We start from the raw sequence: 57,671 nt of genomic DNA, 5'->3' as shown, positions 1-57,671 counted from the left end.
ATGGTGAGGGTGCCGCAGATCAGGCGTCGTCTGCGCTGAACTGGTGGCACGATTTCAACGATCCGACGCTCAACCGGCTGGTCGACGAAGCGCTGATCGCCAATCTCGACATCGCCGAAGCCGCAGCGCGGGTCGAGGAAGCGCGCGCGCAAGCCCGGATCGCAGGCGCAGATCGCCTGCCGACGCTCAACGCTTCGGCCGGGGTCAATTATTCGGACTCGCCGCTCGCCGGCACGAATTTCGGTGCCATCGGCGGCGGGACGGGGCCGACGCGACTGACCAACGAAAGCTACACAACGGGGCTCAATTTCGCCTATGAGCTCGATTTCTGGGGCCGGGCGCGCAACGATGCGCGCGCCGCGCGCGCCGACCTTGTCGCCGCGGAGGCCGATCTGCGTACCGCCCGCCTCGGTGCGCTCGCCGAAACTATCTCGACCTATTTCGAGGTCGTCGACCTGCGCGCGCAGATCGCGCTGTCGGTCGCGACGATCGACATATTGCAGGATCGGGTGGAAAATACGGAGCGGCGCTACGACAGAGGCCTCGCCTCGTCCTTCGAACTCTACCAGATCCGGCAGGACTATCGGAACACGCAATCCGCACTGCCGCAGCGCGAGAGCCAGCTCGCCGCTGCGGAAGGGCGGCTGGCGGTGCTGCTCGGCCGCTATGCCGGAACGCTCCGGGCCGAGATGGGCGACGCGCTCGCCCCGCAGCTCGTCTTCACCGATATCCCGACCGGCCTGCCTGCGACGCTGCTCGCGCAGCGCCCGGACGTCGCGGCCGCCGGACAGCGGTTCGAGGCCGCGCGGTTCCGGGTCGGCGCGCGCCGGGCGGAAATGTTCCCCTCGCTCTCCCTGTCGGGCACGCTCGGCACGCAGGCGGGCGACGTATCGGGCGCGTTCGACATTCTCGACAATTGGGTGCTGAACCTCGGCGCCAGCCTCACCGCCCCGCTGTTCCAGGGCGGCCGCATCCGCGCCAATATCGACGTAGCCGAAGCCCGCTATGCGCAGCAGACCGCAAATTACGCCCGCACGGTGCTCACCGCCTATCGCGAGGTGAATGCCGCGCTCGAGGATTATGAAGAGCAGCGGCAACGCTATCAGCTGCTCTTCTCGCAGCTCCAGGAGGCCGATGCCTCGGCGAACCTGCAGGCCGAGCGCTATGCGGGCGGCGTTTCGGCCTTCACCGACTATCTCGATGCGCTGCGCAATCTCTATCAGGTCCGCTCCTCGCTTTCGGCGGCCGGCCGCGACGTCGCACTGGCGCGGCTCGCCGTGTATCGCGGGCTTGGCGGCGGCTGGACGGAGAGCGACGTCGTGCCCGAGGTGCCGCTTGTCGAGCACGCGGACGATGGAGAAACCGATGGCTAATACCCTCAGCGTCGCCTTATCCGGGGCGGAGACCGGCGCGTGACGCGTAACCGTCTCATAGCGCTCGCGATTATCGGCGGGGCGATAGCGATCGCGGCCTTGCTGATAGTCCTGCGCCCGTCGCCGGAAGAACGGCCGCCGGACCAGCGCGCACCGCTCGTCCAGACAGTGCCGGTCGACATTCGCACCGGGCGGCTGACGGTTGAGGGTTCGGGCACGGTGCAGGCGCGCGAGGAGCTGGTGCTCGCGGCCGAGATACCGGGCAAACTCGTCTATGTGAGCCCGAACCTTATTGAGGGCCGCGCGGTCAGCCGGGGCGAAGTGCTGTTCCGGATCGATCCGAGCGACTATCGCAACCAGGTCGCCACCGCGCAGGCCGATGTCGCGCAACAGGGCGTCGCGGTTCTCGAGGCGGAGGAGGAGGCCGCACTCGCCGAGCGCGAATATGCGCGCTTCCAGGAACGTGAGGCGAGGCGCGCGGCCAATCCGTTCGCGGGCGTCGATGCCGACGATTTCGCGGCCCAAATCCTGCCGCCCGCATGGCTCGCCGACGCGGCACAATCCGAAAGCGCCGAGGTGCCGAGCGAAGGGGCGCCGAATAGCCTGACACTGCGCCTTCCGCAATTGCAGGCCGCCCAGGCCGCTTTGCAGCGCGCCCGGGCCCAGCTCGGCGACGCGCAGCTCGCGCTCGGCCGCACGACGGTGCGCGCGCCGTTCGCGGGATTGGTGCGGTCGGAAAATGCCTCGCGCGGGAGCTATGTCTCGCCGGGCCAATCGCTGGCCGAGATCGTCGCGTCGGGCACGTTCGACGTCGTCGTGCCGTTGACGCAGCGCGAAGCCGCGCTCGTTCCCGGCCTGTGGGACCGTACCGGCGAACGCATCGAAGCGTCGGTGTTCGCCGAATATGGCGGGCAGCGCTATCGCTGGCAGGCCTATGTCGACCGCGCGGACCCGGTGCTGAACCCCGAAACCCGGACGATCGACATCTTCCTGCGCGTGCCCAATCCGATGCAGCGTGGCCGGCTGGCCGCTGAACAGCCGGACGGCGAGGCCGGCGTGGAGAATGCGGGCGCGGCGACCGGACCGCCGCTGCTCGTCGGCAGCTTCGTCCAGGTCGCCATCGATGGGCTGGCGCTTGAGCGTTATGCAGCGATCCCGATCGCGGCCCTCCGGCCGGGCAACGAAGTCTGGCTCGCGCGTGACGGACGCCTGCGCATCGTCGCGGTGGATGTTCTGCAACGCACCGATACCGAGGTCTTTATCCGCGCCGAACCGTTCGGAAGAGATGCGCAGGTCATCGTCGGCGACATCGGCGTTGCGACGGACGGCATGCGGATACGGACGGCTGACGATGCCGAGGACGAGGCGCAGGCCGACGAGGCGGAAGCCGAGCAGTGAGCCGCTTCGAACCGCCCGGCTCGAGCGATGTCGACTATACCAAGGGCGGCGGCGCGGTCGGCTATATGGCGCGCAACGGCGTCGCAGCCAATCTGCTCGCAGCGTTCCTGCTGATCGCGGGCCTGCTGTCCTACGGTACCATCGTCCAGGAAGTCTTCCCCGAAAGCAGCCTCGACACGGTGCAGGTCAGCGTCGTCTATCCGGGTGCGACACCCGAGGAGGTCGAGGAATCGGTCGTCCAGAAGATCGAGGAGGCCGTCGAGAGCGTCGAAGGCGTGAAGGAAATCCGCTCGACCGCGTCCGAGGGGCTGGGCAGCGTATCGGTCGAGCTCGAACTCGGGACCGAAGTCGCGCGGGCACTCGACGACATCAAGAGCGAAGTCGACCAGATCCAGACCTTCCCGGCCGATGCCGAGGAGCCCGATGTCCGCGAATTGACGACACGGCAGAGCGTCATCCAGATCGCGCTTTACGGCGATGTCAGCGAAAACGCGCTCAAGCGCCAGGCCTATCAGCTAGAGGACCAGCTCTCGGCGCTCAGCGAAGTCTCCTATGTCGAGACGAGCAGCGTACGCGACTATGAAGTGTCCATAGAAGTGCCGCAGGATACGTTGCGCGCCTATGGCCTCTCGCTGACCGACATCTCCCGCACCGTAGCCGCGAGCAGCCTCGACAGCCCGGCCGGCTCCATCGACACCGAGTCCGAAGAAGTCCGCATCCGCACCATCGGCCAGAATTACGGCCAGTCGGACTTCGAGGAGATCGTGCTGATCAGCCGGGCGGACGGCACGACCGTAAGGCTCGGCGACGTCGCGACCGTCGTCGACGCGTTCGAGGACAATGATCTGAGCGCCTTTTACAACGGCACGCCGGTCGCCTTTGTCGAGGTCTTCCGGACGAGCGACGAACGCGTGCTCGATATCGCCGAACAGGTCGAAACCTATCTTGCCGAAGAATTCGCGCCGACCCTGCCGGAGAACATCTCCTATGCGATCTGGGACGACGATTCGGAAATTTTCGAAGACCGGCTGAGCCTGCTCGTCAAGAACGCGGCGATCGGCCTCGCGCTAGTGCTCGCCGCGTTGACGCTCTTCCTCAATATCCGGCTGGCCCTGTGGGTCGCTTTCGGCATTGCGATCACCTTTGTCGGCGCGATCGCGGTCCTCGATACCGTGGGCTCAAGCATCAATATGTTCTCGCTGTTCGGCTTCATCCTTGCGCTCGGTCTCGTCGTCGACGATGCGATCGTCGTCGGCGAGAATATCTATGCCGAACGCGAACGGGGGAGGCGGGGCCTTTCCGCCTCGATCATCGGCGCGCGCCGCGTCACCATGCCCGTGATCTTCGCCGTGCTGACGACGGCCGCGGCTTTCTCGCCGCTGTTCGCGATCGGCGGCGTTTTCGGCAAATTGCTGTTCGATATCCCGCTCGTCATCGTGACAGTTCTCGCGCTGTCGCTCGTCGAGAGCCTGCTCGTACTGCCCAATCATCTCAGCCATTTGCCGCCGCCCGGCTATCAGTCGAAATCGCGCGTGACGCTGTTTTTCGATCGGCTGCAAAAAGCCGTGGACGAGCGTTTCCAGCGTTTCGTGGACGGCCCGCTCGACAAGGCACTCAACTTTGCCGTCAACGCACCCAGCATCATCCTCGCCGGAGCGGTTGCGCTCGTCATCGTGTTCATCTCGCTCGTCCCGGCCGGCATACTAAAGGTCGAGTTCTTCCCCAATGTCGAAGGGGATATCGTGCGCGCAACGCTCGAGATGCCGGCGGGCACGCCCGTCGAGCGCACCGAGGAAATCGCGCGCTTCATCGAGGCGCGCGGACGCGAAGCGATGGCGGAGATCGAAAGCGGCCGCGACGATGACGCACCCGATCTGACACGCGGCATCTTCACTACAGTCGGCCAGACGGCCGCTGGCGGCGGGCCGGAAGGCGGCAACAGCACGACCGGCGCCAATCGCGCTGCCGTGCAGTTCGCGCTGCTCCCTGGCGACGAGCGAGACGTATCGGCCGCGGCGTTCGAAGATGCCTGGCGCGATGCCGTAGGCCCCGTTCCGGAAGCACGCTCGCTGGTGTTCGCGTCCGACCTGTTCTCCGCCGGCGCGCCGGTCAGCGTCGAACTGTCGCATCCCGATACCGATACGCTGACGCGGATATCCGAGGATCTGATGCGCGATCTCGGGCGCTTCGAAGGGGTTTTCGATATCGAGACCGACCAGGATGCGGGGCTGCAGGAAATCCAGCTACGGTTGAAACCCGCAGCGCGAACGCTGGGCGTGACCCTGCAGGACGTTGCCGGACAGGTCCGCGCCGCCTTTTTCGGCGACGAGGCCGTGCGCGTCCAGCGCGGCCGTGAGGATGTCCGCGTCTATGTCCGGTTGCCCGAAAGCGAGCGCAACTCGATCGTCGATGTCGAACAGTTCCGAGTCCGCGTGCCAGGCGGCGAGGTGGCGCTGAGCGAAATCGCCGAGGTCTCTTTCGGCGAATCGCCGTCGGTCATCCGCCGCCAGGACGGGCGCCGTGTTGTCACTGTCAGCGCGAATGTCGATACGACGGTCGTCACGGGCCAGGAAATATCACGCCAGCTCGAGGAGAACGTCCTGCCGGCAATGCAGCGCGATCATCCGCAGCTATTGTTCGATTTCGGCGGCGAGCAGGCTGAACAGGAGGACAGTTTCGGCGATCTCGGCACCGCGTTCCTGGTCGCGCTGCTGCTGATCTACATTCTGCTGGCCGTGCCCTTCAAATCCTACGTGCAGCCGCTGATCATCATCGCCGCCATCCCCTTCGGCATCATCGGCGCCTTGATCGGCCATCTCATACTCGGTCTCTCGGTCGGCATATTGAGCATGTTCGGCCTGATCGGCCTGTCCGGCGTCATCGTGAACGGTTCGCTGATCCTCATCGATTTCATCAACGAGCGGCTCGAAGAGGGCGACGAGATCAAGACGGCGATCATCAGCGCGGCCAAATCCCGCTTCCGCCCGATCGTGCTGACGTCCGTCACGACATTTCTAGGCGTCGCGCCGATCACTTTCGAGACCAGCCTGCAGGCACAATTCCTGATCCCGATGTCGGCAAGCCTCGGTTTCGGCATCCTGTTCGGCACCGTCCTGCTGATGCTGCTCATCCCGGCACTCGCCATCCTCCAGCATCGCGCGACCGCGCGCATCAAGCGATTCCTCGCGCGGGGCGAACCGGAGCCGCAACCGGCAACGGGCTAGCGGCGTACCGACCAACCGTGCCATGATGCGTTGGGGAGTGGGCGGCATGATCAAGAAGATCCTGATCGGCATAGTGGCGATGGTCGTGATCGGCGGCGCTGTCGCCTGGTTCAACCGACAGGCTATCGCCCTGTTCATCGTCGCCAATACCGGCAAGGTCGACGTCGCCGAAAATCGCCCGATCGAATGGGAGACCGGCCCGGAGACAGCCGCGCTGCCGATCGAGGAGCGGCCGCCCAATATTGTCTTCATTCTCGCCGACGATCTGGGGATCAACGATATCTCCACCTTTGGCGGCGGGGTCGCGGGCGGGCGCGTGCCGACGCCCAATATCGACCGGCTGGCAGCCGAGGGCATGATTTTCGAAAAGGCCTATGCGGGTACGGCGAGCTGCGCACCGAGCCGGGCGATGCTGATGACCGGCCGATATCCGACACGGACCGGTTTCGAGTTCACGCCTACCCCCGACGGGATGGGCCGGATGGTCAGCCTGTTGGACGACACCGAGCGTTCGGGCCTGCCGCCCATCGAATGGGACAGCGCCCGCGCGGAGAGCGCGCCGCCCTATGCCGAGCAGGGACTGCCGCAATCCGAAGTGACGATCGCCGAAGTCCTCGGCGATGCGGGCTACCACACCGTCCATATCGGCAAATGGCATCTCGGGCGCGGCGCGGAATTCTCGCCCAACGCGCAAGGCTTCGACGAGAGCCTGTTGATGGCGAGCGGCCTGTTCCTGCCCGAAGACCATCCCGATGTCGTCAACGCGCGGCTCGATTTCGATCCGATTGACCAGTTCCTCTGGGCGCGCATGCAGTTCGCGGCTTCGTTCAACGGTTCCGAATGGTTCGAGCCGGGCGGTTATCTGACCGACTGGTGGACCGAGGAAGCGGTTCGCGTCATCCACGCCAACCGCAACCGGCCCTTCTTCCTCTATCTCGCGCATTGGGGTGTCCACACGCCGCTCCAGGCTACACGCGAAGACTATGAGGCGGTGGGTGATATCGAGCCGCACCGGCTGCGCACCTATGCCGCGATGATCCGCGCGCTCGACCGTAGCGTCGGTGCGATCATGGACGAGCTGGAAGCGCAGGGCCTCGCCGACAATACGATCATCGTCTTTTCGAGCGACAATGGCGGGGCTGGCTATGTCGGCCTGCCGGATATCAACGCGCCCTATCGCGGCTGGAAACTGACCTTTTTCGAAGGCGGTATACGCGTGCCGCTCTTCATCCGCTGGCCAGACCGGATTGTCGCCGGCAGCCGAAGCCCCATGCCCGCCGCGCATATCGACCTGATGCCGACGCTCGCGTCCGCGGCAGGTGCGCCATTGCCCGAAGGCGTCGAAATAGACGGCATCGACCTGCTATCCGAAGACGCGGCCAGCCGCCGGCCCGATGATGCCATCTACTGGCAGAGCGGCTATTATCGTGTCGTCCGGCAGGGCGACTGGAAATTGCAGGTGAGCGAGCGCCCGGATCGGGTTTGGCTATTCAATCTTGCCGACGACCCGACCGAGCAGACCAATCTCGCCCGGCGCCACCCCGCACGGGTCGCACAGATGCGGGCCCTGCTCGACCGGCACCGCGAGGGCGCGCGCCCGGCGCTCTATCCCTTTGTGATCGAGGGCCCGATTGCGGTCGACCGTACGCTGGCCGAACGCGCCGAAGCGGGCGACGAGATTATCTACTGGCCGAACTGATCCCGGAACACCGGCGGCTTCAGACGCTGTCCGCACGCGCGATCTCGGCACTGGCAAGCGTCTCGGCAAGCATATCGCCCGAAATCGGCTTTTTGAGCACGATATCGTCGGGCTCGACGAAATCGATCTGATCCCGGTCGTACGCTGTAATATAGACGAACGGTATGCCGCGCTCTTTCAGCGTCTGCGCAACCGGCTGGGAGGTCTTCCCGGCGCCCAGATTGACGTCGAGAAAGGCGATATCGAACTCCCTCTTTTTGGCAATCCTCTCCGCTTCGGATAGGTGAATGCTCGGGCCGACCACTTCGAAGCCGAGATCCTCCAGCAAGTCCACCATCTCGAACGCAACCATGATCTCGTCTTCTACTATGAATACCCGACGTGGCTGGTCAGTCATCATGCTCCTCTGCGTCTGTTTCGGCGTAGGGCGCTTCTAGGGTCCAGATGAGGCCCTCCGCGGGATAATCGATTGCAACGGATCCTCCTGTCTCCATTGCTACGGCACGGGTCGTGATGAACGTGCCGAACCCTTTGCTTTGGGGACTAACGGCTGGCGGCCCGCCGCGTTCCATCCATTTTATGGAAAGCATAGGCTCGCCCCCCTTGGATAGGGACCAACTTATGTCGACGCTACCGCCGACCGCCGAGAGCGCGCCGTATTTGAACGCATTGGTGGAGAGTTCGTAAAAGGCCATCGACAGGGCAAGCGCGTGTTTTGAGGGAACGGTGATATCGGGGCCGTCGGCATGGACATTGCCCTCGTCTATCTGCTGGCCGAGAATGTCCCGCACGATGCTGGCGATGGTGGCCGTTTTCCATGTTTTGCCGACAAGGCCCGCATGCGCCTTTGCATAGGCGTCGAGCCGCCGGTCGATGGTTTCGCGCAAACCGGGCATGACGCCGTCCTTGCGCAATGACTGGCTGACGATCGATTTGACGACGGTGAAGGCGTTCTTCACGCGGTGATCGAGCTCCGCGATCAGGATTTCCTGGTCGCGCTGCAAGCGCCGTTCCTTGTCGATATCGACCAGTGCCACGGCACCAGCGACCATCTCGCCCCCGTCATTGCGGATCGGCCGGCCGACGATCTTCATCCAGAAGCGCGAACCGTCGCCGCGCTGATAATGCACATCGAGTTCGGCTTCGTCTTCGCCGCCGCCGATGATCCGGGCCAGCGGATATTCGCGGCTTTCGACCCGGCGGCCATCGGCATGATAGGAAATCCATTCGCCGTACGAGTCCACGTCTTCGGACTTGAGCATCGGATGGCCAAGCATTGCCTCGACCCGCGAATTGCCGAGAATGATCTCGCCCGACGGGGCCTCTGCGATGACCACGCCGACCGGCACCATCTCGAGCGCGGCGCTCAGCAGAGACGACCTGCGGGCCGCATCCTCCGCCTTGCGCGCGTTGCGCGCACTTGCCTCGATTGCGTCTGCAAGTCTGTCGCGCAGCGCCGCATTTTCCGCGGCCAGGTCCTTGTCGGCGTCCATGCCATTCTCCCTATACTGGCACAGTAGCTCCAGCGCTCTGCCTTGAAATACGCATTTGCAAGCGAAAAGATGCAGTGAAGCGGACGGCCTCAGTCACCGAGACTGGACGCCAGGCGCTGATAGGCGTCGGCAAAATCTTCCTTGAACTGCTGCACGACCTGACCGGAGGAGAGTGGCTGGTTCATCAGCCCGACGCCCTGCCCGACCCAATAGGTCGCCAGATCCTTCGCGCCCTGATGACCGCCCTGGCTCAGCTTGTCGATCTTCTTGAGCGCGGGTTCCGATACCATGGACTGCATCGGCATGGGCAGCGGCTTGGGCGCGTCTTCGGCCTCCCAGGCATCCGTCCAAGGCGAGCGCAGTTGGCGCGACGGCTTTCCGGTGCGCGACCGCGAGCGCACCGTATCGCGCGAGCTGGCGGCCAGCATCTTTTCCTTCACCACCGGATTGGTTTCCGCCTCGGCCGTCGTCAGCCAGACCGAACCGCACCAGGCGCCCGCCGCACCCATCGCCATGGCTGCCGCCATCTGCTCGCCCGTAGTAATGCCGCCGGCCGCAAGGATCGGCGTGTCCGCGCCCATCTCGCGCACCGCCCGCGCCACTTCGGGGATCAGCACCATGGTAGACACGTCGCCGCAATGGCCGCCCGCCTCGCCGCCCGCGACGACGAGAATGTCGACGCCTGCATTGACCTGCGCCACGGCATGCTCCTTCGCGCCGACTAGGGCCGCCACCGGCACGTCATGCTGTTTCCCCATATCGAGCATCACCTGGGGCGGCACGCCCAGCGCGTTGGCGACGAGCTTGATCGGATATTCAAAGCCGACTTCGAGGCTGGTGCTGGCGCCCTCATCGCTGAGATTGCGGGCGAAGTTGCTCGAGATGCCGCGCGACTCGACGACACCTTCGCTGTCGATATCGTGATCGGCGAGGATGTCGTTGACGAACTCGGTATGCGTATCTGGGATCGACGCGGCGATCTTGCCCGGATCGACTTTCTGGCCCTTGCCCTCATATTTGTTCGGCACGATAAGATCGAGGCCATAGGGTTTGCCGTCGACATGCGCGTCGATCCAGTCCAGCTCTTCGCGCAGCCGATCGGGACCCAGCCCGACGGCACCGAATACGCCCATACCGCCAGCTTTCGACACGGCGGCAACGACGTCCCGGCAATGGGAAAAGGCGAGTAGCGGAAATTCGATATCGAGCATCGAACAAATCGGCGAATTCATCATGCAACCATCTCCTGTAGCCGGCACCATATCGGAGCGCGGCAGTCGCGCAAGACGCTTGCGCTGCGGTCGGCAACCGACGGCGGACAGCGATTTCTCCGGTTGAAACGGCACCGGACTCGGCTAGGCTGAGTCGATGAGCAACAGGGCCGATATCGCCATAGTCGGGGCGGGGCATGGCGGCGCGCAGGCCGCGATCATGCTGCGCCAGCAGAAGTTCGAGGGCAGCATCGCGCTGATCGGCGACGAGCCCGAATATCCCTATGAACGGCCGCCGCTGTCCAAGGAATATTTCGCCGGGGAGAAGCCGTTCGAACGGATCATGATCCGGCCGGAAAAATTCTGGGCAGAGCGCGATGTGCAGATGATGCTTGGCCGCCATGTCGATACCATCGATCCCGAGGCGCACCGGCTGACATTCGCGGACGGCGAGACGCTCGAATATGGGAAGCTAATCTGGGCGGCGGGCGGAATCCCGCGCATGCTGACCTGCCCCGGCCACGATCTGGTGGGCGTTCACGCCGTACGAACCCGCGCCGATACCGACGCGATGACGGCAAAACTCGACCGGGTCGAGCGAGTAGCAATCGTCGGCGGTGGCTATATCGGCCTGGAAGCCGCAGCCGTCCTCACAAAGCTTGGAAAGAAAGTCGTCCTGCTCGAAGCAATGGATCGCGTCTTGGCCAGAGTGGCAGGCGCGGAACTGTCCGATTTCTACGAAGCCTATCACCGCGCGCAGGGCGTCGACCTGCGCACCGGCGCGACGGTCACGGCAATTACCGGCGACGAAGGTCATGTCACGGGCGTCGAACTGGCCGATGGTGAAGTCGTACCGGCCGACATGGCGATCATCGGCATCGGCATCGTGCCTGCGGTCGAACCACTGATGGACGCGGGCGCGCAATGCGACAATGGCGTGCTGGTCGACGCGCAGTGCCGGACGAGCCTCCCCGATGTTTTCGCCATCGGCGATTGTGCGGCCCATGCGAACCGCTTTGCGGATGGCGAGACGGTGCGGCTGGAATCGGTGCAGAATGCCAACGACCAGGCGACGGTCGTGGCGAAGACGATCATGGGGTTGCCGGCCGAATATGACGCGATTCCCTGGTTCTGGTCGAACCAGTACGATCTCAAACTGCAGACCGTCGGCCTGTCGACAGGGCATGACGCGACGGTGCTGAGAGGAGATCCGGCGGCGGGCAGTTTCTCGATCGTCTATCTCAAGGCGGGCCGGGTGATCGCGCTCGACTGCGTCAGTGCGACCAAAGATTATGTGCAGGGCCGCAAGCTGATTCTCGAGCGTTGCACACCCGATCCGTCGCAACTCGCCGACCCGGCGATTCCGCTGAAAGAACTCGCCGATTGACCGCATCATGACACCGAAAAGGAGTATGGCAGTGAGCACGAGCAAGACCGGGCCCTTGGCCGGATGCAGGATCGTCGAGTTCGACGCGATCGGACCGGTGCCGCTCGCCGGGATGATCCTCGCCGATCTGGGCGCGGATATCGTCCGTATCGGCCGGCCGGGCAGTGGCGCAATGACGAACATGCCGGGCAATGTCGTGCTGAACCGCGGGCGGCAAACGGCCGAACTCAACCTCAAGGACGATGCACAGCGCGACCAGGCGATGGACCTGATCGCGCGTGCCGATGCCCTACTCGAAGGTCAGCGCCCCGGCGTCATGGAGAGGCTCGGCCTCGGGCCCGTAGACTGCCATGCGCGCAATCCGAAACTCGTCTACGGGCGGATGACGGGCTGGGGGCAGGATGGGCCGCTTTCCCAGAGCGCCGGCCACGACATCGGCTATATCGCGATCACCGGAGCGCTCGGTTCGATCGGCCCGAAAGACGCGCCGCCGCCGCCGCCGCTCAACCTGATCGGCGATTATGGCGGCGGGACGATGTTTCTCGTCACCGGCGTGCTGGCGGCGATCCTCTCCGCGCGCGAAACCGGCAAGGGCCAGGTCGTCGACGCCGCGATGACGGACGGTGCGGCGGTGCTGATGAGCATGTTCTACGCCTTTCATGCCGGCGGCATGTGGAGCGCGGAGCGCCATGCCAACCTGCTCGACGGCGGGACGCCCTGGTATCGCTGCTACGAGACGAGCGATGGCGGCTATATGGCCGTCGGCGCGATCGAGCCCCAATTCTATGCCGAATTGCTGGCGAAGCTCGAACTCGATCCGGACGAATATCCGCAGGCCGACAAGGCCGGATGGCCGAAAATGACAGAGACTTTCTCCGCGAAATTCGCCAGCCGCACACGCGACGAATGGGCCGCGCATTTCGAGGGCAGCGACGCCTGTGTCGCGCCGGTTCTATCGATCGCCGAAGCGCCGTCGCACCCGCACAATGTGGCGCGCAAGACCTTTGCCGAGCGCAACGGCATCATGCAGCCCATGCCCGCGCCGCGCTTTTCGGAGACTCCGGCGGAGATCGGCGAGGCCAGCGGAACGGTCCCCGTGGAGGACGTACTCGCGCGCTGGGGCTGAGAAGAGCTATCAGCTCTCGCGCTTGAAGGTCAGGCCCGCATTGGCCTCGAGCCGCCGGATCAGCGGATCGGCCATGACAGCGGCCGGCGTGAATATGCCGCCCGGCGCATCGGGCACGTCGCGCACGAGGCAGATCGCGCTCTCGGCGATCATCTTCGAGGTCGAGCCGTAGCCCGGGTCCTTGTCGCCGGTCACGCCCGCCGTCACGGTATTGCCGTCGCCGTCCTCGGCAATGAAGAGAACATCGTAGAAACCCGCCTCGCGCTCTTCCTTGCTTGGCCCTTCGCCGGGCTTCGGGCCGTCTTCGCTGGCCAGCGAGTTATCGCCCGCCACCGCCTTGGCCGCCGCTTCGCCGGCAGCGCCAGGGCCCGTCAGTACCATCTCGTCATAGACGAAATCCTCGCCATAGGGATGCCCGAGCAGGAAATTGGTGCGGTGTACGTTGCGCGTATTGATCGCCGCCATGATGAACGGCGCGACCCAGCTGTCGATATCGGCCTCATAATCGACCGTATTACCGGGCGGCTGATCTGCGCCCTGGAAACCCGGGGTCAGCGAGAAAGGATTGAGCAGAAGCTTCACGACTTCCGGATCCTTTGCCGCTGCCGCCATCGTCGCCTTCAGGCTCGCGGCCGTACCGCCGGAAAAGGTACCCTGCATGCCCCGCACACGCCCTCTTACCCGGCTGGCGGGCGCGCCGAACTCCTCTTTCGCGGCCTGCTGAACGAACCAGATGCCGAGATCGAACGGGATCGAGTCGAAGCCGCAGGAAAAGACGATCCGCGCACCGCTGTCTTTCGCCTTGGCTTCATATTTATCGATCATCTTGCGCATCCAGGCCGGTTCGCCGCACAGATCCACATAGTCGGTTCCCGCCTCCGCGCAGGCGGCCAGCAGCGCCTCGCCATAGAGCTGATACGGGCCGACGGTCGTGGCGACGCATTTGCCACGCGCCACCATATCGGCAAGCGACTGCGGATCGTCGGCGTCCGCGACGATGAGCGGCGTATCGGCAGGCGCGCCGATCTCGTCCCGCACCGCGGCCAGCTTGTCCGCGCTGCGCCCGGCCATCGCCCAGCGCACATCGCCGGCATAATTCTGCGCCAGATATTCGGCGACGAGGCGGCCGGTATAGCCGGTCGCGCCATACATGATGACATCGAACTCGCGGGTCTCGGACATGAATTTTCTCCAAAGCTTGGCAGACGCCGAGATGCGCCCTGCCGGTCATCGTTACGGGTTTATCGTTTCCGCCCTACACGCACGAAAAAGGGCGCCGCGTCAAACGCAGCGCCCCATTTCTCGCCGATTCTTCGCGACTAGAAGCGGACGCCGGCGGCAAGGCCGTAGCGGCGCGGTTCCAGCGTGAAGATGTTGGTGAACAGGCCCGAAGACGGGTCGGTCACATACTGGCCGGTAATCGCATCGTTATCGAAGATGTTCTGGATGAACGCCCGGACGAACCAGCGATCGTCCCGGCCGTTCAACTGCACCTGCGCATTGGCGATGCCGTAGGACGGGATGCGGTCGATCGGGCTGTTGAACGCGCGCGACCATTGATCGCCGGTAAAGGCGTAGTCGCCGCGCAGCACGACGTTCATGCCGTTGTTGAATTCGTGCGTGTACTGACCGCCGATCGAGAATTTCCAGTTCGGGGCCTGGGGCAGTTCGTTGCCTGTGACGTCGACCGCCTGCCCTTCCGCCACATCGAACGAACCGAAGCTGTTGAGCAGCGGCTGAAGCGCGGCAAGGGCCGGGTTGAACAAGCCGATATTGCCTGCCGCCGCCGCTGTGAGCGCGGAGCAGAAGGCGAAGGCGCCGGTCGTGTTCGTACCCGGGATCGGAACCGTCGGCTGCAGGCCGAGCGCGCCATTGATCGTATTGACGAATGCATTGGCGCCCGCAGCATTGCCGACAGCTTGCGGAATGACCGCGCAGTTCGACGCGTTGTCGAGATTCTTGAGAATCACCGTATCGTTTCGGCCGCCTGACGGATCACGCGAATCGATGATCTGGAGATCGCCGATGCTCGTATTCAGGTAGCTGGCAGTGAAATTGAACAGCCAGGCCGGGTCGGGCGACACCACTGCCTCGAGCTCCACACCCCAGACTTCGGCGCTGGTATTGGTGTTGATCGACGTACGCGCCAGAATGCGGCTCAGCTGCAGATCCTGATAATCATAGTAGAAGATCGATCCGTTGAGCTGTACCGCGCCGCCGGCCAAAGTATTCTTCGACCCAATCTCGAACGCGTTGATGATCTCCGGTTCGAAGGTAATCGGCACGCTCGGGAATTCGGTGCGGTTGATCGGCGGGTTGATGCCGCCCGATTTATAACCGCGCGACCAAGAGGCGTAGAGCAGGTTGTCCGGCGTCCACTGCCAGTCGAGCACGATGCGGCCCGTCACTTCGTCGAAGGACGCGCTTTCCTCTGCATAGGGCTGCACGCCCGCGATATTCGGATCGAAGTCGAATTCGCCGAAATTGCCGCCGTTATTCATGAAGGTGAAAACATCCGTCGTCCCGATCGGAACGAGCCCGACGAACAGCGGCGAGCGGGCCCGCACGAACTTCTCGTCGTTCGAATAGCGGATGCCGCCCGTCAGCCGGAGATTGTCCGTGATATCGACGTAAACTTCACCGAACAGGCCGTAGCTTTCGAGCGTGAAGAGCTCGGTTTCGCTGTTGAACATCGTCGGTCCGAGCGAGTTTACGCCGGCCAAACCGCCGGCGCCTGCGCTCTGCAGGGCGCCGAGCACACCGCCGGCATAGTCGAGGCCAAAGGCGTTGACGAAATAATCGCCGCCACGGTTGCGATGATTGAAATAGATGCCGCCGATCAGGAAGTTGAATGCCCCGTCTAGATCGGACGTCAGGATCGCTTCGATCGAATATTGCCGCGCATCGCTGGTCGAACGGTCGAACTCGATGCTGCGATTGGAACAACCGAAGACATTGCCGCCGAAAACACCGGCATAGGTGAGATCAGCCTCCGACGTACAGGCTACGCCGCCAGCGCCATTGGGCAGCAACGCGTTAAACACCGGCGCGAAGAAGGGCGATACCGGACTCAGCGGATTCGAAAATCCGGCCAGCGTTGCGAACGCGTTGCGCGCCTGCGCACCGAAAGGCGGAGCGGCGGTCAGGTTATAGTCGGTCCGCGTGTCGATCGACGTTTCCTGCCAGCCGCCGGTCAGCTGCAGCGATACGGGGCCGAAATTGTGATCGATCTGCGCCATCACAAACCATTCGTCGGCCTGATAGGTCGGGTTGAAATCGATATTGACCGTCCGGACATCGCTCGGGACAGTCACACCGGCATATTGGTCGGGGCCGTACAGGCTCGTCAGGCCGAGCGGCGCAAAAGCCGCCCCGCCAGCAATCCCCAGGAATTCGGCCGACGCGAAAATCGACGCCAGCGTGGCGTTGGCGTTGACCGGTTCCGCCTGTAGCTGTGTCGGCAGACAGCCGAGTACACCAGTCGGGTCGCGGTCGCAAAGCTGCTTCTGGATACGCGACCGGTTGCTATCCTCCTCGAAATAATAACCGATAATGTCGATCGTCGTATCGGGGCCCGGCTCGAGGCGGAGCGATCCGCGAATAGCCCATTGATCGCGCCCATCGATATCCGATCCGTCGAAGAGGTTCGTCGTATAACCGTCACGGTTGATGTAGCTGCCAGCGACGCGGAGGCCCGCCCAATCGGTCAGCGGAAGGTTCACCATGCCTTCGGCGCGCATCGCATCGAAATTGCCATATTCGACTTCGGCACTCGCCGAGAAGCCGCCGAGATCTGGCCGCGCGGTGATCGTGTTCAACACGCCACTGGTCGCGTTGCGGCCGTAGAGCGTGCCCTGCGGGCCGCGCAGAACCTCGATCCGCTCGAGATCGAAATATTCCGTTTCGAAGAGGCGCGTCGCGAGCACCGGCATGCCGTTGATATGAATGCCGAGCGCGCTGTCGCACGAGAAGCCGACGCACAGGTTGCCGACGCCGCGAATGGCGAGGCTCGACCCGGTGAAGTTCCCTTTCGAGAAGGTGATGTTCGGCAGGCTCAGCTGGAGATCGCTGACGCTTTCGATCTGCTGGCTTTCGAGCGCCTGCGAGTCGAACGCCGACACCGCGATCGGGACCTCCTGCAGCGTCTGTGCCTGGCGCTGGGCGGTCACGATGATCGGTGCGTTGGCGGTGCCGGTGGTGCTTGCGTTGGTCTGCGCCATCGCGGGGGTTACCATCCCCGCACCGAGCGCGGTCGCGATCAACAACTGAGTCTTTTTCACAGCATTCTCTCCCCATAATGCGCGCCGGTTATCCGGCTTGTCTGCGGCTGGCTCGCGCCAGTTCTCGAATTTTCAGAGATGGCCGCCGATGGGGAGGTTCGGGGTTACGGCGCAGAAACTGCCCGTTCCCCGCATCATTATTCGCCCCGCCGACACTCTCTCCGACATTTTATTTTTCTTGAAGGCTAAGCCGCACAGGAATCTGCGTCAACCGCAATTGACGCAAACGGAATGCTTAATTTCCGCCATTGTGCAAGGCTGCAACAGTTCGTTTACCGCAATATGGGCGCAGGTTTACGCTACGGCGCGCTGCCGTTCGCGCATCTGATCGGCGATCTTCTCGGCGATCATGATGACCGGCGCATTCGTATTTCCGCCGATCAGCGTTGGCATGACCGATGCGTCGACAACGCGCAGCCCGCGCATGCCGCGCATTTTCAGATCCGAATCCAGCGGCGAATCATCGTCCGCACCCATCCGGACAGTACCGACCGGATGATAGATGGTTTCCGCCGTTTCGCGGACATAGCCGTCGATGTCGGCATCGCTCTCGACGGCATCGCCGGGCACGATTTCGGGGCCGCGCATGGAATCGAGCGCGCCCTGCCGGCAAATCGAACGGATGATCCGCACGGACTCGCGCATGACGCGTTTGTCCTCCTCGCTGTCGAGATAATTGGGGTCTATCCGCGGCGGCGCGAAGGGATCGGCGGAATGGAGGCCGATCTCGCCCCGGCTTTCCGGCCGCAGCTGGCAGGCATGGACGGTGAAGCCGTCCTTCTTCACCTCCTGAAAGCCGTGCTCGATCATGATCGCGTTGACGAGGTGCAACTGGATATCCGGCCTGTCGAGCCCTTCACGCGATTTGAGGAACGCGCCGGCCTGCAGGAAATTATCGGTGCCTGCGCCCTTGCGGCGGGCGAGGAAATCGAGCGCCACGACGATCTTCTTGAGACCCGCCTGCTTGGAATGCGCCGATAATTTCTGTGTCATCTCGTGCGCAACGACGACGTCGAGATGATCCTGCAGGTTCTTGCCGACCTGGGGCGATGCATAGGCGACGTCTATGCCGTGCTTCTTGAGTTCTTCCGGATCGCCAATGCCCGACAGCAGCAGCAGTTGTGGCGACTGAACCGCACCCGCGCAGACGATGACCTCACGCCGCGCTTTCACGATCCGCTTTTCGCGGCCTTTGCCCGATACCGCCTCAACGCCCGTCGCGCGCTTGTCCTCGACGAGGATTTTCGTGACGAGGCCGGTCGAGAGGATCGCCAGATTGTCGCGCTTGCCGGCGATCGGCCGCAGATAGGCCCGGGCCGCGCTGAACCGTTCGCCATCGGCAATTGTGCGCTGGTAGGGTCCCATACCTTCCTGCTGCTCGCCGTTGAAATCGTCCGTAGTCGGATAGCCGGCCGCCGCGCCCGCACCGACGAACTGGCCGTAGATCGGATCGTCCATCCGGCTGTTGGTGACGCCGAGCGGGCCTTCCCGGCCGTGATATTCATCATCGCCCTCGGCATAGCTTTCCGATTTCTTGAAATAGGGGAGAACGTCGTCATAGCCCCAGCCGGTCAGCCCCATCTGCCGCCATTGATCGTAATCGCGCGCATGGCCGCGGATATAGATCATGCCGTTGATGCTCGACGAGCCGCCCCAGCCCTTGCCGCGCGGCCAATAGAGCTTGCGGTCGTTCAGATGTTTCTGCGGCTCGGTCCAGAAGAACCAGTTCTGCGGATTGGGCTTCTTGAGCAACGCGCCGACGCCCGCAGGCATTTTCACAAGCAGGCTTTTGTCTTCCTTGCCCGCCTCGATCAGGCAGACCGATACCGAGGGATCGGCGGACAGGCGATTGGCCATGACGCAGCCGGCGCTCCCAGCGCCGACGATTACGTAATCGAATTCGGTGGTCTCGGTCGCCATGCTCAGATGCTCCGCCCGATGACTTCCTTCATGATCTCCGACGTGCCGCCATAGATGCGCTGCACGCGCGCGTCGCGCCACATGCGGGCGATCGGATATTCGTTCATGTAACCGGCCCCGCCATGGAGCTGCAGCGCGGCATCGCAACAGCGCCATTGCAGCTCGGTATGCCAGAGCTTGGCGGCCGAGCCCTCATCGGCGGTCAGCTCGCCGCGCAGATGCTTGGACAGCGCCCAGTCGATATGCGCCCAGCCGACCTGGAGCTGCGCGGCCAGATCGGCGAGCGTGAAGCGCGTATTCTGGAAATCGAAGATGCGCTGGCCGAAGGCCTTGCGATCCTTGGTAAAGCCGACCGCCTCGTCGAAGGCCCGCTGCGCCCCGGCCTGCGCGCCGATGGCGATGCTGAGCCGCTCCTGCGGCAGCTGGCTCATCAGATAGATGAAGCCGCGCCCCTCCTCGCCCAGGCAATTGGTGATTGGCACGCGGACATCGTTGAAGAAGAGTTCCGAGGTGTCAGCCGAATGCTGGCCGATCTTGTCGAGGTTGCGGCCGCGCGCGAAGCCGTCCCGGTCCGCCTCCACGAGAATCAGCGAGACGCCCTTGGCGCCTTCGGTCGGATCGGTCTTGGCGACGACGATCACGACATCTGCATTCTGGCCGTTGGTGATGTACGTTTTCGACCCGTTGATGACGTAATGATTGCCGTCCTTCTTGGCCGTCGTCTTCACGCTTTGCAGGTCCGAACCCGTGCCCGGCTCGGTCATCGCGATGGCCGTCACCGCCTCGCCCGACACCAGCTTCGGTATCCAGTGCTGCTTCTGCGCTTCGGAGCCATAGGCGAGGAAATAATCGGCCGTGATGTCGGACTGGAGCGTGATCCCGGCGGACGAGCCCGCATAGGCCAATTCCTCGTCGATCACCGCATTGTATCCGAAATCGAGGCCCAGCCCGCCATATTCCTCCGGCATGGTCGGGCACAGTAATCCCGCCTCGCCGCAGGCCGACCAGAAATCGCGATCGACAATCTCTTCCTTTTCCCAGCGGTCGAGATTGGGATGCAATTCCTTGTCGAAGAATTTGCGCACCTGATCGCGGAAAAGCTCGTGATTTTCGTCATAGGCGGTGCGGTTGGCTGTCTGCAGCATTGAAATATCCTTTCGTCCCCGCGCCGCTTCGCGCGAGATTCCTTCGCAATCCGAATAAGCAGTCGCCGTCCGTGATATGCTGGTTGACGCGAACGTCAACCTTAATGCACAAGGGCTCGCGAATGCGGGACACCGCGACTCATGGAAAACGAGGAGATTATCGATGGCAGCCGCCTATATTGTTGATGCAGTGCGAACCGCCGGCGGACGTCGCGGCGGCAAGCTGGCCGGAGTACACCCGGTCGATCTCGGCGCGGCCGTTTTCGACGCCATCGCCGACCGCAACGATTTCGATCCGGCGGCCATCGACGATGTGATCACCGGCTGCGTGATGCAGGGCGGCGAGCAGACGATGGATGTCGGCCGCAATGCCGTGCTCGCGTCCAAGCTGCCCGATTCGATTCCCGCGGTTTCGATCGATCGCCAGTGCGGTTCCTCGCAGCAGTCGATCCAGTTCGCTTCGCAGGCCGTGATGAGCGGCACTCAGGACATCGTGCTCGCCAGCGGTATCGAGAGCATGACCCGCGTGCCGATGGGCTCGACGGCGACGCTCTACATGAAGGAAGGCATGGGCAATTATAAGAGCCCGCGCCTCGAAGACGCCTATCCGAAGATCATGTTCAGCCAGTTCATGGGCGCCGAGATGGTCGCGAAAAAGCACGACCTGACCAAGGACCAGCTCGACGAATATGCGCTCGCATCGCATCAGAAGGCGAAGGCCGCGACGGAAGCGGGCAAGTTCGACAATGAGATCGTGCCGCTCGAAGTGGAAACGCCCGAAGGCCCGGAAACGCACAAGGTCGACGAAGGCATTCGCTTCGACGCGACGCTCGAAGGCATCCAGGGCGTCAAGCTGATCCAGGAAGGCGGTGTGATCACGGCGGCGTCCTCGAGCCAGATCTGCGACGGCGCATCGGCCGTCCTCGTCGTCAGCGAACAGGCGCTCAAGGATCATGGCCTGACGCCCCGCGCGCGCATCCACAACCTCACCGTCACGGCCGGCGACCCGGTCATCATGCTCGAAGAGCCGCTGTTCGCGACGGACAAGGCGCTGGAAAAGGCCGGGCTCTCGATCGGCGACATCGACGTCTATGAAGTGAACGAGGCCTTCGCGCCCGTTCCGCTCGCCTGGCTCAAGCATACGGGCGCGGACCCGGACAAGATCAACGTCCATGGCGGCGCGATCGCGCTCGGCCATCCGCTCGGCGCGTCGGGCACGAAGCTCATGGCGACGCTTTTGAACGCCCTCGAACAGCGCGAGGGCAAGTACGGCCTGCAGACGATGTGCGAAGGCGGCGGCCAGGCCAATGTCACGATTATCGAGCGGATGAGCTAGACGCTTCGATTTCCAATAACGCCCGCCCGGGACTATCCTAGGCGGGCGTTTGTATTCTTACCTCGCGCCTTTTCGGGCGCTCCCAGAACAAGAGGATCATCATGGAACTCAATGAAAATATCTCGGCAGTGATCACCGGCGGCGCTTCGGGCCTCGGCGCGGCGACGGCGCGCCTGCTCGCATCGAAGGGCGTGAAGGTCGCGATCTTCGACCTGCAGGCGGAAAAGGGCAATGCCATGGCCGACGAGATCGGCGGCGTATTCTGCGAGGTCAATGTGACCGAGGACGAGAGCGTCGATGCGGGCTTCGCCAAGGCGCGCGAGGCGATCGGCCAGGAGCGGATCCTCGTCAATTGCGCGGGCACGGGCGCGGCGATGAAGACCGCGAGCCGCTCCAAGGAAGACGGCTCGATCAAGCATTATCCGGCCGACGCCTTTAACTGGCTCATCCAGATCAATCTGGTCGGCACGTTCCGCTGCATCGCCAAATCGGCGGCCGGCATGATGACGCTCGACCCGTTGACCGAAGGCGGCGATCGCGGCGCGATCGTCAACACCGCTTCGGTCGCGGCCGAAGACGGGCAGATGGGCCAGGTCGCCTATTCTGCCTCCAAGGCCGGCGTCGTCGGCATGACGCTGCCGATCGCGCGCGACCTGATGAGCGAGAATATCCGGATCAACACGATCCTGCCCGGCATCTTCGATACACCGCTCCTGATGGGCGCGCCGCAAAAGGTCCGCGATGCGCTCGCCGCCTCGGTGCCCTTCCCCAAGCGCCTCGGCAATCCCGACGAATATGCGCATCTGGCGCTCGCGATGATCGAGAATGACTATTTCAACGGCGAGGATGTCCGCCTCGACGGCGCGATCCGGATGGCCCCGCGGTAAACCGCGGGGTGGCCGCATGACCCGGAGATAAGCGGGTCGATCCGTTCGGTTCACGAGAAGGCGGGCTTCGGCCCGCCTTTTCTTTTGACGATTGCACACTCCCTGAGAATCGCTTCCGGCCGCAAGCCGGCCGATAGCGCATTTGTTCGAGAACCGGGTACTGCACGGCTTTTCGGCGTTCGGGCATATGAATATCCATTGGAAAATCGCTGACCTTTGGCGCATGTTTTGGTATTGAAAGGCTTGCCCTTCAAAAAGTCAGAGCACTTGAAAAGGAGCGTAGCGATTGCTTGGCCTGATCCAGATCCCGCTTAAGTTCCGGTCCTGGCAAGTTTGCCTGATCTTGCTGATCGCGCTGCTTTCAAGCCCTGTTGTCGCCCAAAGCGGCAGCGCGGCTAATCCGAGAAACGAGTTGGCCCGTCTTGACGAAGAAGGTGCCACCTTGCTTTTCGAGGGCCGGATCTCCGAAGCGACGGATGTTTTTGAAGAGCGGCATCAGCTGCTCATCGAAACTTTTGGGGCGCAAGACCCCCGCATATTGCCATCCGCCTCAATCCTTGGCTTTTTCAAGTTACAGATCAACGAGTTGTCCGATGCCGAGCGCTATGCGCTTTTCGCCGCAGATGGCTATGACCGCGCCGGCAATCCAAGCTCTCTCTCGATCGCGTTGCGCGTGCTCGCCAATGTTTATTTGCGTCAAGGGCGCACCGGTTTGGCGCGGCAATATCTTGAAAGAGCCAATGGGGTTTTGATCGAATCAGGTTCGGCGGACGCAATCGATCTCGCCCAGATCCGGATAGACCAGGCAATGGTCCAGTTCAGGGAGGGGAATTTCGCTCAGGCTGCGGAGAGTTTCGGGGCGCTTGTCGACGAGATTTCCATCGACGAAGACGGCCGCAACGTGACGCTGGTCTTCGCTCTCCATGTGGGACTTGGCAGGTCGCACCGCTACGCCGGAAATTTCGCTGAAGCCGAACAGGCGTATTTGCGAGCCATCGAGATAGTCGAGTCTCGTATTAACCAGATTGAGCAGAACAACCCCCAAGTCTTGCGGCAGATACCGCGTTTTCGGCAATTGATGGAATCGAGCAGATCGACCGGCATTTGCCTATTGGGCAATCTGTATCTGGAGAGCGGCGACTTTGGCCAGGCCTCGCAACGCTTGAACCAGTGTATCGACTTTGCGCGGATGAACGAAACATCGGCTTTCGGTGAGCTTTATCTCGGCACAGCGGATTTGCTGCGGCTGCATCTGATCGAGGAAGCGGAGCCGGACGCCATTGCGGAAACAGCGTCTGCCTATCGGCAGACGCTGGACGACCGGAAACTCGCGCAGATCGCCAATCAGGAGATATTCAATCGCGCACTTGGCTTTGCTCTCTACGCCGACGCCGCATGGGCGATTGACCGGGAGTCATATAGCGAAGGCGCCTTTCGCGCGCTCCAGCAATCGGTCATCGGGCCGGCAACCGATTCGATCGCAGAAATGGCTGCGCGGCGCGCGGCCCGCGAAACCTCTTCCAGACTAGGCGAACTGGCACAGCAGCGAACCGAGCTCGTCAACGAGATCAGGGCAGTTTCCGGTCAGCAAAGCACCAGCTTTATCGGTTCAGCCGGACCTCTGGCACAGAACCGCCAGCAATTGGCGCAAATTCTGGCTCGTGCGGAAACGGAGCTGGCTCAAATCGACGCATTGTTGGAAGCCGAATTCCCGGACTATTTCGCGTTGATCAGCCCTCAGGCTCTGCCGGTCGCGCAAACGCAGTCCCTGTTGCGGCCAGGTGAGGCGGTCTTACTCGTAGTACCCTCCGAGTTCGGCACCCATGTGATGGCGATCACGGACGGCACATTCGGCTGGCACCAGTCGGAGTGGACGATCGAGGAAATCGACGATGCGGTGAGGGAGTTACGGTGGGATCTGGGCGCCTATGTAGCGGCGAGCGAACAGGAAATCGCCGCGTGGGACGCAGACAATGTCGACGGGGGCCGTTACGGTTTCGCGCGACAAACGGCCTATCAGCTTTATCGCCAACTCATCGAGCCTGTGGAGTCGGGTCTGGCGCAGACCACGCGGCTCTACATTGTAGCAGGCGGTCCACTGGCAACATTGCCTTTCTCGGTTCTCGTCACCGAAGATCCGCAAGGTGAGGATAATGATCCCTCAGCATTGCGTGAAACAGCCTGGCTCGCAGACCGCTATGCGCTGGCAACAGTACCGTCGATCCAGTCGCTTCAGCTATTGCGCCGGGTCGGCAGCGGCCAGCCAAATTCCGAAGTGCAGGATTTCGCCGGTTTCGGTGACCCATTGCTCGAAGGGGTGGCCCGCGAACGCGGATTTCGCAGCGCGCAAGACGGTCGGCTCGCAAATGATGTTTTGGGTTGGGAACAGAGCTCTACGCGATCCCGCATGGCCGATGTGTCTGCCTTGCGCCGACTTTCCCGCTTGCCCGGTACTGCAACGGAACTCGAGAACATCCGGCGCGTCTTGGGAGCCAACGAAAACAGCGTGCGGCTCGGCGCGTCTGCGACTGAAACTGCGGTTCGCTCCGCCGATTTGAGTGACGCAAGAGTCGTGGCTTTTGCGACTCACGGCTTGATGCCGGAGGAACTCGATTCACTTACAGAACCGGGGCTGGTTCTAACGCCGCCGGACGAGGCAAGCGAAACCGACGACGGTTATCTTTCGGCTTCCGAAGTCGCATCGCTGCTGCTTGATGCCGATTGGGTGATCTTGTCGGCATGCAACACGGCGACGAGCGATGATGGGGCTGGATTGTCGAGCTTGGCGCGATCGTTCTTCTACGCGGGCGCCCGAAATCTCTTGGCGTCGCACTGGCCAGTCAACGACGCTGTCGCCGCGCGATTGACGGTCCGCATATTCGAATTGCTTCGTGATGAGCCTGGCCTTGGGCGGTCAGAGGCGTTCCAACGCGCCATGCGTGAGATCCGCATGGACGAGAGCCGGGACATGACCCGCGCAAGCCTGGCACATCCAGCATTTTGGGCGCCCTTCGTGCTGATCGGAGCCGGTTCATAGGCTCAGGCTCAATCGCTCTGAACGGCCGCCAGTTCGGCCGGCGTTACGATGCCATTGCCGTTGCGGTCCGCCCGGTCGAAGGCGCGGTCATAGGCGCCGAAGCGGCGGACGGTGCTGGCCCGGCCCAGCCCATCCTCAGCATTGGCGTCGATAAAGGCGCGAAATTCGCTGCGGCTCAACCGGCGGTCATTGTTGGCGTCGGCCTGGCGGAAATTCGCCTGTGCCGCTTCCCGTTCGGCATCGCTTTGCGCCATTGCGGCGCCGGGTATCAAAGCCGCTATCATTGCGCCAATCAGAATAGTCACCTTCATCGTCTCTACTCCTCGGACGCCCGATATCTGAGCGGCAGCGTTTTTAGCCCGCCGACAAAGGTCGAGTTGGCGCGCTTGGGTTCGCCGGCCAGTTCCACCGATTCAAGCCGGTCGAGCAGTTCCTCGAACAATATCCGCATTTCGAGCCGCGCAAGATGGAGGCCCAAGCACTGATGCGCGCCGGACCCGAAGGCGAGATGGCGGTTGGGCGAACGCGCGGCGTCGAACTTGCGGGGCTCGTCGAACTGCGCCGGATCGTGATTGGCGGCGACATAGTTGATCATCAGCCAGTCACCCTTCTTGATCTTCTGCCCGCCGACCTCGGTGTCCTCAGCGGCAGTACGCATGAAATGCTGAACCGGCGAAGTCCAACGGATCGCCTCCTCGACGATCCCGGGCAACAGGCTGCGGTCCGCCTTCACCTTCGCGAACTGTTCGGGGTCCTGCGCCAGCGCCAGCATCGCGCCGGCGGTCGAGGCCGAGGTCGTATCGTGCCCGGCCGAAGCGACGATGATGTAATAGCCCGCCATATCGCGATCGTTGAGCGGCTCGCCATCCACCGTTGCGTTGGCGATCACGCTCGCGACATCGTCGGTCGGATTGGCGCGCCGGTCGGCGGCGAGCTTGGCGAAATAATCCTCGAACTGTTTGACCGCGCCGGCGACGATCTGGGTGATCTGTTCGGGCGTCATATCTTTCATGCCGCTCCCCGAAAGATCTTCATCCTGGCCGCCGAACATCTGCTGTGTCAGGAACAGCATTTTCGGCTCATCCTCTTCCGGCACGCCGAGGATCTGCATGACGACGTGGAGCGGATAGGGCGCGGAGACGAGCGTGACGAAGTCCCCCTCGGGACCGTTTTCCACGAGCCGGTCGACCGTACGCTTGGCCAGCGCGCGGATCTCGTCCTCGAGCTTTTTGAGGTTCTTCGGCATGAACCAGTCCTGTGTCAGGCGGCGATATTTGGGGTGGATCGGCGCATCGAAGACGACGAGCGAATCGACGAGCATCTTGCTGCCGGTGACCTTGAGCGAGAACTCGATCGCCTCGCGCGTGCTCAGAACCACCGGCCGCGGATTGTTGAGGAAGGTCGCATTGTCCTTGCTGATCCGCATGACATCTTCGTAGCGCGTGACCAGCCAGAAAGGATCGAACGCGCTGTCCTCGGCGGTGATCAGGCCGACCGGCATATTCTCGCGCAGCCAGTCGAACGTATCGAGAAGGCCGTCCCACTCGGCATAGGATTCCGGTGCGATCACCTGCATCGCCATTTCCGGTGGCAATGTCGGTCGCTCATCGGCGTGCGCTGAAGCCATCGTCACTCTCCTCTGTCGCTTGCTGGCTCGCGGCCATGATCCGCGCGAAACACGGGATGGAAATCGATGCTGCCCGCCGGTTCGGCATCGCCGAGCGGTAGCATCTGAAAATAGTTCTTCGGCTGATCCTCGGGCGCGCGGTCGGGCCGAAGGCGAAAACCGAAGCGGCTGTAATAGGCCGGGTCGCCGACCAATATGCATCCCGCCGCGCCGCGCGCGCGCAGCCTGTCGAGACCCGTTCCGATCAGCCGGCTGCCGATGCCGCGTTTTTGTAGGTCCGGATCGGCGGAGACCGGACCGAGCGCATACCAGCCCGGCGATCCGTCGGCGGGAAAGGCCGGCGAAAAGGCCACATGGCCGACAATCGCGCCCGCCTGTTCGGCCACCAGCGACACGCTCAGCGCACTCGCATCGCGCAGCGCGTCTAGCAGATACTGTTCGTCGCCGTCCGAATAGGGCATCGGCGCGAAGGCGCGGCGCGTCAGCTCGTGTATGGCGTCCCGATCGTCCGGTCGTTCCGGCCGGATCTCGCAATCGACAGATGCCGATAGAGTTCCGGTGTCCGAGGCGCTCACGCCGACGCCTTCGCCTCTTCCCAATATTCGTCGCGCAGCAGCCGCTTGTAGAGCTTGCCCGTCGGATGGCGCGGCAGTTCCTCGCGGAAATCGACCTGGCGGGGCACCTTCACGCCCGAAAGGTGATGGCGCATCCAGCCGATCAGCTCGTCGCCGAACTCCGGCGTCGCATCGGCCATGTCGAGCGGCTGGACGATGGCGACGACGCGCTCGCCCATATCCTCGTCCGGCGCGCCGATCACGGCGGCATCGGCGATCTTGTCATGCGTCACGAGCAGATTCTCGATCTCCTGCGGATAGATGTTCACGCCGCCGGAGATGATCATGAAGCTCTTGCGATCGGTAAGGTAGAGAAAGCCGTCTTCATCGACCCAGCCGATATCGCCCAGCGTCGTCCAGCCATGCTTGTTCGTCGCATCGGCCGTCTTTTCCTTGTCGTTATGATATTCGAACGACGAGCCGCCCTCGAAATAGACGGTGCCCTCGGTGCGCGGCGGCACTTCGTCGCCATTTTCGTCGCAGATGCGGATCGTGCCGAGCAGCGCCGTGCCGACCGAGCCCTTGTGGGTCAGCCAGTTTTCCGAATCGATGAAGGTGAAACCGTTCCCCTCGCTCCCGGCATAATATTCCTTGAGCACAGGGCCCCACCACTCGATCATCTGTTCCTTGATCGGGATCGGGCAGGGTGCGGCGGCATGGACCGCACATTTCAGCGACGAGACATCGTATTTCGCGCGCACCTCTTCCGGCAGCTTCAGCATCCGCACGAAATGGGTCGGCACCCATTGGCTGACATCGACCTTGTACTTCTCGATCAGCGCCAGCGAATGTTCGGGATCGAACTTCTCCATGACGATGACGGTCCCGCCCATCTTGTGGACCGTCAGGCACCAGCGCAGCGGCGCCGCATGATAAAGCGGCGCGGGCGACAGATAGATGCTCTCCGGCGTGAAGCCGAAGGCCCCGCTCGCGAGCATGATCAGCGCATTGCCCTGGTCGATACGCGGATCTTCGGGGAGTGGCAGCTTGATGCCCTTGGGGCGGCCGGTCGTGCCGGAGCTGTACAGCATGTCGACGCCCGCGCGTTCGTCTTCCACCGGCGTTTCCTTCAGATCCGCTACGGCCTCGTCGAGATTGGCGTAGCCGGGGCGCGCCGCATCGACCGTGAACCGTTCGAGCGGCGGCCCGAAATCGGCGAGCTCGTTCAGATGATCGCCCAGATAGTCGGACGTGAACAGCGCCTTCGCGCCGCTGTCTTCCAGGATATAGGCGATCTCCGGCGCGGTCAGCCGGCAGGAGATCGGCACGAAGATATGGCCGGCGCGAAACGCGGCCCAGGCGATGTCGAAAAAACGCGCGCGATTGTCCATGCACACGGCGATCGGATCGCCATGGCCGAGCCCGAGCGAGCGAAAGAGATGGGCGATCTGGTTCGATCTTTTGTCGAGCTCCGCATAGGTGACCGTTTCCCCGGTCGACCCCATGATGACCGCCGGTTTATCGGGGTTGGACTGGGCATGGATGTAGGGATGCATAGGGGGCCTCTCCGATTCTGCTTTCCCAAAGGGTTACGCGAACGGAAAGCGGAAATCGAGAGGGCCGTGGCGTCTTTCAACGCTCCCTAGAAGAAGGCGAAGCGCAGTCCGGCCCAGAATGTCTGCGGTGTGGCCCGTTCGATGAATCCGGTGCCCGATATCCCGGCCTCGACCCGCGCATCGAAGATATTCTCCGCGCGCAGCTCGATCTTCAACGGGCCGTATAGCGGGATCAGCGCCCGCGCGCCGACCGTCAATGCGTCGTCGAGCCTGCGCAGGTTGAGATCGTCTTCGAACCGACTACCGACATAGCGCAGCGTGATCGCCGCCTCGCCGCCCATCGGGCGGATATAGGCGAGCGTCGCGGCCGCATTATGCCGGGCGACCTGCGGCGGCCGCAGCCCGTCCAATGGCGCGGACACGCCCGACGCATCCACCGACGCATCGGTAAAGGCGTAGGACAGCGCGACGCTCCATTCGGCGAATTGCGCGCGCGCATCCAGTTCGATACCGGCCGCTTCGATGGCGTCGAGATTCTGCCGTTGCCGCGCCAGACCGCCGCCGGGCACGAAACCGATACCGGGGAAGAAGCCGGGGCCCTGCCCGACCGTGACGTTTGCGATTCCATCTTCGAGGCGGTTGTAGAATACCGTGCCGCTCAGCTGCAGGAACGACGCCGGCGTATAATCCGCACCGATCTCCACACCGTCCAGGCTTTCGGGGCGCAGCAAGGCGTTGGCGCCGGTCACGTCGCTGCCGACGCGGAAGGGGCGGAACAGTTCGTTGAGCGTCGGTAGACGCCAGCCGGTATAGGCGGCCGTGCGGATCGTGACCGGGTTGTCAGGCTGCCAGGCGATGCCCGCCCGGCCCGTCACACGCCAGTCCGCGCGATCCGCGAACAGCGTCTGATCGTTGAGTGGGCCGCCGATATCGCCCTGACGGAAGAAGCCGTTCTCGATCCACCAGCGATCGATGCGGCCGCTGCCGGTCAGCGTCAGGCCGGGCGCGGCGCGCGCCGTCACTTCCGCGAAACCGCCGATGGTGCGCGTGACACCGCCCGCCTCGCGCTGGCGGGTCGGCGCGCCGCCCACAAAGAAGAAACGTTCGCGTGTGCGCCCTTCGGTTTCGCGATAGTCGCCGCCGAGCCGCAGCTCGACCGCATCGCCAGGCAGCGCCGGCCGGATCTCGAACCGACCGCCGAAGCCGGTGGACGGCACACTGAACTGATCGAGCACCTGATCGGCGGTCGTGCGCGCCGCATCGACACGGGCGAAGCTGCTGCGAAAGCCGCGATCCTGATAATAGAATAGCGCCTCCCACTGCCAGCTTCCCCGGCCGACGAGCCGGACGCTGCCGTCGAGCCCGCGCGTCCGGTTGCCACTGAACGGAAAGCCGCGATTGCGTTCGTCGTGGAAAAAGCGGCCGGTGACCTGGATCTCGGTATTGCCGATGGGCGCCGCATAGCGGATCGCGCCGCCATATTGTTCATAAGCCGCGGGCTCGTCGATCGGGCCCTGCTGCCCCGAGACTATCGGAATGAAGCCGTCGCCTTCCGCATAATGACCGGAAACGTCGATCAGCGTGTTTTCGCTCGGCGGCAGCATGACGCCGAAGCCCATCTCCATCGCATCGCGGCTGCCATACGACAGGCTCGCACGCGCCGGCTGGAAATTCTCGGTCGACAGGCTCTCCATCTCGATCGTACCGGCGAGGGCACCTGGCCCGAAGACGCCGCTGCCGCCGCCGCGCGACACGCGAATACGGCCGATATTGTCGGTGTCGAAGGCGGGCCAGCTGATCCAGCCGCCGAACGGATCGCTCTGCGGCACGCCGTCGAGGATCAGCAGCGCCCGGCTCGACGCATTGCCGCCCAGCCCGCGTAGCGTCGCGCCTTGGCTCGTCGGATTGGCCGAGCGCGAGTCCGATGCGCGGAAAAGCTGAAAACCGGCAATCTGGCCGAGGATGTTTTCAAGCCGGCCGCTCGGCTCGCGCGCGAGATCCTCAGCGTCGATCGTGACGATATTATAGGCGACTTCGCCGACCGGATCGTCGAGCCCGGCGGCGGTCACGATAATGGGATCGGATTGCGCGATCGCCGGCGATGCGGCGGTAGCAAGCAAAAGGGCAGGTAGAGAACGCATAAGGGTCACTCGAACACGGGCGGATCGCGTGGGCCTAGCCTATTTTGTCGGGATGCGCAGCCTGAAAGGCATCAAGCGCATTCGCCTTGGCGTCATAGGCGACGAGGGTCGGATAATCGTCGAGCGCGATATCGAACCGCCGCGCATTGTACATTTGCGGCACGAGGCAGAGATCGGCGAGGCCGGGCAGGCCGCCGGAGAGATACTCTCCGCCATGACGGATGGCGAGCTGTTCGAGCGCTTCGAAGCCTTCCGTAACCCAGTGTGCGTACCATTGCGCGCGCTCTTCCTCGTCATGTCCGAGCACATCGGTGACGTAATTCAGGACGCGCAGATTGTTGAGCGGGTGGATATCGCTGGCCACCACCTGCGCCATCGAACGCACATGCGCGGCCGCGACCGGATCGGCCGGCGCCAGCGGCGGGTCCGGATAGACGCCGTTCAGATAATTGACGATGCTCAGCGACTGGGTGAGCTGCGCACCATCGATCTCGAGCAGCGGCACAAGCCCCTGCGGGTTGCGGGCGCGATATTCGTCGCTCCTCTGACTGCCATCGAGCAGATTGACATCCACGCGCTCATAATCGAGCCCCTTGAGATTGAGCGCGATGCGCACCCGGTAGCTCGCCGAGGAACGGTAATAATCGTAGAGGCGGATCATGAGGCGCGCCGCACGGTCTTGCGCGCGGCCAGCTCCGCACGGATCTCATCGCCATGCTCGTCGAGCCGCGGCGCGTAACCGAGTTCGGCGTCCGGCCGCGCGCCGAAGCGGACCGGCGGCTGCATCTCGATAAAACCGCCCTCGCTCGGATGCTCGCGGCGTTTGAAGAAACCGGTCGCCTTCAGATGCGGGTCGTCGAAGATGTCGGCGACATCGCGGCACGGCATGCACGGGATGCGCACCTCGTTGAGGAGCCGCGTCCATTCCGCGCTCGTCTTGGCGGGCGTAAGCTCGGCGATCCGCCTGAAAATGTCCGGCTGATTACGGAACCGGCCGAGCGGCGTGTCATAGGGTTCCTTCTCGACGAATTCGGGATCGCCCAACACGGTGAGCAGCTTGCCCCAATCGGCATCGGTATAGGGCACGATCGCGACATGGCCGTCCGCGGTCGGGAAAGGCTGGCGCGTCGGTTCAGCCTGGCGCTTGTAGACGATGCTCTCGACCGGCGGATCGAAGGTCGCGCCGTAAAGATGCTCTTCCAAAGAAAAATGCGTGAAGCTTTCGAACATCGGCACTTCGACGAACTGCCCCTCGCCCGTGCGCAATTTGTGGATGACCGCCGTCAGCGTCGCATAGGCCGCGTGAAGCCCCGACACCTTGTCGGCAATCGCGGCGGGAACGAAACGCGGCGCGGGATTGTCGTCCGCCCGCGGCAGCATCGAGGTCATCCCGCTCGCCGCCTGGATCACGTCGTCATAGGCCTGGAGCGGCGCATAGGGACCATCCGAGCCGAAGCCGGTGCAATGAACATAGGCGATATCGGGCGCGAATTCGCGGACCGCGTCATAACCGAAGCCGAGCTTTTCGATCGCGTGCGCGCGGACGTTATGGATGAAAACGTCGGCCGTCGTGAGGAGATCGCGCATGACCGCCCGGTCGTCTTCATCCTTGAGATCGAGAACGATCGAGCGCTTGCCGCGATTGAGGGTCATGTGACAGGCGCCCATGCCGCGATTGTTGGCGGGCTTGCCGGCCGAACGAAACTGGTCGCCGGTCGGCGATTCCACCTTGATCACATCGGCGCCGCAATCGGCCAGTGTCTGCGTCGCATAGGGCCCGAAGATGACGCTCGTCATATCGACAACGCGTATCCCTTCGAGCAGCTTCGGATCGTTCATGGGCAGCTCCTTTGCCGCGTGCATATCCGACGAGAAGGCAATTCGCCATGGGCTATCCGCGCGACGAAGAAGCACGCCCGATCCGGAAAGCCGTACAGATATTAAGTATTCATTATCTATTTGTGGTAGCGGAATATTAATAATGACTAATAGTCCGTAATCAAATCACAGATATTTCAAATAAAATCGCGAAGTATTGGAACTTTCCGTGTATATGTGTGTTTGTCGTGCGAGATTAAGTCAAAAGGGGATATCGGATGCAGGTCGATACAGGTTTGACGGAATTCACGACGATTTCGCTTTCTGAGAAACCACCGCAGTCGATCGATCGGCGATCCGGGCAGCGCTATATGAGCGTATTGCAGGCCGGGAAGCTTGTGACCGATACGATGCAGGAGCTGTGCCTGATCCGCAATATCTCGTCCCGCGGCGTGATGACCGAGGTTTTCGCCCCCATCGAAACGGATACCCGCGTCCAGATCGAATTCAAGGCGGGCGCGCTGGCGAGCGGCACCGTCCGCTGGGTGCAGGACGGCCGGGCCGGGATCGAGTTCGACGAAGTCATCGATGTACACGAAGTACTCGCTCCCCATAACGGCCGCATGGCACCCCGCGCCCCGCGGCTGAATATCGACGGGATGGCGAAAGTACGCATCGGCGACGCGTATGAACGGCTGCAAGTTTTGGATATCTCGCAAGGCGGGATCAAGGTGCAGTGCGGCCGATACATGGAGCCGGGCCTCGATGCGGTCGTCGAGATCGAAGGGTTGCCCGTCCGCGCAAGCGTGATCCGCTGGGTCGGTAACAAATATGCCGGCATATCGTTTAACCGCATCATGCCGCTCGACCAGGTCGCCTTCTGGGCCGCGCAGCAGAGCGGTCATATCAACGACGCCGGCATTCCGGGAAACGCCGTCGCCGCCCGCCACTAGCGATCGGCCTCTGGACGCTCAGCCCGATCGGGGCATTGCGGTATCCGGCCAGACCGTTTCCGGATCGCCGGCAGACCAGGGCTGATATTTTCCCATCACCGATTTGAACAGCGCCGACCCTATGTGCCGGTCAAGCCAGGCGCGCAGCGCCAACCATGGCTCCCCGTCGAACCAGTCCCTGTCCGTCGCCGCGAACTGGCGGACGAACGGAAAGATCGCGATGTCGGCGAAGGACCGGTCGCCGCGCACCAGATTGCCCTGATTTTCGAGCCGCGCGTCGAGCGCTGCGAGGATAGCGGAAGCCGCAGTCCGATGCTCGATCGGATCCGTATCGTAGCGGGTGGCATATTTATAGCGGTCGAGATGATGTTTGAACGGCCCGTCATTCGCCGCGATCAACGCATCCGTCGTCTCGGCATCCGGTTCCAACCAGTCTTCGGGATCGCCGACGCCGAGCGCCCAGCGCATAACGTCGAGGCTTTCGTCGATCACCGTCCCGTCCGGCAACACGAGCACCGGTACGGTGGCCTTGGGCGAAGCGGCGATCATCGCGTCCGGTTTGTCGCGCAAAAGCACTTCGCGCAGGACGCAGCTCTGGCCGGCGATCGCCAGTGCCATCCGCGCACGCATCGCATAGGGGCAGCGCCGGAAACTGTAGAGGATCGGACGGTCAGTCATGGCCGGGCAGTTCCGCGCCGACATGCGGCTCGCCGCGCGCCGCGGCGAGTTCGCTCTGGCGCTGGCGCTCCGCATAGCCGCGCCGCTGTTCGTCGGAGCGTTCGGCATAGCAGGCCGGGCAGCTGATCCCCTCGACATGGAGCGGCGACGCACGATCGGCTTCGCTCACCGGCATGCGGCATGCGCGGCACAGAATGTGCGTCCCGCGCTCCAGCTCGTGCGTTACGGTCACCCGCTCGTCGAAAACGAAACATTCGCCCTGCCAGCGGCTGTGCTCGCGCGCGACGGTTTCCAGATATTTGAGGATGCCGCCCTTGAGATGATAGACCGCGTCGATCCCTTCGGCCTTCAGCAGCGCCGTGGCCTTTTCGCAGCGTATCCCGCCCGTGCAGAACATCGCGACTTTCGGATTACCCCTGCCCGCCAGGAGGGCGTCGCGATTCTCGCGGAACCAGGCGGGAAAGTCGCGAAAGCTCGCCGTGCGGGGATCGACGGCGTTCTCGAACGTGCCGGCCGCCACTTCATAATCGTTCCGCGTGTCGATGAGGATCGTATCGGGATCGGCGATCAGCGCATTCCAGTCTTCGGGCGCGACATAGTCGCCGACATTGCCCACCGGATCGATATCCGGTTCGCCCATGGTCACGATCTCGCGCTTCAGCCGGACTTTCGTCCTGTAAAAGGGCATCTCTGCCGCGCTGGAATATTTAACCTCGATGTCCGCGCAGCCGGGCAGCGCGCGGATATGGTCGATCACCGCCTTGATACCATCCGGCGGTCCGGCGATCGTGCCGTTGACGCCTTCGGGCGCGAGGAGGATCGTGCCTTTGACGCCGCATGCGCGGCATCGCGCCAGCAGGCTTTCGCGCAGGGCTTCACGGTCCTCCAGCGGTGTAAAGCGGTAGAGGGCGGCGACGCGGATCGGATCGGCGGACTCTGTCACGCCGGCATCAACAGCTGCATCGGACGAAAGACGCAAGTGTTTTTCGGCGCGACGATTTCCGCCACGCCCCAAGAGATCAGGCCGTGGCGAGCATCGCGTTGACTTCGTCTTTCAGCTCGAGCCGCCGCTTGCGCAATTCGGTCGTGCGCGCATCCGTAGCGGGTTCGACCTCGCTCTCGATCCGGTGAATCTCGCGATTGACGGTATGATATTCCTCGGCGAGCTTGGCGAAGCGCGCATTCGACATTTTCAGCTCGTGCAGCCTGTCGACATGCTCCGGAAATTCTTCGGCCAGTTCATGGGGCGTGTGCGACATGTATCGTCTCTCCTGCAAATTGAGGGCCTCGGCCCGGTGAGTCGGCATCACCTTAAGGCGCGCGCCGAACGCCGATTTGATCTCGCGCAAAATCGGCGCGGCGTTATAGCGGCTCCATCAGATAGCAAAGGCAATCCTGCCGGATCACGGTCCGGTCGCGCGTAACCATCGCCGGGGTCACGGGCCGGGTCAGCCGGATCGCATCGCCGTCGCGCACGAAGAATTGCGCAGTAATGTCGCCGCCATGTTCGTCGACAACCTGCAACGGCGAGACCGGGCCTCGCACTGTCGCCCACTGCGTGCCCTGTTGGAGGTCTACGAAATTGAGCGTCTCGAGATCAGGCCGCAAACTCAACGGTGCCGTGTTGTCGCCGAAGGCGAAATCGGATCCGGGATCGATCCGCACCGCCCCCACCGTGCGGTAGAGCCGCATGGCATCGTCTGGCGGCGGCGTGGTCGGAAAACTGTCGAGACGCATCGTCCGCTCCACCAGATCGACGGCGCGCGCGATGCCCGCCGCGTCTCCGCTGCGGCCGCATTCGACCGTGATGGCCGGGCAGAAACTCGAAAAGGCGATCGACTGGGTCGTCGCCGGATTGCGGTAATAGACGCCGATATCGGCGAACATCGCGGCGAGATGGAGATCGGCGGGCCGCAGCGCATTTACGCAGCCATAATGCGGATTGGCGCCGCTGTTGTTGTGGATATCGATGCTCGCGAACGGGCGCCGTGCCCGCGCGAGATCGGCAACTTCGTGCACGAGCCGGTGATAGGCGGTATTCCCCTGGGCCCAGATCCGGTTGAAATCGGGCTGGCCGGGAAGATAGCGGACGCCCGCCGCCATCGCCTCGACATTGCCGACGAAGATCATGAGGCTGCGGGGCAGCGGGCGGTCGCCATAGCGCTCGGCAAGCGCGCGCAATATGTAGAAGCTCGTGGTCTCGTTACCGTGCAACAGCGTGGTCAAGCAGAGCGGCGCGCTGCGTTCGCCGGGCAGCGTGATGAGTGTCGGGTTTGGAAATACGCTCCGGACGTCGCGCGGCTCGGCGTCCACAAGGCCGCCGGGAAGATAGTCGATCCGATCGAGTTTCGGAGGTGCGGCAGCAACGCTCAGATCGGCCATGAATGCACCGGTTCTCCATCTGCCTGCAGGTCCGCATAGCGTTCGGTCAGCGCCTGGAAGTTGCGGCCATTGGCACGGTAGTAGCGCCGCTGCCATTCCGCCCCGGTCTGACCCGATGCGATCCGCTCGGTAAGGACGCCATCGAAATAGTGATCGAGACACGTCGCATCCAGTCCCTCTTCCGCGAGCGCCGCCTTGGCGGCCGGCACCAGCATGTCGAGCAGCAGCGCGCGGATATCGGTGGCGCGTCCGGCCCAGCGCACCCGCGCCGCCAGGCCATTTTTGGCACAGGCGTAGAAATTGGCGCGTGCGTCCTCGAACGGCGTCTCGCTTTCCGGCGCCGTCTCCGCACGCCCCAGGGCAAGCGCGAGTCCGTAATAGAGCGCCAGATTAGCCACCATGTCCGTGACCGTCGGCCCGGACGGCATCACTCGCTGTTCGATGCGCAGATGCGGATTGCCCTCGCCGTCGAAACCGATGATCGGCCGGTTCCAGCGCCAGATCGTGCCGTTCTGCAGCCGTACATGCGGGAGATCCCCCTTATCCTCGCGCAACATCGGCAGGAGCACCGGATAGCTGAGATTTTCAAGGAACAGTTCGAGCAGCGAATGGCGGAGATACCCGGTTCCCAGCGTCACCCGCAGCACGTCTCTGCCTTCGCGATCGGGGAAACCATGCACCCGCGTCGATTGCTCGAAGGCCGGTATGCGCGTCTCTGCCCATAGCGAATTGCCGTAGAGGAAGGGAGAGTTAGCGCTGGCCGCCACGAGCGGTGCCGAGGCGAGCACTGAAGCGTTGTAGAAGCGCGCGGCATCGTCCTGGTTCACCTTCAGATGCGCCTGGAGCGATGTGCACGACGCCTCGAGCATGATGTGATCGCATTTGTAATCGAGTTCGTCCTCGCCCTTGATGCAAATATGCAGCGGCTCGGACTCGCGCGCCTTGAGCAGCGCATTGTTGAGCGCCGCATAGCGATTGGCGCTCGCCATCCAGGCCGGCTGGAGCATCTCGTCGCGCACCGTCGGCAGCATGCCCGTGGTCAGCGGCCGAAGCCTGAGCGTATCGCCGGCGCGCCTGCAGCGGTTCCAGAGCGTCTCGATCTCGCGATAGGTGGCATCGAGACAGTCGCCGGCGAGCGGCTGCGGATCGGCATTCAATTCGAAGTTGAACTTGGAGAGTTCGGGCACGACGCGTTCGTCGTTCGCGGTCGCGATGAACTCGTCGGCGTGCGGCGCGGGCAGGCAGTTTTCGTCGACCAGCCAGGCCTCGATCTCGAGCCCGATCGTAAAGCGGTCGGACTCGTCGAACCGGCGGTCGTCGAACCAGTTTTTGAGAGTTTTGGTCTCGTCGCGCAGGCGCGCGCGAAAGGCGTCGTAATCGGCTGCGTCGAAAACGGTCTTCCCGATATCTTCGCCCATGCGGATCCTCCATCCCGGTCGCGTGCGGATCGTATGCGTGTCATTGCTGCCCGCTTTCCTATGCTGTCGACATAACATTGGAAAGTCGCGCCATTTTGATCGGCATCAAACGACAAAAAGCCCGGCTGCGCGCAGCCGGGCTTTTGATGCATGGTACCATGGTCTTGTTGGTTGCGGGGGTTGGATTTGAACCAACGACCTTCAGGTTATGAGACCGAATAGCCTAAGGCTAAGTTATTGAATCAATTTAATAAAATGATTGTTTTGCGAGGTGTGTGTAACAGAATGTGTAAGTATTTGCGTTTGTTTTAGGCGCAAACTCGTTTCCACAACGACAACCTGTATCTGATATTAACACAGATAGCTCATCACACAAATCAATTCTCAACAGGCCGGTGCGATACTGGTCGTGTCTAGCCGCTCCCAACGTGACCGGCATGTCGTTGAAACGCGAACGGCGATCTAGAATAGAGCCAACTGGTGCTGACCCGTCCAGCCGGTTTCCTTAGCGGATTCGTCCAGCCATTTGCGAACGAAGGCCTCGACACCCCCTTGCTTCTCCACATTTGGTCGGGCGATAAAGTGCGAGCGATAGCCGGTATCGGTGATCGGCAAGGGTCGATCATCACACCTGACCTCGATGTGCGCCATATCGAAGCCGTAGGCCTCCTTATGAGACGCTGACCAGCTAGGGCAGTAGGAGATGGACAGGGCAATGCCCTGCCAGATGATCTCAATAGGGTCTTGGTATATGCCGGGCATAGTTAGCACCCCGCGAACACGTGAAGGTTTCCGCCCAGGCGAAGGCTAAAGATGTCGCCGTTGATCTCGGCGTCCCGCGCCATCGCCTCATAATCAATGTAGTGAATGAGTGACGGCGGAATTTCGACAGTGCTTTCGGTGATCTCCGCCACGTAGTCAGAAAGACAATCGAAGCATCCGAGATATTGATCGGTCATTGCTGTGCGCGCTTCGTCCAGTTCAGCGCCAAGATGATCGGCGACCGCACTGCCAAGCTCGCCATGATCTTTGAGGAAGGTCGCAATTTCCGCGATGGTTTCAGCGGTCATGTATTCCCTGATCTTGAACGCTCCAAAATCCTCATAGTCGTGGATTGCCCATTCCTCGGCGTCGCTGATCGGCGACTCCGCCAGCATGTCCTGAATGTCGGCGATGATCGCCTCGGCTTTTTGGTCGGCGTTGATCCATTTACCGTGCAGATAGCCGGAATTGTATGCGGCCAGACAGGCCACATAGATATATGGTCTAAGTTGGTTTTCGGTTGGTTTTTCCATTCTGTTCTCCTTTGGGGTCGGGTTGACAGCAGCTGCTGCAACCCTGCCCTTCGGCGAGAATGGGGGGTGCAAAACGCAAGGGAGGGGGATCACCCAAGCTGCACGGAGCGCGAGCGAAGGAAGGTTGGGGAAACCCTTGCGGTGCGCCAGGGGGCAAAGCCCCCAAGCATAGAGATGTCAAAAGCCGTGCATCGCAGATGCACGCCACCCAGAAGCGTTAGCGATCGTCACCGGATGGCCGAGACCGCAGGGCTCGGTGAGCGAAGCGAATAGAGCGCGGGCCGAAGGCAACGCCCAAAGAATGGGGCTATAGAAACTTAGGAGCGACGCCGGCTTCATATTTGGGTGCTTTCTCCAACTTCTTCTGGCGCTCGCGCGCCGCTTGGAAAAATTCGTTCAATTGTTGCAAGTCGCCTTCCATCACATCTGTGTCGGGCAGCTCAGCGGGCAAATCTTCTGCACGATCATGACCGGAATAATGTGAGCACCGACGCATACCTTCGAATATTTTCGGATAGTCGGCATTCGGATCAATGCAGGCGGTTTCGAGGCGCATGGTCATGACTTCGGGACGAAAGCGTTGCACCACGCCATTCAGTAAAACGTCTTCGACGATCCGCTCCCACGTCTCACGCATCCGCGTGTAAAGGCCGATCACAACTGGGCGATTGTTTTGATCGTTAGGATCGTAGCCGTCATTCTTGATTTGGCTCAGTTCTGTAGCGAGGTCGCTCAATCGTTCGGGCACTTTTTTTACATGCCACGGCTTTTGGGTCTCATCGATGATGCCAAACTGGTCTTCGCCCATGCTGCACATCCACTCTGTGTGACGTGCCACCTGAACACCGCGGACCTCGGACATCATCATGTAGTGAAACAGGATGTTGTGCGTGAACACGATAACCTGTCGTCCCTTCTGGGCTTCTTCTGCTAGTCGCTTTGCGACGGCCTCCATTCGAGTATGATCAAGTGAAGACACGGGATCATCCACAATGATGCTATGCATAGTCTCGGTCTCGTTTAACTCGGCTAGGAAACAGGCAAGCGCCAATGCGCGCTGTTCGCCCTCGCTCAGAATGTCACTGTTGTTCGCGACACGTTGTCGGGCCGACAACTCGATTTCAATGATGCTGTCGGTGCCCTCGCCCCGGTCCGAGAGGTCTATTGGTATGTGAGTCAGTTTCAGTTTCTTAAGTTCGTCTCGCAAAGCAGTGCGCAGGGAAGGTGTTAGAATTTCTCGACGTCGAGTCGTGATACGGCGCGTAATCAATCCCCAAGCGCACTCTTTGCGGCAGGTCTTGACGCGACAGCGTTCTGCCAAGCGATGCCGCCGCTCAATGACAACATCGATCTCTTGGCTAAGCAGTTTCTGATCGGAGAGCTCTGCCAATCGTATTTTGAGTGCGGCAAGAGCATCCTCATCGCGATCTGCCTCTTCGAGAGTTTCGATCTCGGTCTCTAGGCGGCTGATTTCTGCGTCAATTAGTGCAATTGGCGTATCGCCGAGCGGGCTCAGTGCGGGAAGTGCGTCCCAATCGTCTCCGCGCAGCGCGTTCTTGACCGTTTCCAAACGTGTGTTGAGGTGTTCAACGAACGCAATGATTTTTGGGGCGTGGGCTGGGGCGGGATCAGCAAGCGCTGAATACCCTGCGAGCAAGGCTTCGACCTCTTCTTTGGACATAGCCCCTGTGTCGAGAATGTTTCCCTTATGGTCGAGAAAGTCATTATGGGCGGCTTCGCTCTCTTCGGCCGCTCGACCAACAATAAATTCATCAAACGCACTCAAGCGCGTTGAGGCTTCATCGGATAGTTCCTGCTGGCAAAGAACGCACCGGTCGCCTGTGGCGAGCTGCGGTGGATCTTTGCCGTCGTAGACAGTAGCGGCAAACTCTCGTGCGTATGACAGCATTTGACGCCAGGTATCCGAACCAAGGTCCGAGATAGGCTGTTGCTCGAACAGCTCCTTGGCCGTTTCCTCGACAGCCTTGCTCTTTGCCTCAGCGTTGGATTTTTTTCCAATCAACTCGGCAATGGCATTATCGCCTACGACTATGAGCCCTTTTTCTATGTCGCGCCTGACAACCTCCAGAGCGCGCTTGGCCTCCTTGCGCAGACGCGCTTGCTCCTTTGGGTCGCCTTCTAGTTGTGCGGCAACCCGCTCAAGCTCGGCTTGCTTTTCGTCGTTCCAATCGGCGAGCGCGCGAAGATCATCTTCATTCGGTATTTGTTGGAGCGCAGTGTCGGGTGTTAGCTTAGCGACAGCCGCATGAACGGTTGTTCCCTCTGTATAGGCAGAGGGCAGTGGCACAGCGATTATTCTATCCAGCACCGCCTCGCGCTGCTGAAACTCCACATCGAGCGCCCGGCATGTCAGCCCCAGCTTGTTCATGACATCGAGTTCAAACGGCAAAAATTCAATCTTCCGCTCTTTGTCCACATAAACGCGGGCAGACGCAGTATCGAACACAGAGATACGCAAGAGAGGCTCGGGCGGAGCGTCACCGTTCACCCAATCTACATCGGTCTTTTCATCCGGGTCATCCCCGAGCGCATAAGCAAATGCTACTTCGGGGGGATTGGGGTTCGCGTCCGCAAATACATTCCCCCGTAGGTCAACGGGGCTGTGAGAGCGACAGAGTTGCTTTGCGATGCGGCAATATCCGCTTTTTCCGCTGGCATTTGCGCCGTAAACTAGGGTCACGCCGTTTACAGCAAATTGCAAAGGCGGCTGATCATCGGCAAGACGATCAACGTGACGAACTGGACCAAGCGAAGTGAGCGCGGTTTTTAGATCTTCCCCATCAGCCGTGCCGACCAAATGTGCAGCCTCAAGTGGCATCGGCTCAACTACGGCTTCGACTGGCAGTCCGGCGGCATGTTCGATCAGGGATTTCAGTTGAGTGAGGTCATCATCTGAGATTTCTCCGGCGATCGCTACTCGGCGCAAGGCATCTTGTTGCCAATCAGAGCGCGTTTTGGACCAATCTAATAATTCTTCATAAGCCATATGCCTCTCCTGCCCTCCGACTAAGAGCCAATTGACGAAGTATTCAAGTTAGTTGCGGGAGAATTGGTTGCGGGAAGCGGATTTGAACCGCTGACCTCAAGGTTATGAGCCTTGCGAGCTACCAGACTGCTCCATCCCGCGCCAAGAAACCTTAATTTTAAGAATAACTTAGTATCAGTCAAGCGATTCGCCAGATTAGCGCTGGGGTTCGTCTCCGCGCCCTTGACTGGGCGGGGTTTGGAAACGCGATTGCTTTTGTTGCTCACTCGCAGCCTTCAATTGAGTCCTGCGATCATCGATGCTCTTGCGATCATTGGCCGGATTGAAAAAGCGGCTTTGAGCGGGATGCTGATCTTTCGATTTCGACGGTTGGGCTTGGCCTGAACGAGCGGGGGCATTCTCCGCTTTCACAAAGCGGCTGACCTGATTTTGCCGTTCCGCCCCTTTCAATCGTTCGGCTGACGTTTTCAACGCGGCGCGCGTTCGCTCCATATCTGCACGGTCACGATCAATAAATTTCGATTGCCGACCCGATGTCTGTTCCGGCTTCTGCTCGGAAGATGCGCCCTGCTCCTGCTGGGCACTCAGCTTCGCTTTGATAGCGGCAACATTCTGTGATGTGCCAGGCGGCACGGGAGGCGGACGCATCCCCGGTAAGGGTGGCGGTCGAAGCACATAGGCTGGTTTTTGATTCTTGTCCCAGCCGCCGCGCCCCGAATTGCCGTCATCGCTCTGAGCCATTTGCAGAATCTTTCAAATATATGATATATTTAAGAGTGAACGAGACATCAAAACCAAACGACGAGCTTTCTTACGACGCCAGCGACGAACAGATCGATGAAGCGATCCGTGTTGCGGACAGTATCACATTCTTCGCAGACCGAAAAATCAACGCCATCGACTTGCAGATGGTGCTCAATATCATGCGGGAAGAAGCCGAAGCTAAAGGCGTGAGCCTGCCCGCTTTTACCGATTTTCTCATGTTCTACGCGCTGAATGAGCGCGTGGATAACGACAGCGACTTGGAGTCCGTCGCGGAGTTTTTTCGCAAAACGAAATCCTATGCCGATATTTTTCAAGGGCAGTATGAGGCGACGCACGGCGCAGTAAACGAAGATGACTGGCCGGAGGATTGGCCCGAAGAATGGCGCAAGGGCGCCAAGGAAATGTTCGACAAATCTGGCGACTAGCGCTCGCGATCTTTGTCCTGTTCCTGCTGCCGCTGTTTCTCGGCTCTGGTCCTCTCCCGCTCCTGCCGTCGCTCGCTGCGTTCCAGCTCTTTGGCGCGCTCTTTCATACGGCGGCGCTCTTCCCGATCCCGCTCCTTCTGCCGGTCGGCATTGTCCCGCGCTTTTGCCTTCTGCCCGCTGGTCAATTTCGCGGACTTGACGCCGGCATCCTTGCGCTCCTCGGCCTGCCTTTCTTTCAACTCCTGCCAGTCCCGCGCGTGACGCTCTTTCATATCGGCAAGATCTATCGGCTCGCGTCGCGGAAGCGCCTCGAGTGTTCGATCAAAGACATCGCCCGACAGTTTTCGGCTGAGCTTATATCGTTCGCGCTCCTGCTGTTTCAGAAGCTCGGCCAGTTTCATCTTGGCGAGCGAGAGTTCGGCCTGCGCTTGTTCCGCATTTTTGCGAAAGGGTAGCACCGAAAGGACGCGCCCCAGGAAAGAGTGCGCACGGCGATGGGTTTTGATCGCCTTCTCAACCGCATTCCGTGCTTCGGCGCTCTCTTGGCGCTGGCGCTGGAACAGGTCGCGCCAATAGGGTCGGTTTCGCTGCTGCGCGAGGCTTTTCTGATGCGCATGCTCTTTGAGGAAAGCGGCTTTATCGGCTTTCTTCCGTGCCTCGATCTTAATCTTCGCAAAAGCACGGTCGCTGGCATGGTCTTCGTGTAAGTCGGAACGCTCTAAAGCTTGGCGTTCGAGCAAGGCCTTGCGCATCTTGTTCCATTCGGAACGGGAAAGGCGCTTGTTGCCTTCAAGCGTCTCGCCGGGCTCTAATCCGCCGCGCTCTTTTGCCCGCTTTCGCTTCTCTGCATTTTTCGCGCGATTGGGCGCGATTTTTTCGACATCAATCCCGTTCGCCTTGCAATAATCCAGCGCCCAGGCCTGCGCCTTGTAGTGGTCGTTGGATCGGGAGAACTGTTTTCCCGTTTCGGGATTGATGAGATTGATGACGACATGGACATGCGTTTTTCCGTTGTCGTCATGACCGACGAAGATGGCTTGCGCCTCATCGAAGCCGGTCGCCTTTAGAAGATCACGCGCTGCGTCTTCCTGATGGGTGGCATCTGGCGACATGTCCTCCGGCCAGGACATGATCCAGTGATAGACGGGCCTCTTGGTTGTTCTGCGCCCGCGTCCATCCCATCCGTTTGCGCGCTTGATCGCATCGGCATCCATCGCTGTGGCCGCCATCAGCCTTGCGGCCATGTGTATGTCTTCGGTGCCGATGTTCTGGGTGGCTGACCATACCGCCCGATGATCATTCTTCTTCGAACCGCCAAGGTAGGCCGCAAGGCCTTTGAAGGATGATCCTCGTGCGACGGCCGCTGGAATCATTGCGGCAGGTAGCGATCAAAAAGCTGTTCAAGCTTCGCGATCGTCTTGGTCAGTTCGTCTTCCATGACGTAACGCCGCCCAGAATTTTTCACCCGGGCAATCTGGTTGAGATTGTTGCCGAGGTTCACGAGCGATCTTCGGTCCTCGGGTGAAAAAACGCCGCCATCATCCGCCGTTCTTCGCGGTGGAAGTGCGCGGCGAAGGGCGCAATCGCGGACAAAATCGGACAGGGTGGGATAACCAGCCTTTGCCGAACGCTCGATCATCGCGAGCCGTTCGGTTTCGGTCAAACGGACACGCAACACCTTATTTCGGGTGTTCTCAGTGTTCAGTTTTGGCCGTCCGGTTTTCGTCATCCGATTGTGCCCTTGCGGGGGTTCAAAGGGGGAATTCCGCTCCCCCTTGCCAGAGTTTTTGTAGCTACAAAAACATATCTGGCTATCCGTTACTTCCGCTAATTATTATGCATGAAAACTCTCACTTCGTGAAGGGTTTTCTCTTCTTTGAATATACTGCTACTGTCGTTCAACGGAGGGGCAACAGATGCAAAATTGCGTAACTTCTGATCTATGAGTGACTACAAGCCTCTCGGCTGGGAACAGCTCGTCACGGACGGGCATGTTCGCGCCGCAAGGGTGCGGCGGATTCAGCCGGTGCTTGTCGGGCTTGGCATTTTCTTGATTTTGCTCGGCTGGTGGACGTTCAGCTCCATCGAAACGAGTGCGACTGAAAACAACCGCGCTTCGACGCTCCAGGGCGAAGTGGAGCGACAGCAACGCGAAGCGAGACTGGCTTTGGCCGGTCTGCCTGCGCCAAGCGTAGCGCGCGAAGACCTGTCTCAAATCCCGACGACCGATCAGGCAACGGAAATCGAGCGGCAAATGCTCGATTCCCTCAACGCATCAAATGAAGTGCCGGCATCACTGCCGAATGGTCTTGATGTTCAATCTCTCGATACGGAAGCATTCTGGAATGATGCATGGGAGGCGGGAACAGCCTATGTCGTTGATACGCGCCGGGTGAAACTCCTCGGCGTAATTCTGAACGGCGGGTCGGCTGAATATCCGCAACTGCAACGTTGGCTTGCAGTGTTTCGACACGCCGATGGAGATTGGGAAGTCGTCTATATCAGCGCGCCCGACTTTATCGGGCCGCCGGACACGCCATCTGTCGACATCGGCGAGATTCCAATCACGCTTCGACCCGTGCTGGGATGATCGGGATGCAAAGCTACAGTCTGACCAGTCTGCTTCTGACCTACGGCCTTCCCATCGCGCTCGTGGCCGCATGGCAATTCAAGCCGTTCCGACGCGCGATCATCTTCGTGCTGAGTCTGATCCCTGCATGGTTCTTGTTCGTGCTTGGGATTTTCGCCTTCGTCCTGTGGAAGCCGGTGAACTGGCTCGGCGACAAACTCTCAAGATTTCTGCCAATCAATCGCTTCTCTCAATTCCTATTGGACCGGGCAGCGAACACCGGCACGGACGCTCTGCGTGAAGGAGATCGGGAAGGCTACAGCGCACAGGTTTGGCCGACGGAAACCTACCCCGAACTCTATCAAGCCGTGCCGGAAGATATTGAGAGGCCGCTTTATGAAGACGGACGCTTGCCAGGCGGACGCGGTATCGTCTGGCTCGCGGATCGCTATATGACCGACGCGGCTTACAAATCCGCCTTCCGTGGCGGATTGAAAGCCTCGCTCGTCGTTCTGACGGTCATTCTTCTCTACCTTGTCCTGAATGTGTTCTTCGATGTGGCCGGATTCATTCCGGCCCTTTTGGAAGGGGAGCGGCCGGTCATTGAACAATGGCCGGGCGACGAGCCGGTCAGGGTTTCCACATGGTCGCTTTTGTCAGCCAATTTTGGCGCGGCCCTCACCGACCTCTCCAAAAATCTCGCCACCGTTCTTGTGTCAGCACTCGCACTCATTCCTTTAGCAATCGGCGTGGGTCTGATTGTGACCGTGCTTTTGCTGTCCTCATGGATGCGCGCAAAGTCCGAGCCCTATCGCCTCGTCACGAAGGACGCAGATGTGCGTTGGGCCTTTCGGAGCGAAATGCGGGATCTCGTCGGCCAGACATTTCGCAGGCAATTGGAACAGGCAACGGGCTATCTCAAAGACTCTCCCGTTTTTCCGGTTGGTCGCGCGACGGGCATGTTGAGGGCGCGCGGTGATCTGTCAGCCCCGACGCCGGGGCAGCCGCTCAATCTGGACCGGGAATCCCTGTTTCAGCACACGCTTGTTTTCGGCGGCACGGGCGAAGGCAAAACCACCGCCCTTCTGAAACCATTGATGCGACAGGTTCTTACCGACCGGAAGTTCGGCGCTTTTGTCGCCGATGCGAAAGGCGTCCTGTGGCAGGATGTCCAAGGCGTCGCGGACTCCATAGACCGGCAGGATGACGTAGTGGTGATCGGATCGGGCGCGGGACACAAAGGCCTAAACCCGATTGCGAGCCTCAATCCGACGCAAATTGCAGCGGCGCTCCGCTCTGTGTTGCGCCAGGTCAGCGGCAACGCATCGGATAGCTTCTGGCCCGATATGGCCGCCAATGTTCTGCGTCACGCGCTGACAATTGGTCAGGCCTATGCGCAGACGAAGGCCGGGCAGGATGAGTTCGAGGCCTCAGGCATCAATCCCTACAGTCTATGGTGGGCCTATCGCGCCGTGACGATCACGGGAAATGAGGATCATCCCGGTCCGCTTGATTACGCGGTCTCGAGCCTGCGCCGTGAGTATGACAGCGAAGCCGACGATTGGGAGGCCGCGATCGATCGGAATGACGCCGATGAGGCGGATCGGATCAAGAGCCGGTTGGACACAATTTATTCTCCCGATGTGATGTCGTCGATCGAATATCTGACTGGCGCATGGGTATCGATGGCGCCGCAGACCAAAACCGGCATCGTTGCTTCGATCACCCAATTGCTCGACGGGTTCTCGGGCGCGAAATCGCTGCGCGAGCGATTTGCCGAAGGCCGAGCCGAGAACACCGTCGATATAAACGCGGCTCTCGACGGGAAGCTCGTGCTCATCGCTCTCTCGTCCATCGAAGATGGCCTTCCGGCCCGCCTGACCAGCATCCTGATTAAAACCGCGCTCTATCGTGAAGCGAGGGTGCGCGAGATCGCGTGGAAGCGCGACGGCAAGTCACCTCAAGATCAGCCCTGCCTCGTCGTCATGGATGAAGTTCAGGAACTTGCGACTGTCGATCCCGCATCGGGCCTGAGCGATGCGAGTTTCTGGAATGTTGCGCGTTCGACGGGGCTGGCAGGCGTTTTTGCGACTCAGACGATTGCCGCATTGGTGCAGGCAATGGGGGATAAGGCGGCTGGGAATTTCATCCAGCAGGCACGCACCAAAATCTTCTTCAGAACCGAAGAACGGGAAACCGTTGAATACGCCTGCTGGTGTGCCGGCGAATATGAGCGCAACCGCGTTTATGAGGACGGGCATCGCGAAAGCATCGAATTTCGGTATCTGATCGATGGCTGGGATCCGTTCGCGCCGGTCGACGAAACGGAAGAGATCGAAGCGCGCCCGAGGTCGTTCTTCGATGCCGCGATTGGGCTGATTAACCCGAAACGGCTCTCGGTTGACCGCGCCAAGCGGCAGGCGACCTATGAAGCCGACGAGCGTTTCATTGGACCTGCGACGGATCGCCAATACCGCTCCGAACGGCAGGCTGCGGAATGGCGGGCGGAGGACCTGACGCGCCAATACCGCATGCACGGCAACGAAAAGCACCGTGCCTTGTCTCAAGCCGATTTGATTCACATGGGCCGCTGGCACGCTTTCGCGCAGGTTCAACGTGCAGGCGCGGTGCGCCAAGACATCATCACGGTCGAACATGACTTTAGTTGAGAAACGAGAGGGCGATGTGCGGATGAATGTTGGACTTGGGAGATTCATGCTTGCAGCAATGGCCATTGCGCTCGCCTCATGTTCTGGTGATCAATCCGTCAACGATGGCGAGGCGCAGGACGACCTCACTCCCGAACCGATTCAAGCGCCCCCTCCGATACAGCTCGAAGACGCGGAAGACAGTGGCGAGATCGCCGACGCTCCCGTCGCAACAGATGACTTAGCCAACGACACAGGATTTGAAGCTGAGTCCCCTGCCCCGCCGCCTATCCCAGCAATTGACCCGTCACCAGGCCGCACTTCGATTGGGCCGACCTATAGTTGCGACGGCCAGCTCACCAATGTTGAGCGCATGGTGTGCGACGATAGCGGCCTCGCCGGACTCGAACGAGAGATGGTGGCCCGATATAATGCGCGCCGTGACGCAAGTCCGGCCAGCGAGCGCGATCGCCATCTGGCCGACCAGCGCCGTTTCCTGCGGCAACTGAGAGCCTGTCAGACGCGCGCCTGCATATCGGCAGCCTATCGACAGCGCATTGGAGAGCTTTTGTAATAGGCGCGCTTAGGATGTGAAGAAAATCCCCCGGAATTGCGATCTCGGCCGGGGCGGATGCGGGTTGCCGTCCCTTATGCGCATATCGGCCGCATGAGCGGCGAAAATGACGATCAATGGCCCTGACGGATCATTTGGACGCACCGCGACCGGAAGACGGAATGTCTCGGTGTGGGCGATGAAGAGCGAAATCGCGTCCTGATAAGTCAGCTCGTAAACTTCGGCTGGCTGAAACTGCGTATCAAGGTCGGTAATGACGAAAGCAGTTGGCTCGCCGGGCTTGAAATTGGCGGTTCTGGCGATACGCTCTTCAACAAGCCTCAAGACGTGATAGCAGTTTTCGTCGGCAAAGAGATCGCAGCTTCGCGCAATGTCGCTTGGGCGCAAAGCGGCGAATTTAGGGTGTTTCGGGTCAAGAAGAATGATGGGGTCATCAAGGCAGATTGACCCAGTTGGAAATTTGTCGAGCCCGCCGTCGAAGTAGATTTTGTAGATATCGAGATATCGAAATCGACCTTTGACGCAATAGAGGCACAACCATTTGAGCTTTACTGTCAAATAATCGCTCTTCATTTCCTTATGTTAAAGGAAAAAAGTGAATAAAAACTGAATCTTAGGTGATTTACTTAAAGTAAAAGAGGCCGCCCGAGGGCGGGGACGCCTAAGCGTCCCCGTTTTCGGCGTCGCGCGGAGCGCGAAGAACGACCCGACCGCCGACTGGATGTGCGGAAAGAGCGATGCTCATTCCCTTGCCATCCCGATGAGTCCAGGCAGCCCCGATCCGATTCCAGATTGCGTTATCGCCATCTCCGCGAACGGCATAGGCGACGAAGGCGGGCGTTGTTGAGTTTGAAGATGCTTGAGTCATGATTTTGTCCTTTCGTTTGAGACCGGACCATTCCGGCCATGCCCCGATCAGGACAGGCGCAGCGAAGCGCTGCACCGTAGGGAAACGGGTCACACGGGAGCCCCACAGGGGCGAATGGAGCGGGCCACCCGTTGCGGCGCACAGCGAGTATGTCAGGGGCTAGGTCAAAGGCAGGAGTGGAATCCGGTTTCTCGAAAGGCGATCACGACACGTTCCAAGCATCGATGTTCGACACACGCCAACCCCTTGCCTACTCCTTTTGCGGATGGCGTATGGAAAATCTGGCGATAGCGGATGGTGCGGATATGGACCGCGTGTCAGGCAATATGCGCATAGATCTTCGATTGTCCGGTGTGCTGTCGGGATTTTGCCAGCCGTAGCAATACCGCCGAAAGCCGGGGCTTCGGTGTCCCGCGCAGGATGCTGCATCGCGCCATTTTTGTAATCGATCTGGATTGGCGGTTTCTCCTCGCGGCTCATCCATAGAGTCCTTTGCAGGATTCGGTTTTCGCACAGGCGCGCTTCAAGCCCGCAACAGCTAAAGCCGTCCTCCTCTTCGTTGCGGCCCTTTTCGTTTCACTTCGGGTGCGTGTCAGCTCGCCGATGCCCCTTCTCCTGTGTGTTCAAAGGCCTCGATGGGCGAGGTCTGAAGCAAGGAGAAAACCATGATAAACCAGATCGACACTCAATCTTTGATGACACTAAGCGAGCAACAGCTTCTTGGGCTTTATGAAACCCTCAACGCCGAGATCGGGGCGATGCAACCCGGCAGCGAAAATGCCCGCATCACGGCCGAAACGATCAATCGCGTTCTCAACATCATCCACCATAAACGCCGCCAACAGCGCCAATCGTTCCCGAGGCCAGGCCGTTAAGTCCGTGGCCTCGCGCGGAGGGCTTTTGCCCTTCGCGCCAAACCAACCAAGAAACCGCACCCTTGGGAGAGGCAAGTCAGGATGACGTCGTGCGCGCGGGGCTGGGCTCCGCCGGCGTCATCCTCCGCAGCCTCGACAAGAGTGCGCCGGGACGCAAAATCAAAACGCCCGAACCCTGCCGAAGCGAAGCGGAAGGCAGAGTGCGGACCTTACCGTCCCGTCGTCAGAGAAAGCGTTAGCGATCGTCACCGGATGGCCGAGACCGCTGGGCTCGGGGCGCGTTGCGCCTAGAGCGCGGGCCAAAGGCAACGCTCAAAAGCAAATCTGATACGGAGGAATCATTGACTCAATCCCGATGTAACTAAATAATCTAATGGGGATAAGAAATTACATGCAGCAACAGGCTTTCAAAATTCACGGAGATAACATCGTCGAATGTGTGCGAGCGTTTGACTATGTCGCTCAGGGCTTGGGCGATCTCGTAAAAGACATTGAAGGGCCGAGCGAATCTGTCTCCTGTCCGGTTTATCGACTCATCGGCGATGGCTTTGATTACCGATTTCAGTTTCTGCCTGGCTTCGGCGAGCATCGCTGGAATCAGGACATCCTCGCCTTTGTGAAATACGCTGGCGGTCGGCTACGCGAAGCGGCCGACGCAATAATCACGCGTCAAAGCGACGAAGACGGCGAGATTCCAATAGCCGCAATCGAGTTTTGCGGTGCGCTTCCTGCGGGCAATCAGGCATGGCAGCGGCAAGGTCGCGCCTTCTCCTTTGCTCATGCCCAAATTCCGTATTTCTTTGTCACGGAGCTTGGCGGCTTCGAGCTAACCTCTGATCGCGGACGCAAAGCCGAACGCATGCCCAATCCTGCCGTGCCCTTCAGCTTCGTTTCAATGACACAATACAAGGGTTCTGTATGTCTGCCTGTTTACGAAGCAAACTCTGGCGCGCGTCCCGAAACCTACGAGACATACGGTCCAATATTCGGTCAGGATGAGTTTCTGGAGTTTCTGAAGCTGGCGGTCACAGGCGTCGATCCGACATCGGCGGCTGAAGGTCTCGAAGAAAAGTGCGTTCAGCTTGTCAGCCTATTAGCGGATAGCAAGAAGCGTCAGGATGGTCTGACATCCGATCAGTGGCGTGCTGCCAGACAAGCGATGGATGATGGGCAATCGCTTCCAGATTATCTTTCCGAGCAGGCCCGACTGGATTGGAAAAAGACCACGTCGATCAAGACAGTGACCGAGTCCGCGAAGGAATTTATGGAGATGGGATCGGCCTACTCGATTGGGCTGACCTCCCAAGTGCTCCCGCTGTCGCTAGTGCCAGCCGATCAGCGCCCGGACTTTGCGGAAAGCATGGGTGCGATTTACGGCGATCTTGATGACAGCTTTAGAGATTGGGTTGGTAGCAGCGACCAGCATCTTTCTATAGCTTGGATTAACGGCTTCAAGCCGCGCGGCGACGACGCCCGGCCGGATCGAGGGCTGCCACCATTAGCTCGGATGCTAGTTGGCGACACAACAGATCTTCTCTGTTTTGTGTTCGGTCCGGCGCCGGTATCACATTGGCAGGCTTTGGCGAACGACCCGCTGGGCTTGGCTCTGAGCAACGGACTATGGGAGGCCATACTTGAACTAAGCGACGGCGTTCTCGCCGACAGCTCGACCAAGCCCGATGATACTCCGCGTGGCTATGTCCGCGATCAATGGTCGCCAGCCGCGTCGGATGAGACTCTGACGTTAGCCGTTGAACCAAGTGTGCAGTCCATTGGCGAACAAGATGTGGACACCGCTCTTCATGTAGCTTTCGAGGCGCTAGGCGCTGATGTCGCATTTGAGGGCATGTGCAATCCGCCAGGCGGTGACTGGAGCGGAATATCGTTTCGATGGGAGAAGGATGCCGAGGAACATCGATGGCTGACGTTGCCACGGGTGTCTGCGGAGGGAGCGAAACGCCCCGATCACGTCTTCGCCCTCTTCGGCCATAACGAACAAACAATATGTTTGTGCATCGAATCCAAGGAACGCGCGCAATCGCTTGAGAAAAATATCGGACCACGGCTGACCCTTTATGCGCAGGCGTTGTTCGAGACTGCACCGAGCATACGCAGAGAAGCTGCGGACGGCGCATGGTCAATCTTTGAGGATGAATGGACAGTTCAACCGAACGTTTATCTATCCGCCGGCGCGTATCACGGCACGGCCGACGATCCGTTCGCAGGATTGCCGCCAGAGACGAACTTGGATTTGCAAATCGGTGTCGTTTTCCATGAACATGGGGCACGTTGCGACCTCCACCTTCGCGGCGACACCGAGGACGGCAAGGCTCTGGCGGAATATCTAAAATCGCTCGATCAATGGGGCGATTTCGTTGACGTCATTCTCGTCAATAGTTGAGATAGAGGCTTTCTGTTACCATGTCGGTTGCACCGTTCAAAACCTTGTTGACCGCGCTGTAGCCGCTTTGGAGATCAACTTTACGCCGAAACAGGCCGGAGGGCAGTTCGACGTTGTAGTCGCGTTCTCCGCGATTGCCGTCGAAGGACAGCGCCCATTTCACGCCACGCGCCGATAGGTCGTCTAAGACACCGTAGAAGCGCTCAATATCGAGATCACCGATATAGCGCTGCTTGTTTCCAGCATACGGCGGGTCAAGATATACGAAATCAGCCGCTGACGCGTCAGACAAAGACTCCTGAAAGTCAGCGCACCTGAACTCAACGCCACGCAGCCGGTGATTCCATGATCGGACAATTTTGGCGAAGCGTTCGGGCTGCATTCCCTTCCGAGATAGGTGGAAGGAATTATTGAAGTCGCCCTTTTGACTGAATCTGACAATCCCATTCACGCAGGTTCGCATCAAGAAATTCAGGTCTTCGGGTTTCTTGGTCTGGTTGAACCTGTCTCGCACTACATAAAAATAAGCAGGCAAGTCCTCCTGCAAGGCGCGCCATTGTGTTCGGTAATTTTCGACAAGCCGATCTGGATCATCACGCACCAGTGACCAAAAGTCGACAAGGGGTTGATACAGATCCGCGCCGACCGACAGAGGCCTGCCAAGCAAAAACATGAGCGCGCCACCGCCCAGGAATGGTTCATAATAACGATCATATTCGGGCGCCAACGCAGCGATGCGGGACGCCTGACTACGTTTGCTACCCGTCCATTTCAGGATCGAGGGAACGTCACCGTGCGAAGAATGATGCACACGCTCTGGCGCTTCGGCTTCTTCCCCGAAAAAGGATGTTTGTGTCGCCATGCCGCCCTCTCTCAACTGTCTTCCAGTCTGTTTCGGGCAATGTCGAGATACTCCTTCTCGGTCTCAAAGCCGATAAACCGAAGCCCTTCACGCTTGGCCGCGACACATTCTGTTCCTGCACCCGCAAATGGGACAAGGCAGATATCATTCGGCGCGGCCGAAAGCTGGATCAGCCTGCGGCTGACGCGCTCTGGCTTTTGGGCTGGATGTTTGCCGTGCGCGAGCTCTTCTTTGGCCTTGTTGTTGGGAATGTCCCAGACGGTGCGCATTTGCTTTCCGGCTGACTTTAGATTGTCGTGGGAGAAATCCCCATCCTTCGAGTGTTCGTAGTTGAACCGATATTCGCGTTTACCGCCTCGGTGCGCCCAGATGATCGTCTCATGACTTGCTGTCAGCCTGCGTCCCGAAAGATTCGGAAAACTGTTTCGCTTATACCAGACGATCTCGTTGATGATCTCCACGCCCAGAATCTGCATGGCGATGTTTGAAATTCCTGCATTGTGATACGTGCCGTGAACCCACATCGAACCTGTCGATTTTAGGACGCGCTGCGCCTCGGCAAGCCATGTCAATGTAAATGCTAGGTAGTCATCAAGCGGCATGTCGTCCCAGATTTCGGCGATCTTTTTCCAGTCGCCGCCAAAGCCGGGGAGCTTGCCATGCTGCATTGACCATGCGCCGCCCTTGCTGGCGTTGTAGGGCGGATCGGCGATGATCAGATCGACACTCCTGTCAGGGAGTGCTTTTACAAGCTCGATGAAGTTTCCGTGGTGGATTTCGTTCAATGACAGTCCGCCAAGCGCGCCCTCATTTGCTTTTGAAGCCACTCTTGATTTCGGTTTTGTCGCTGTCATTGTTTCGCTCATTCTGCCAATTTCCTTTTGCCCCGTGTTTCAAAAAGCAGGTTTGCAGCCTCGATCATCAGGCTTTGCAACGTCGCCTCTTCTTCTACGGCGATTGTTCGCAGTTGTTTCATTGCGTCCGGCTTCAAATAGAAGGTGACGCCTTTCTTGCCGATTCTGCTTGGCGGGATCGGCGTTTTCCCTGCTGTTCGTTTTGCTGCGCTGGTCTTAACCACTGCGTTCTCCTGCACATGAATGCATGCATTCATGCTGGCATTTTTCCGCAAAATTCGCAAGGAATTTTTCGCAGGAATCAGTGGATTATTTTGACGAGTGATGAGAAATACGTGGACCATCTCTCTTTCGCTATCTGCTAGAGATGGCACAGCCATGCACCTTCGTGCCCGGCTTCCTCAAATTTCAGCTCTAAGCTGACGGTGGGTGCTCACCGTCAGTCGATCCAGTTTTGTCTGGAGCTTGAACCGTCGAAGTGTGATTGCGCTTGCGCCGAACGTTCACAAGGGACGTATCGATCATGTCCTTCAAGTGAGCCGCATAGTGCTTCTCGATCATCTCGACGCTGGTTCGGCAGTTCTTAGCGACCTGATAGATGTCAGCACCTTCAAGTAGTCGGAAGCAGATGTAGCTATGGCGGAGGCTGTATGCCGTCCGAGCTTTGTCATTTCGGTCGAATTTCAGATTGTTCTCCGCGAGGATGCGATTGAACATCTTTTTAAACTCGTTTGGAAAGAGCCGATCGGTTGGCTCTGGCAGGATCTCATCGCCGCTCGCGCCCTGCGATCCCATGCGCTTGCGATCGCGCAGGCGCTCAAAGGGTCGGACTGCCCCAGGCATGCTTTTGCAGTAACCTACGCCTCTCTTCCCTCGCACCTCAATCTCAAGAATGCGCTCACCGGAATATGCATCGTCGGCGATTTCAACATCCCGAAACTCAATCTGTTTGAGTTCGTCCGGCCGAAGGCCGGTGTTGGCAGCGAACAAAACGAAGTCGTGCAATTGTTCTGCGTGCCAACGATACCGTGGACTTCTTGGCTCAGCGGCATTCTTTCGCGTCGCCTCATAGAGCAACTTGTATTCGTTGGGTGTAAACCAAGGCCGCCGCTCGATCTTGGTTTGCCGTCGGTATGGATCGGACAAATCCGGTAGCGTGTCGATCCAACCATGTCGCTGGGCTGTTTTCAGCACCATGCTAAGGGTCACAACTTCGTTGTGAATGGTCTTACGTGCCGGCGGCTTCCATTCCTTATCGTCATCCGGCCAGTCCTCCGGCTTGGTCATGCGGTGGACGCGATAAGCCTGTCCGGCGCCGGACGTGATTTCAGTGAGAGACATCTTGCCGAAGAACGGCAAGAGATGGAGACGCAAGCGATCCTTGTGGCCTTGCACCCATTTGGGGCTGCGCCGACCATGCGTGATCGCTTCATACTCAATTGTAAATTTGTCAGCGGCCGCGGCAAAGGACTTACCCTTAACGAGTAAGCCAGCCCGTGCCTTGCCGCGCAGTTCCATATACCAATCCTCTGCGATCTCCTTCGCATGGGATAGGCTTTCTTCCTTCGTGCTCGTGCGACGGTTGCGCCCGTCTAGAAATGTAGAGCACTGCCAAAATCGGCTTCGATCTCTTTTATATAAGTGGACCTTACCGCCCAAAATCGTGTGTTTGGGCATCGGGTAGAACCTGTCGCTCAGAGTGTGTGAAAGTGTGTAACATGTGTGCAAGTATATCACACACTAAAACGACCGCAAAACGTTAATTTTGCGGTCGTCTAAGTCTTTGATTTTACTGGCTTTGGTTGGTTGCGGGGGCAGGATTTGAACCTGCGACCTTCAGGTTATGAGCCTGACGAGCTACCGGGCTGCTCCACCCCGCGCCAAC

The 57,671-nt window shown here is 60.7% G+C and carries 46 protein-coding genes and 2 tRNA genes (1 of these 48 running past the window's edge); 16 read left to right on the top strand and 32 right to left on the bottom strand.

Translation table 11 applies throughout. The features are described from left to right. The 4 genes in view from ACTS1Z_RS12235 to ACTS1Z_RS12220 are tightly spaced (at most 46 nt apart) and all read left to right on the top strand, a layout consistent with a single transcriptional unit that may run on beyond the window. Positions 1-1,373 carry the 3' portion of an efflux transporter outer membrane subunit gene (locus tag ACTS1Z_RS12235; RefSeq protein WP_442624750.1) on the top strand. Its footprint begins 103 nt before the window's first position, so only the last 1,373 of its 1,476 coding nucleotides appear in the window; the start codon falls outside the window, past its left edge; it ends in the stop codon at positions 1,371-1,373. A gap of 39 nt (positions 1,374-1,412) precedes the next feature. Continuing rightward, positions 1,413-2,771 (top strand): efflux RND transporter periplasmic adaptor subunit, encoded by a 1,359-nt coding sequence (locus tag ACTS1Z_RS12230; protein WP_442624749.1) that lies wholly within the window; start codon positions 1,413-1,415, stop codon positions 2,769-2,771. Continuing rightward, positions 2,768-5,995 (top strand): efflux RND transporter permease subunit, encoded by a 3,228-nt coding sequence (locus ACTS1Z_RS12225; protein WP_442624748.1) that lies wholly within the window; start codon positions 2,768-2,770, stop codon positions 5,993-5,995. Before ACTS1Z_RS12230 ends, ACTS1Z_RS12225 begins: the two co-directional genes overlap by 4 nt. 46 nt (positions 5,996-6,041) lie before the next feature. Next, complete coding sequence (locus ACTS1Z_RS12220; protein WP_442624747.1) at positions 6,042-7,694, top strand: sulfatase; 1,653 nt, start codon at positions 6,042-6,044, stop codon at positions 7,692-7,694. Between the two features lie 19 nt (positions 7,695-7,713). On the opposite strand, the gene ACTS1Z_RS12215 is transcribed toward ACTS1Z_RS12220, so the two are convergent. The 3 genes from ACTS1Z_RS12215 to ACTS1Z_RS12205 form a co-directional block, all read right to left on the bottom strand. After that, on the bottom strand, positions 7,714-8,094 hold the full coding sequence (locus tag ACTS1Z_RS12215; RefSeq protein WP_442624746.1) for a response regulator: 381 nt from the start codon (positions 8,092-8,094) through the stop codon (positions 7,714-7,716). Next, positions 8,084-9,187: an HWE histidine kinase domain-containing protein gene (locus tag ACTS1Z_RS12210; protein ID WP_442624745.1), complete on the bottom strand. Its 1,104-nt coding sequence runs from the start codon at positions 9,185-9,187 to the stop codon at positions 8,084-8,086. The genes ACTS1Z_RS12215 and ACTS1Z_RS12210 overlap by 11 nt, the downstream gene beginning before the upstream one ends. Before the next feature lie 89 nt (positions 9,188-9,276). Further along, positions 9,277-10,422, bottom strand: a complete 1,146-nt coding sequence (locus tag ACTS1Z_RS12205) for an NAD(P)H-dependent flavin oxidoreductase (RefSeq protein ID WP_442624744.1) — start codon at positions 10,420-10,422, stop codon at positions 9,277-9,279. 133 nt (positions 10,423-10,555) lie between these two features. On the opposite strand from ACTS1Z_RS12205, the gene ACTS1Z_RS12200 reads away from it, so the two are divergent. Then, positions 10,556-11,785, top strand: a complete 1,230-nt coding sequence (locus ACTS1Z_RS12200; protein ID WP_442624743.1) for an NAD(P)/FAD-dependent oxidoreductase — start codon at positions 10,556-10,558, stop codon at positions 11,783-11,785. 25 nt (positions 11,786-11,810) lie between these two features. Next, positions 11,811-12,911 (top strand): CaiB/BaiF CoA transferase family protein, encoded by a 1,101-nt coding sequence (locus tag ACTS1Z_RS12195; RefSeq protein WP_442624742.1) that lies wholly within the window; start codon positions 11,811-11,813, stop codon positions 12,909-12,911. Positions 12,912-12,920: 9 nt separating this feature from the next. Here ACTS1Z_RS12195 and ACTS1Z_RS12190 read toward each other — a convergent pair whose 3' ends face one another. The 4 genes from ACTS1Z_RS12190 to ACTS1Z_RS12175 all read right to left on the bottom strand — a co-directional run bounded on the left by ACTS1Z_RS12190 (position 12,921) and on the right by ACTS1Z_RS12175 (position 20,256). Beyond that, positions 12,921-14,093, bottom strand: a complete 1,173-nt coding sequence (locus ACTS1Z_RS12190; protein ID WP_442624741.1) for a saccharopine dehydrogenase family protein — start codon at positions 14,091-14,093, stop codon at positions 12,921-12,923. Between the two features lie 137 nt (positions 14,094-14,230). Beyond that, positions 14,231-17,191: a TonB-dependent receptor gene (locus ACTS1Z_RS12185; RefSeq protein WP_442624740.1), complete on the bottom strand. Its 2,961-nt coding sequence runs from the start codon at positions 17,189-17,191 to the stop codon at positions 14,231-14,233. Positions 17,192-17,485: 294 nt separating this feature from the next. Continuing rightward, positions 17,486-19,111, bottom strand: coding sequence for a choline dehydrogenase (locus ACTS1Z_RS12180; protein ID WP_442624739.1), 1,626 nt, complete (start codon positions 19,109-19,111; stop codon positions 17,486-17,488). Between the two features lie 2 nt (positions 19,112-19,113). Beyond that, entirely contained in the window at positions 19,114-20,256 is a 1,143-nt protein-coding gene (locus tag ACTS1Z_RS12175; protein WP_442624738.1) for an acyl-CoA dehydrogenase family protein, read from the bottom strand. A gap of 163 nt (positions 20,257-20,419) precedes the next feature. Here ACTS1Z_RS12175 and ACTS1Z_RS12170 point away from each other — a divergent pair, with 163 nt between their 5' ends. From ACTS1Z_RS12170 to ACTS1Z_RS12160, 3 genes are all read left to right on the top strand, one after another. Continuing rightward, positions 20,420-21,592, top strand: a complete 1,173-nt coding sequence (locus ACTS1Z_RS12170) for an acetyl-CoA C-acetyltransferase (protein ID WP_442624737.1) — start codon at positions 20,420-20,422, stop codon at positions 21,590-21,592. Positions 21,593-21,693: 101 nt separating this feature from the next. Further along, entirely contained in the window at positions 21,694-22,479 is a 786-nt protein-coding gene (locus tag ACTS1Z_RS12165; RefSeq protein WP_442624736.1) for an SDR family NAD(P)-dependent oxidoreductase, read from the top strand. Between the two features lie 286 nt (positions 22,480-22,765). Further along, the gene (locus ACTS1Z_RS12160; protein ID WP_442624735.1) at positions 22,766-25,516 is read left to right on the top strand and encodes a CHAT domain-containing protein; all 2,751 of its coding nucleotides are present in this window, start codon (positions 22,766-22,768) and stop codon (positions 25,514-25,516) included. Between the two features lie 8 nt (positions 25,517-25,524). Here ACTS1Z_RS12160 and ACTS1Z_RS12155 read toward each other — a convergent pair whose 3' ends face one another. From ACTS1Z_RS12155 to ACTS1Z_RS12125, 7 genes are all read right to left on the bottom strand, one after another. Beyond that, complete coding sequence (locus ACTS1Z_RS12155) at positions 25,525-25,827, bottom strand: hypothetical protein (protein ID WP_442624734.1); 303 nt, start codon at positions 25,825-25,827, stop codon at positions 25,525-25,527. A 5-nt stretch (positions 25,828-25,832) separates the two neighbouring features. Further along, the gene (locus ACTS1Z_RS12150; RefSeq protein WP_442624733.1) at positions 25,833-27,143 is read right to left on the bottom strand and encodes a cytochrome P450; all 1,311 of its coding nucleotides are present in this window, start codon (positions 27,141-27,143) and stop codon (positions 25,833-25,835) included. 2 nt (positions 27,144-27,145) lie between these two features. Further along, complete coding sequence (locus tag ACTS1Z_RS12145) at positions 27,146-27,718, bottom strand: GNAT family N-acetyltransferase (protein WP_442624732.1); 573 nt, start codon at positions 27,716-27,718, stop codon at positions 27,146-27,148. Further along, positions 27,715-29,253, bottom strand: coding sequence for an acyl-CoA synthetase (locus tag ACTS1Z_RS12140; protein ID WP_442624731.1), 1,539 nt, complete (start codon positions 29,251-29,253; stop codon positions 27,715-27,717). Before ACTS1Z_RS12140 ends, ACTS1Z_RS12145 begins: the two co-directional genes overlap by 4 nt. Before the next feature lie 86 nt (positions 29,254-29,339). After that, on the bottom strand, positions 29,340-31,394 hold the full coding sequence (locus ACTS1Z_RS12135) for a TonB-dependent receptor (protein WP_442624730.1): 2,055 nt from the start codon (positions 31,392-31,394) through the stop codon (positions 29,340-29,342). 34 nt (positions 31,395-31,428) lie between these two features. Continuing rightward, positions 31,429-32,055, bottom strand: coding sequence for a maleylacetoacetate isomerase (gene maiA / locus ACTS1Z_RS12130; protein WP_442624729.1), 627 nt, complete (start codon positions 32,053-32,055; stop codon positions 31,429-31,431). Continuing rightward, on the bottom strand, positions 32,052-33,233 hold the full coding sequence (locus ACTS1Z_RS12125; protein ID WP_442624728.1) for a CaiB/BaiF CoA transferase family protein: 1,182 nt from the start codon (positions 33,231-33,233) through the stop codon (positions 32,052-32,054). The genes maiA and ACTS1Z_RS12125 overlap by 4 nt, the downstream gene beginning before the upstream one ends. A 257-nt stretch (positions 33,234-33,490) precedes the next feature. Here ACTS1Z_RS12125 and ACTS1Z_RS12120 point away from each other — a divergent pair, with 257 nt between their 5' ends. Next, positions 33,491-34,165 (top strand): PilZ domain-containing protein, encoded by a 675-nt coding sequence (locus ACTS1Z_RS12120; protein ID WP_442624727.1) that lies wholly within the window; start codon positions 33,491-33,493, stop codon positions 34,163-34,165. Between the two features lie 18 nt (positions 34,166-34,183). On the opposite strand, the gene ACTS1Z_RS12115 is transcribed toward ACTS1Z_RS12120, so the two are convergent. From ACTS1Z_RS12115 to ACTS1Z_RS12070, 10 genes are all read right to left on the bottom strand, one after another. After that, complete coding sequence (locus ACTS1Z_RS12115; RefSeq protein WP_442624726.1) at positions 34,184-34,843, bottom strand: glutathione S-transferase; 660 nt, start codon at positions 34,841-34,843, stop codon at positions 34,184-34,186. Further along, a complete protein-coding gene (gene trhO, locus ACTS1Z_RS12110) occupies positions 34,836-35,786 on the bottom strand; it encodes an oxygen-dependent tRNA uridine(34) hydroxylase TrhO (protein ID WP_442624725.1) in 951 nt (316 codons plus the stop codon). The genes ACTS1Z_RS12115 and trhO overlap by 8 nt, the downstream gene beginning before the upstream one ends. Before the next feature lie 76 nt (positions 35,787-35,862). After that, positions 35,863-36,102 carry a YdcH family protein gene (locus ACTS1Z_RS12105; RefSeq protein ID WP_442624724.1) on the bottom strand — a complete coding sequence of 80 codons (240 nt, stop codon included), beginning with the start codon at positions 36,100-36,102 and terminating at the stop codon, positions 35,863-35,865. Positions 36,103-36,205: 103 nt separating this feature from the next. Then, a complete protein-coding gene (locus ACTS1Z_RS12100; protein WP_442624723.1) occupies positions 36,206-37,225 on the bottom strand; it encodes a M14 family metallopeptidase in 1,020 nt (339 codons plus the stop codon). Continuing rightward, on the bottom strand, positions 37,213-38,643 hold the full coding sequence (locus ACTS1Z_RS12095; RefSeq protein ID WP_442624722.1) for a hypothetical protein: 1,431 nt from the start codon (positions 38,641-38,643) through the stop codon (positions 37,213-37,215). The genes ACTS1Z_RS12100 and ACTS1Z_RS12095 overlap by 13 nt, the downstream gene beginning before the upstream one ends. Before the next feature lie 462 nt (positions 38,644-39,105). Then, positions 39,106-39,405 carry a hypothetical protein gene (locus tag ACTS1Z_RS12090; protein ID WP_442624721.1) on the bottom strand — a complete coding sequence of 100 codons (300 nt, stop codon included), beginning with the start codon at positions 39,403-39,405 and terminating at the stop codon, positions 39,106-39,108. A 2-nt stretch (positions 39,406-39,407) separates the two neighbouring features. After that, positions 39,408-39,938, bottom strand: a complete 531-nt coding sequence (locus tag ACTS1Z_RS12085) for an antirestriction protein ArdA (protein ID WP_442624720.1) — start codon at positions 39,936-39,938, stop codon at positions 39,408-39,410. Positions 39,939-40,245: 307 nt separating this feature from the next. Beyond that, a complete protein-coding gene (locus ACTS1Z_RS12080) occupies positions 40,246-42,945 on the bottom strand; it encodes an AAA family ATPase (RefSeq protein WP_442624719.1) in 2,700 nt (899 codons plus the stop codon). Positions 42,946-43,009: 64 nt separating this feature from the next. Next, a tRNA-Met gene (locus tag ACTS1Z_RS12075) sits at positions 43,010-43,086 on the bottom strand. A 54-nt stretch (positions 43,087-43,140) separates the two neighbouring features. Next, entirely contained in the window at positions 43,141-43,686 is a 546-nt protein-coding gene (locus ACTS1Z_RS12070) for a hypothetical protein (RefSeq protein ID WP_442624718.1), read from the bottom strand. A 35-nt stretch (positions 43,687-43,721) separates the two neighbouring features. Here ACTS1Z_RS12070 and ACTS1Z_RS12065 point away from each other — a divergent pair, with 35 nt between their 5' ends. After that, positions 43,722-44,135, top strand: a complete 414-nt coding sequence (locus ACTS1Z_RS12065) for a hypothetical protein (protein ID WP_442624717.1) — start codon at positions 43,722-43,724, stop codon at positions 44,133-44,135. Here ACTS1Z_RS12065 and ACTS1Z_RS12060 read toward each other — a convergent pair. Continuing rightward, entirely contained in the window at positions 44,132-45,508 is a 1,377-nt protein-coding gene (locus ACTS1Z_RS12060) for a relaxase/mobilization nuclease domain-containing protein (RefSeq protein ID WP_442624716.1), read from the bottom strand. The genes ACTS1Z_RS12065 and ACTS1Z_RS12060 overlap by 4 nt on opposite strands. Further along, positions 45,505-45,864, bottom strand: coding sequence for a plasmid mobilization protein (locus ACTS1Z_RS12055; RefSeq protein WP_442624715.1), 360 nt, complete (start codon positions 45,862-45,864; stop codon positions 45,505-45,507). The genes ACTS1Z_RS12060 and ACTS1Z_RS12055 overlap by 4 nt, the downstream gene beginning before the upstream one ends. Positions 45,865-46,077: 213 nt before the next feature. On the opposite strand from ACTS1Z_RS12055, the gene ACTS1Z_RS12050 reads away from it, so the two are divergent. Genes ACTS1Z_RS12050 through ACTS1Z_RS12040 form a run of 3 tightly spaced genes read left to right on the top strand, consistent with a single transcriptional unit; the run spans position 46,078 to position 49,926 of the window. Beyond that, the gene (locus ACTS1Z_RS12050; RefSeq protein WP_442624714.1) at positions 46,078-46,725 is read left to right on the top strand and encodes a hypothetical protein; all 648 of its coding nucleotides are present in this window, start codon (positions 46,078-46,080) and stop codon (positions 46,723-46,725) included. Between the two features lie 5 nt (positions 46,726-46,730). Further along, positions 46,731-49,373 carry a type IV secretory system conjugative DNA transfer family protein gene (locus tag ACTS1Z_RS12045; protein ID WP_442624713.1) on the top strand — a complete coding sequence of 881 codons (2,643 nt, stop codon included), beginning with the start codon at positions 46,731-46,733 and terminating at the stop codon, positions 49,371-49,373. A gap of 58 nt (positions 49,374-49,431) precedes the next feature. Continuing rightward, the gene (locus ACTS1Z_RS12040; protein ID WP_442624712.1) at positions 49,432-49,926 is read left to right on the top strand and encodes a lysozyme inhibitor LprI family protein; all 495 of its coding nucleotides are present in this window, start codon (positions 49,432-49,434) and stop codon (positions 49,924-49,926) included. Positions 49,927-49,935: 9 nt separating this feature from the next. On the opposite strand, the gene ACTS1Z_RS12035 is transcribed toward ACTS1Z_RS12040, so the two are convergent. After that, the gene (locus ACTS1Z_RS12035) at positions 49,936-50,499 is read right to left on the bottom strand and encodes a hypothetical protein (protein WP_442624711.1); all 564 of its coding nucleotides are present in this window, start codon (positions 50,497-50,499) and stop codon (positions 49,936-49,938) included. Between the two features lie 960 nt (positions 50,500-51,459). Between ACTS1Z_RS12035 and ACTS1Z_RS12030 the strand changes: the two genes are divergently transcribed. Further along, entirely contained in the window at positions 51,460-51,669 is a 210-nt protein-coding gene (locus ACTS1Z_RS12030; RefSeq protein WP_442624710.1) for a hypothetical protein, read from the top strand. Between the two features lie 391 nt (positions 51,670-52,060). After that, entirely contained in the window at positions 52,061-54,070 is a 2,010-nt protein-coding gene (locus ACTS1Z_RS12025; protein ID WP_442624709.1) for a hypothetical protein, read from the top strand. On the opposite strand, the gene ACTS1Z_RS12020 is transcribed toward ACTS1Z_RS12025, so the two are convergent. From ACTS1Z_RS12020 to ACTS1Z_RS12000, 5 genes are all read right to left on the bottom strand, one after another. After that, positions 54,060-54,932 (bottom strand): DNA adenine methylase, encoded by an 873-nt coding sequence (locus ACTS1Z_RS12020; protein ID WP_442624708.1) that lies wholly within the window; start codon positions 54,930-54,932, stop codon positions 54,060-54,062. The two genes, ACTS1Z_RS12025 and ACTS1Z_RS12020, sit on opposite strands and share 11 nt — an antisense overlap. An 11-nt stretch (positions 54,933-54,943) precedes the next feature. Beyond that, entirely contained in the window at positions 54,944-55,798 is an 855-nt protein-coding gene (locus tag ACTS1Z_RS12015) for a DNA-methyltransferase (protein ID WP_442624707.1), read from the bottom strand. After that, a complete protein-coding gene (locus ACTS1Z_RS12010; RefSeq protein WP_442624706.1) occupies positions 55,795-56,166 on the bottom strand; it encodes a ribbon-helix-helix domain-containing protein in 372 nt (123 codons plus the stop codon). The genes ACTS1Z_RS12015 and ACTS1Z_RS12010 overlap by 4 nt, the downstream gene beginning before the upstream one ends. A 34-nt stretch (positions 56,167-56,200) precedes the next feature. Further along, on the bottom strand, positions 56,201-57,304 hold the full coding sequence (locus ACTS1Z_RS12005; RefSeq protein WP_442624705.1) for a tyrosine-type recombinase/integrase: 1,104 nt from the start codon (positions 57,302-57,304) through the stop codon (positions 56,201-56,203). A gap of 285 nt (positions 57,305-57,589) precedes the next feature. Then, positions 57,590-57,666, bottom strand: a tRNA-Met gene (locus ACTS1Z_RS12000). Positions 57,667-57,671: the final 5 nt, after the last annotated feature.

This window comes from Parasphingopyxis sp. (genome assembly GCF_052168295.1).
In the GTDB taxonomy this organism is placed as follows: domain Bacteria; phylum Pseudomonadota; class Alphaproteobacteria; order Sphingomonadales; family Sphingomonadaceae; genus Parasphingopyxis.
This window is presented reverse-complemented; position numbering and strand designations above follow the sequence as displayed.

Excerpts from the sequence above, each read along its gene's own strand:
- ACTS1Z_RS12140 (WP_442624731.1), bottom strand. The coding sequence starts at position 29,253 with ATGCATCCCTACATCCATGCCCAGTCCAACCCCGATAAACCGGCGGTC.
- ACTS1Z_RS12200 (WP_442624743.1), top strand. The coding sequence starts at position 10,556 with ATGAGCAACAGGGCCGATATCGCCATAGTCGGGGCGGGGCATGGCGGC.
- ACTS1Z_RS12005 (WP_442624705.1), bottom strand. The coding sequence starts at position 57,304 with ATGGAACTGCGCGGCAAGGCACGGGCTGGCTTACTCGTTAAGGGTAAG.
- ACTS1Z_RS12045 (WP_442624713.1), top strand. The coding sequence starts at position 46,731 with ATGCAAAGCTACAGTCTGACCAGTCTGCTTCTGACCTACGGCCTTCCC.
- ACTS1Z_RS12070 (WP_442624718.1), bottom strand. The coding sequence starts at position 43,686 with ATGGCTCAGAGCGATGACGGCAATTCGGGGCGCGGCGGCTGGGACAAG.
- ACTS1Z_RS12035 (WP_442624711.1), bottom strand. The coding sequence starts at position 50,499 with ATGAAGAGCGATTATTTGACAGTAAAGCTCAAATGGTTGTGCCTCTAT.
- ACTS1Z_RS12205 (WP_442624744.1), bottom strand. The coding sequence starts at position 10,422 with ATGATGAATTCGCCGATTTGTTCGATGCTCGATATCGAATTTCCGCTA.
- ACTS1Z_RS12015 (WP_442624707.1), bottom strand. The coding sequence starts at position 55,798 with ATGAGCGAAACAATGACAGCGACAAAACCGAAATCAAGAGTGGCTTCA.
- ACTS1Z_RS12095 (WP_442624722.1), bottom strand. The coding sequence starts at position 38,643 with ATGGGCGAAGATATCGGGAAGACCGTTTTCGACGCAGCCGATTACGAC.
- ACTS1Z_RS12010 (WP_442624706.1), bottom strand. The coding sequence starts at position 56,166 with ATGGCTGTGCCATCTCTAGCAGATAGCGAAAGAGAGATGGTCCACGTA.
- ACTS1Z_RS12055 (WP_442624715.1), bottom strand. The coding sequence starts at position 45,864 with ATGACGAAAACCGGACGGCCAAAACTGAACACTGAGAACACCCGAAAT.
- ACTS1Z_RS12090 (WP_442624721.1), bottom strand. The coding sequence starts at position 39,405 with ATGCCCGGCATATACCAAGACCCTATTGAGATCATCTGGCAGGGCATT.
- maiA (WP_442624729.1), bottom strand. The coding sequence starts at position 32,055 with ATGATCCGCCTCTACGATTATTACCGTTCCTCGGCGAGCTACCGGGTG.
- ACTS1Z_RS12120 (WP_442624727.1), top strand. The coding sequence starts at position 33,491 with ATGCAGGTCGATACAGGTTTGACGGAATTCACGACGATTTCGCTTTCT.
- ACTS1Z_RS12030 (WP_442624710.1), top strand. The coding sequence starts at position 51,460 with ATGATAAACCAGATCGACACTCAATCTTTGATGACACTAAGCGAGCAA.
- ACTS1Z_RS12020 (WP_442624708.1), bottom strand. The coding sequence starts at position 54,932 with ATGGCGACACAAACATCCTTTTTCGGGGAAGAAGCCGAAGCGCCAGAG.
- ACTS1Z_RS12085 (WP_442624720.1), bottom strand. The coding sequence starts at position 39,938 with ATGGAAAAACCAACCGAAAACCAACTTAGACCATATATCTATGTGGCC.
- ACTS1Z_RS12135 (WP_442624730.1), bottom strand. The coding sequence starts at position 31,394 with ATGCGTTCTCTACCTGCCCTTTTGCTTGCTACCGCCGCATCGCCGGCG.
- ACTS1Z_RS12175 (WP_442624738.1), bottom strand. The coding sequence starts at position 20,256 with ATGCTGCAGACAGCCAACCGCACCGCCTATGACGAAAATCACGAGCTT.
- ACTS1Z_RS12060 (WP_442624716.1), bottom strand. The coding sequence starts at position 45,508 with ATGATTCCAGCGGCCGTCGCACGAGGATCATCCTTCAAAGGCCTTGCG.
- ACTS1Z_RS12170 (WP_442624737.1), top strand. The coding sequence starts at position 20,420 with ATGGCAGCCGCCTATATTGTTGATGCAGTGCGAACCGCCGGCGGACGT.
- ACTS1Z_RS12155 (WP_442624734.1), bottom strand. The coding sequence starts at position 25,827 with ATGAAGGTGACTATTCTGATTGGCGCAATGATAGCGGCTTTGATACCC.
- ACTS1Z_RS12105 (WP_442624724.1), bottom strand. The coding sequence starts at position 36,102 with ATGTCGCACACGCCCCATGAACTGGCCGAAGAATTTCCGGAGCATGTC.
- ACTS1Z_RS12150 (WP_442624733.1), bottom strand. The coding sequence starts at position 27,143 with ATGGCTTCAGCGCACGCCGATGAGCGACCGACATTGCCACCGGAAATG.
- ACTS1Z_RS12115 (WP_442624726.1), bottom strand. The coding sequence starts at position 34,843 with ATGACTGACCGTCCGATCCTCTACAGTTTCCGGCGCTGCCCCTATGCG.
- ACTS1Z_RS12125 (WP_442624728.1), bottom strand. The coding sequence starts at position 33,233 with ATGAACGATCCGAAGCTGCTCGAAGGGATACGCGTTGTCGATATGACG.
- ACTS1Z_RS12040 (WP_442624712.1), top strand. The coding sequence starts at position 49,432 with ATGGCCATTGCGCTCGCCTCATGTTCTGGTGATCAATCCGTCAACGAT.
- ACTS1Z_RS12100 (WP_442624723.1), bottom strand. The coding sequence starts at position 37,225 with ATGGCCGATCTGAGCGTTGCTGCCGCACCTCCGAAACTCGATCGGATC.
- ACTS1Z_RS12080 (WP_442624719.1), bottom strand. The coding sequence starts at position 42,945 with ATGGCTTATGAAGAATTATTAGATTGGTCCAAAACGCGCTCTGATTGG.
- ACTS1Z_RS12215 (WP_442624746.1), bottom strand. The coding sequence starts at position 8,094 with ATGATGACTGACCAGCCACGTCGGGTATTCATAGTAGAAGACGAGATC.
- ACTS1Z_RS12190 (WP_442624741.1), bottom strand. The coding sequence starts at position 14,093 with ATGTCCGAGACCCGCGAGTTCGATGTCATCATGTATGGCGCGACCGGC.
- ACTS1Z_RS12165 (WP_442624736.1), top strand. The coding sequence starts at position 21,694 with ATGGAACTCAATGAAAATATCTCGGCAGTGATCACCGGCGGCGCTTCG.
- ACTS1Z_RS12025 (WP_442624709.1), top strand. The coding sequence starts at position 52,061 with ATGCAGCAACAGGCTTTCAAAATTCACGGAGATAACATCGTCGAATGT.
- ACTS1Z_RS12195 (WP_442624742.1), top strand. The coding sequence starts at position 11,811 with ATGGCAGTGAGCACGAGCAAGACCGGGCCCTTGGCCGGATGCAGGATC.
- ACTS1Z_RS12220 (WP_442624747.1), top strand. The coding sequence starts at position 6,042 with ATGATCAAGAAGATCCTGATCGGCATAGTGGCGATGGTCGTGATCGGC.
- ACTS1Z_RS12050 (WP_442624714.1), top strand. The coding sequence starts at position 46,078 with ATGAGTGACTACAAGCCTCTCGGCTGGGAACAGCTCGTCACGGACGGG.
- ACTS1Z_RS12210 (WP_442624745.1), bottom strand. The coding sequence starts at position 9,187 with ATGGACGCCGACAAGGACCTGGCCGCGGAAAATGCGGCGCTGCGCGAC.
- ACTS1Z_RS12180 (WP_442624739.1), bottom strand. The coding sequence starts at position 19,111 with ATGGCGACCGAGACCACCGAATTCGATTACGTAATCGTCGGCGCTGGG.